The organism is Gordonia araii NBRC 100433 (genome assembly GCF_000241265.1).
Lineage (GTDB): Bacteria > Actinomycetota > Actinomycetes > Mycobacteriales > Mycobacteriaceae > Gordonia > Gordonia araii.
Map to the genome: position 1 here is coordinate 1 of NZ_BAEE01000028.1, position 51,742 is coordinate 51,742.

The following is a 51,742-nucleotide window of genomic DNA, read 5'->3' on the forward strand; positions in this document are numbered from 1 at the left end:
AGAGTGCGGAATCGAGCGCGCCTTCGGCGAGGGTGACCACCCGCGTCGGGTTCTTGGGAATCGTGACGCTGCGGTTGGCGGCATCGACGTAGGCCCGGCCGTCCGATGGCGGTGCCGCGGTCTGTTCCGAACCGCATGCGGCCAGCCCGACGGCGAGCAGGCCTCCGGTGACAGTGGTGATGATCCGGGCGGCAAGCCTCATGGTCGCCCTCCCTTTCCAGTCGTCAGATCGCGAAACAGCAGGTGGGCCCACCACGCGAGGTCGTGGCCGCCGGCATAGCGGTGAAGCGTCGCCGGCCACCCGGCCCCCGCCAGCTCGTCGGCCAACGCCGTCACCGGACCGACGAGCAGTCGTTCGTTGCGCCCGACGGCCAGACGCACGGCACGCGGCGCCGAGCCGGCGACTTCGCCCGCGATCCAGCTCCGTTCGTCCACCCACTCGGCGGGCCGGCCGGTCAGGCCGGGTTTCCACCACATCGACGGAGAATACGCGAGTACCTCGTCGACCTCGGCCGGAAACCAGGCGGCCGCGGCCAGCGCGGCGATGCCGCCGAGGCTCTGACCGGCCCAGACGGTCGGCCCGTCGGACAGTCCCAGGGTGCGGCGCGCCGTGGGGAGCACCTCGTCGACGAGGGCGGTGAGGAAGCCCCGGTTCGCGCCGAGCTGTTGCAGCCGGGCCGCGGCGGTGCTCGGCGCGTCGATCCCGAGGAGGGCGATCGGCCCGGCGGATGTCTCACCATCGGGTTCGTCGGCCGCACCGGCGAGCATCGCGGGCAGGTCGCAGGTGTCGAACCACTTGTCGGCGTCGAGGAGGACCGCTAGGCGTGCGGTGCCGGTACCCGCGCCCAGCGGCTCGGTCAGCCGCCACCGCACCGGCTCGGCACCGTCGACGCCGAGCGAATCGAGGGCCAACGTGCCGGTGGCCGCGAGCGGCGGACTCGCGGGCTTCGGCCGACACCACGGGCGAAGGTCGGGGGCAGAGGAACCGCAGAGCACCGAGCCGAAGGGTGAGTCGTCGGCCAGGGGGTTCGCGGGATCGCTCACCGCGCCGCGCGCGACCTCGCGCGAATAGCGCAGTTCACCGTCGTGCAGCGCGGGGTCGTCGGGACCGTACGGGTAGAAGCGGTAGGTCGCCATCGTGTCGCGCGGGACGGAGAACTCCGTGAACCACAGATTCGTCGCCCCCCATCGGCGCATCTGGCCGCGTTCGCCGTGCGCGCCGTCGGTGAGGCGGTTGGCCCACGCGTAGACCCCTGCGCTGCCGGGATCGGCAGTGAACGTGAGCAAGACCCGCTGGCGGTCGGGGTCGTCGGGGTCGTCGGTGAGCAGCGGGGTGCCGTGCACGACGAGGCCGGCGATCACGGCGTCGGGGTCATCGCCCGGATCGCCGTCGACGATGCGCGCGCGCAGTGCGTCGGCGCCGGCCTCGGAGGCGCTGGGCCGGGTCAGGGCGTCGGCGACGGCGGCCAGCGAATCCGGTGCCACCATCCCGGGATGGTTCACCGGGAGGTTGGCGTAGTGCACCGCGCCTCGCACATGTGGCTCCCACGCCAGGGCGGGCAGGAAGTCCTCCGCGCTCTCGGCGGCGGCGAAGTGCCAGGCGTCGCCGTCGATGACGGCCGTCCGGTGGGCGCGCATGAGGGCGGCGAAATGGCTGACGACATCGGTGATGCTGCGGACTTGATCGAGCGTCAGGCTGCCCAGAGCGGCGTGGTTCTCGCGCAAGGCCGCCAGCACGTCGTCGTCGGTGTCGAGGGCGGCGTCGGACTCGGCGCCGGCCATGATGAGCAGTGCCCGCCGCACCTCGGCGGGCGTGGCGGGGGGTTGGTCGGCCCAGCATTCGCTCGGATACGCGTCGAGGAGAGCGACCTGAGCGACCTCTCGACCGCGAGCGGCGGTCTGCGCGGCGATCTCGTGGGCGATGACGCCGCCGACCGACCAGCCCAGCAGGCGCAGCGGGCCGGTCGGGGCGACCGACTCGATGGTGTCGAGATAGTCCCGGGCGACATCGGTCAGGGACGCGGGCAGCGGTCCGGCGTCGGCGTCGCCGCTCAGACCGTCGGCCTGTAGCGCGTACAACCCGGTACTCGTGGGCAGATGCGGAAGCAGGCCGGCGTAACACCAGCCGAGGCCGCCGGCGGGGTGAACGGCGAAGACCGGCGGATCGGCGGATCCGTCGTCGGGAGCGGCGCGCAGGGTCAGCAGGCGGCCGAACGGATCGGCGGACCCGTCCCCGGCGATCCGCTCGGCCAGCGCGGCGATCGACGGTGCGGCGAAGAGGTCGGCGACGCCGACGGGGGTGCCGAGGACCTCGCTGCAGCGCCCGGCCAGCGCCGACGCGCTCAGCGACGTGCCGCCGAGGTCGAAGAAGCTGTCGGTCACCGAGACTTCGTCGCGTCCCAGTGCCTCGGCGAACAACGGCGCGATCGCCAGTTCGGTCGGGGTGCGGGGGGCGGTCACCGCGTCGGAGCCCAGACGCGGCTCGGGCAATTGCCGACGGTCGAGCTTGCCGTTGCGCGTCATCGGAATGGCCTCGAGCACCTCGATCGCGTCGGGAACCATGTACGCGGGCAGCCGGCGGACGAGCTGGTCGCGGACCGCGAACCGATCGACGGGCGCACCGGCGGCGACGACGTAGCCGACGATCACCGTCGTGGATCCGGTGCCCGTCGCGACCTCGCGGGTGACGACGACGGCCTGCTCGATATCGGGAAGATCGGCGAGCGCCGCTTGGATCTCGCCCAGTTCGATGCGCCGGCCGCGCACCTTCACCTGGTCGTCGACGCGCCCGACGTAGATCAGTCGGCCGTGATCGTCGCGGTGCACGAGGTCGCCGGTCGCGTACATCCGCTCGCCGGGGCGGAACGGGTCGGCGACGAAGCGGGTCGCGGTCAGCCCCGGGCGCATCAGGTATCCGCGGGCCAGTTGGATCCCCGCCAGGTAGAGCTCGCCGACGGCGCCGGGAGGCTGCGGGCGCAGCGCCTTGTCGAGGACGTAGGCGCGGGTGTTGGCGATCGGGGAACCGATCGGCACGACGGAGCCGTCCCACTCCGCGTCCGGCGCCCATTCGGTGACGTCGACGGCGGCTTCGGTCGGCCCGTAGAGGTTGTCGATCACGGCCGACGGCAGCAGGTCCCGGCCGCGCCGGAGCACTTCGGGAGGCAGGGCTTCGCCCGAGCACACGATCAGGCGCAGCGCGGCGAGATCGTCCGACGGCGGATCGGCGGCGAGAAAGGCGGCGAGCGCCGACGGGACGAAATGACAGACGGTGACGCCGAAGCCGGCGAATTCCGCGGCGAGCGCCGGGCCGTCGCGTTCGACGCCGGGTGACGCCAGGACCAGGGTGGCGCCGCGGATCAGCGGCCAGAAGAACTCCCACACCGAAACGTCGAAGGAGTAGGGGGTCTTCTGCACGACCCGGTCGTCGTGGGTGAGCGCGAACGTGTCGTCCATCCACCGCAGCCGGTTGACGATGCTGCGGTGCTCGATCACGACGCCCTTCGGGCGACCGGTCGAGCCGGAGGTGAAGATGATGTACGCGGCGTCGCGCGGCGTCGGCGCGCCCGCCCGATCCCCGTCGTCGTCCGTCAGCACGTCGATGTCGAGCGCGAGTTCCCCTGCGCGCCAGTCGGCTTCGGCACCGGCGGGCGGTGTCAGGACGACCCGGGCGCGCGTGTCGTCGAGCATGCCCTCGATCCGGGACGGTGGCAGTTCGGGGTCGATCGGCAGATAGGCCGCCCCGCACGCGAGAACGGCCAACAGTCCGCACACCATTTCCGGCGAGCGGGACAGCCGCAGGGCCACGACACCGCCGGGGCCGACTCCGTGTGTGCGCAACGCCGCGGCGAGATCGTCGACGGCGGCCCGCAACTGCGAGTAGGTGAGTGTGTGGGGGTGCCCACTCGGCGTGGGTGAGGTGCCCACTCGGCGCGGGTGAGGTGCCCACTCGGCGGTGTCGGACCAAAGGAGTGCCGTCCGATCGGCGTGCTCGGCGGCCGCATCGGTGAGCAGCGTCGTCAGCGTCGTCGACTCGGCCTCGTCGACCAGTGCCGGCTGGTCGGTCCGGTTCAGCTCGACGATCTCGAGTGTCGCCTCGCTCGGCAGGGCAACGGGCAGTGAGCCGATCAGCGTGTCGCCGTCGTCCTCGCTGACCCGTGACAGCAGTGCGCGCAGGCGGGCGGCGTGCGCCTCCGCCTCAGCGAGTGTGTAGCGGGCCGGGTTGGCCTCGACCTCCAGGACGAAACCGCCGTCCGGCTGAGGCGATCCGGTCAGCGTCAGATCGTCGACCGGTCCCATCGCGATGTTGCCGACGGTGCCGGCCGCTGCCCCGAAGCGCAGTTGCGGGGTGAAGAACTTGAGGTTGGCGCCCGGTCCGAACAGCGGGGTGTCGGCGCCGACGAGTCCCAGGTCGCGACGCAGCCGGTCGGCGCGATAGCCCACATGCGGCCGGACCGTGCGCAACTCCCGGGCGACACCGCCGATCAGGTCGTCGATCGTCGCGGTGGGTGCGACGGTCACGCGCAGCGGCAGGATGTTGACCTCCGGCTCCATCGTCACCGGTGCGCCGAGTCGGCGATTGGCCCACGGCACGCCGAGGGTGACCGTCGGCTCGCCGGAATAGGCCGCGACGTAGCAGGCGAGCGCTGCCATCAGCGATTCCGCCCAGCCCCGGTCGGTCGCCGACGCGCGGGGAGGCAGCCGGTGCGTGATGCGCAGCGCGCGCTCGCGGGCGAGCGCCGGCTCGGACCGCGATACCGACGGCGGCCGTGCGGTGTCGGCGTAGGCGGCCCAGAAGTCGGCGTCGTCGGCGGTGCCCGCGGTCGCGGACGGATCGGCCGGTGCGAACGGCATATCCGGGCGGGGTTGGCCGGTGACGTCGGCCGTATAGCAGTCGGCGACCCAGCGGAGCAGGCGGGCGAAGGAGTAGCCGTCGACGGCGATGTGGTGAATGCGAGTGATCCATACGTGCCGATCGTGCGCCAGGCGCACGACATCTTGCCCGGAGAGCCGGTCCCCGGCGATCTCGTCGCTGATCGGAGCGGTCGTCATGGCCCCGGCGATGATGCTCTCCAACTCGCCATCGTCGGCGGCGTCGTGAAGCCGCGCTCGATGTTCGCGAGGGTCGGGGGAGATGCGGGGGCCGGATCCGTCGTCGGCGTAGCGGGCGTTGAGCGGGGGAACCTGGCTCAGGCAATCGTCGAGCACGGCGGCGAAACGTTCGGCATCGAACTCGCCGACGATGTCGATCCGCTCGGCGCACTGGTACACCGGCGCGTCCGCGACCTGCAGCTGTGCGAACCAGACGGCAAGCTGCGCGGGTGTTAATTCGTCGTGCAAGATGGACGCTTCCGATCTGGTGCGGTCTGCAGCTTAGGTTAACCTATGGATTACGATCGCCTCGTGGCTGGATATCCCCCTGAGGTGGCGCAACGTTACCGATCTGCCGGTTATTGGATCGGGCAGACGCACGCCGGGATGCTCGCGGAGTCCGCTGCCGCCCACCCCGATTCGGAGGCGGTGCGCGACGAACGCCGCGCGCTGACCTACACCGAACTCCTCGACGGGTCGCGCCGCCTGGCCAACGGGCTGGTCGAGAAGTACGGTCTGCGGCCGGGCGACCGCGCGGTCGTCCAGTTCCCGAACGTCACCGAGTACGTCGAAGTCGTTTTCGCACTGTTCGACGCCGGCGTTCTGCCGGTCTTCGCGCTGGCGAGTCACAGCGCAGCCGAACTCGAAGACCTCGTCGCCCGCTCGGACGCCGCGGCGTTCCTCACGGTCGGCGAGTTCGGCGGAACCGACTTCGCCGCGCATGCCGAGAGGCTCGCCCGGGTGCGTCCGGCCGTGTCGGACGACCGGCCGTTCCACACGATCGTCGCCGACCTGGCCGCACCGGATGCGCTGGCGGCGGCGCGCGGCGAGGACGCGGGGTCGACCGGGAGGTCGGGCGCCCCGTCGGATATCGCCTTCCTCCAGCTTTCCGGCGGCACGACCGGCGCGCCCAAGATGATCGGCCGCACCCACGACGACTACCTCTACTCGGTGCGCGAGTCCGCGCGGATCTGCGGACTCGACGAGTCGTCGGTCTTCGGCGTCGTGTTGCCGGTGTCGCACAACTTCACGATGAGCAGTCCCGGCATCCTCGGCGCGCTGTACGCCGGCTCACGGATCGTGATGGTGCCCGGGACCGATGCGCGCACCGTGCTGTCCACGATCGCCGACCAGCGCATCACCCAGCTATCGGCTGTTCCCCCGCTCGTCGCGACGTGGCTCGACTCGCCGGAATCCGGGCGCTACGACGTGTCGTCGCTGCGGGTGCTGCAGGTCGGCGGTGCGAAACTGTTGGAGACCGTCGCCCGCCGCGTCCCCGACTTGTTCCCCAACGTCACGCTGCAGCAGGTCTTCGGCATGGCCGAAGGGCTGGTCAACTACACCCGGCTCGACGACGACGTCGAGCGCATCGTCTCGACGCAGGGGCGTCCGATCAGCCCCGACGACGAGATCCGCGTCGTCGATGCCGACGGCAACGTGCTGCCCGACGGACAGGAAGGCAGCCTGCAGACCCGCGGGCCGTACACGATCCGCGAGTACTGGGGCGACGCCTCGCCCGAGTCGTTCACCGACGACGGGTTCTACTGCACCGGCGATCGCGTCGTCCGGGATTCCGACGGGTACCTGACGGTCGTCGGGCGCGACAAGGACCAGATCAACCGTGCGGGGGAGAAGATCGCCCCGACCGAGGTCGAGGGCGTCCTGCTGCGCCATCCGGGGGTCCGTGACGCGTCGGTCGTCGGGGCGCCGGACGAACGTCTCGGCGAGCGCATCGTCGCCTACGTCATCCCGTCGTCGTCGGCGGCCGGGGCGGGGGAGGTCCCCGACGAGTTCGTGCTCCGGGGCTTCCTCCGCGAGGCCGGTCTGGCGCGGTTCAAGATCCCCGACGACGTGCTGATCGTCGACGAGTTCCCGACGACGGCCGTCGGCAAGGTCAGTAAGAAGGCCCAGCGCGCTGACGCCGACGTGAAGGCGAAGCCCGAGGATCCCTTCAGCGCGGAGCGGTTGCGCGCCGACCTGGCGGACAAGCTGATGGTCGATCCGGCGGCGTTGACCGGGGCGCTGATGCTCGCCGACAGCGGCATCGATTCGCTGCAGCTGATGGCACTGCTCGACAAGTGGCGCGCCTCCGGTGCGGCCGGACTGGACTTCGAGACGGTGGCCCAGTCGCCGACGATCGACGATCTGATCGCCGCGGTGCGCCAAGCGGGAGCCCGGTGACCGAGGGCGTCGCGGTGCGGGACGCGCGTGCGGACCGGGCCGCCGGTGCTCGTCGCCGGCGCGGTATTCGCCTCGCGGTCATCTGGCTCGGACTGGTCGCCGTGCTCGCCGTCCTCGTGTGGCTGAGCTTGTTCGTCGGTTCGCGCGACGTCAGCGCCGGTGCCGTGTGGGACGCGTTGCGCGGGCGCGATGCGGGCTTCGACTTCGACGCCGTGATCGGCTACCGGGTGCCGCGCGCCGTGCTGGCCGTCCTCGTCGGCGCGGCGCTGGGCGTCTCGGGGCTGCTGATCCAGCGGCTGATGAACAACCCACTCGGCGACCCCCAGATCCTGGGCGTGAACGCCGGTGCCGCTCTCGCCGTCACCCTCGGCATCGGGATCTTCGGACTGACCTCGATCTGGTGGAACATCGGCCTCGCCTTCGTCGGCGCGGTGCTCGCGATGGCCGTCGTCTACGGCCTCGGCACGGCCGGTCGCGGGCCGCTTACCCCGTTGCGCGTGACGATGGCGGGCATCGCGGTCACGGCGGTCCTGACCGGTGCCGTCCGCGGGATCACGCTGCTGTGGCCGAATGCCTTCGAGACGCTGCGCATCTGGGAGGTCGGCTCGGTGGTGGGCCGCGACCTGTCGGTGACCTTGCGGGTCGCTCCGTTCATCGTGGTCGGGATCCTGATCGCCTTCGCCGTCGCCCATGCCGTCGACGTCGCCGGGATGGGCGACGAGATGGCGACGGCCCTCGGGGTGCGCGTCGCGACGATCCGCGTCGTCGCCCTGGTGGCCGTGACGCTGCTGGCGGGAGCCGCGACGGCGGCCGCCGGGCCGATCGGGTTCGTTGGCCTGATGGTGCCGCATGCGATTCGGCTCGCGCTGGGCGTCACCGGGCGCTGCGCGGTGGCGTTCGCCGTCGTGCTCGGCGCCGTGCTGGTGTTGGCCGCCGACGTGATCGGGCGCGTCCTCGTGGTTCCCGACGAGATCCCGGTCGGTATCGTCACCGCTTTCGTCGGCGCCCCGATCCTCATCCTGCTGGTCCGCAATTCGGCGGGGGCGAGCCGATGACGGGGACGATCGACTTCGGCCGACCGCAGCGGGTCGTGCGCGTCGGACGGCTCTCCGAACGGGTGGACGGCCGCTCGCTCGTCGTCGGGCTGGTGCTCGTCGCCGCGCTCGCGGTGGCCTTCTGCGTCGGACTCGTCGCCGCCGACGACGGGGTCGGGTTCGCCAACCTCCCCGACGCGATCACCGGCCACGACCCGCTGGCAAGGCTCGCGATTAGCGAGTGGCAGGTGCCGCGCGTCCTGGCGGCGATCGTGATGGGTGCGGCGATGGCGGCATCCGGCGGCATCTTCCAGCTGCTCACCCGCAACCCGCTGGGCAGCCCGGACCTCATCGGCTTCGGCGTCGGCTCCTACACGGGCGCACTCGTCGCCGCCCTCGTGCTGGGACTGGGCTTCGTCGCCATGGCCACCGGTGCGCTGATCGGCGGTCTGGCGACGGCGGCCGTCGTGTACTTCGTCGCCTACAAGCGCGGTGTCGGAGGATTCCGTCTGGTGATCACCGGTGTCGCGATCAGCGCGATGCTGGCGTCGGTCAACTACTGGCTGATCCTGCGCGCCGATCTCGACGCGGCGATGTCGGCTGCCCAGTGGGGGGCGGGCACCCTCGACACCGGCATCGTCCGCAACTGGTCCTATCTCGGGCCGGCCCTCGCGGTCGCGGGGGTGCTTTTCGTCGTGCTGGCGCTGCTGAGCCGCCGCGCGCGGATCATCGACCTGGGGCCGGATCTGGCCAGGGCCCTGGGCGCCCAGACCCGGGGCGTGTCGATCGCGCTGCCCGTCGTCGGCGTCGCGCTGATCGCCGTCGCGACGACGGTCGCCGGGCCGGTGGCCTTCGTCGCCTTGTCGGCGCCGCACATCGCGCGAGGGCTGTGCCGCTCCGGTCATACCCCGTGGACCGTCACCGCGCTCGTCGGATCCCTGCTGCTCCTGGTGGGCGACATCATCGCGATGTGGGTGTCGGCGGTGATGCGCAGTCCGCTCCCCGTCGGCGTCGTCACCGTGTGCCTGGGCGGTGTCTACCTCTGCTACCTGTTGTTCACCGAGATGAGGCGTGCGCGTGGATAGTCCTGCCAATGATCGGTTGATCGCCCGTGATGTGACGCTCGGCTACGACGGCGGCGCCATCGTCGACGGGCTGAGCCTGACCATTCCCGACGACGAGTTCACGGTCATCATCGGCCCGAACGCGTGCGGCAAGTCGACGCTGCTCAAGTCGCTGGCCCGGGTGCTGGCGCCGCGCAGCGGCAGCGTGGTCCTGGACGGCAAGGTGATCAGCGAATACGCCCCGCGAGAGGTCGCCAAGATCCTCGGGCTGCTGCCACAGTCGTCGACGCCGCCCGAAGACATCCGCGTCGCCGAACTCGTGTCGCGCGGCCGGTTCCCGCATCAGGGCTTCCTGCGCAACTGGTCGCCTGACGACGAACGGATCGTCGCGCAGGCCCTGGCGGCGACCCGGACCACCGAGCTGGCCGACCACCGCGTCGACCAGCTCTCCGGAGGCCAGCGCCAGCGCGTGTGGGTCGCGATGGTCCTCGCGCAGCAGACGCCGCTGATCCTGCTGGACGAGCCGACGACCTTCCTCGACATCGCGCACCAGATCGAACTGCTGGAGCTGTGCCGCGCCCTCAACCGCGAGCAGGGACGCACGGTCGTCGCCGTCCTGCACGACCTCAATCAGGCCTGCCGCTACGCCGATTTCGTGGTCGCGATGCGCGACGGGCGGATCGTCGCACAGGGCGCGCCGGCCGAGGTCGTGACCGAGGAGGTCGTCGAGGAGGTGTTCGGCCTGGCCTGCCGGATCATCGACGATCCGGAGTCCGGGACGCCGTTGGTGATCCCGCGGATGGCCTAGCGTTCCGGCACGGGCCACTATCGTGGCGGACATGACTTCGGTGAGCGGCGTGGACGTCGACGGGCTGCGGGCGTTGCGGCGCGATCTGCACGCGCATCCCGAGCTGGCGTTCGACGAGCACCGGACCGCGGGCGTGATCGCCGACCGCCTGAGGGGACTCGGCGTCGAGGTGACGACCGGAATCGGCGGGACCGGGGTCGTCGGGGTGATCGACGGGACGTCGCCCGGGCCGACCGTCGGTCTGCGCGCCGACATGGACGCCCTGCCCATCACCGAGGAACTGGAACGGCCGCACGCGTCGCAGACGCCGGGCGTCATGCACGCCTGCGGGCACGACGGTCACTGCGCGATGCTGCTCGGCGCCGCCGAGATCCTCGGCGCGGACCGGGATTTCGCGGGCCGGGTCGTGCTCGTCTTCCAGCCGGCCGAGGAGGGCGCGGCCGGCGCCCCCGCGATGCTCGCCGACGGTCTGCTCGAGCGGTTCGGGATCCAGGAGATCTACGGATTGCACAACATCCCGGGTATCGCCGAAGGTGACTTCGCCGTGCGGCCGGGCACACAGCTGGCCTCCTTCGACGACCTCGACATCGTGCTCAGCGCCGCGGGCGGGCACGCGATGGCCCCGCACCTGACCGGCGACGTCATCGTCGCCGGCTCGGCACTGGTGACCGCGCTGCAGACGATCGTCGCCCGCCGGCTGGATCCGACGGTGCCGGCGGTCGTGTCGATCACCCAGTTCACTGCGGGGTCGACGAACAACGTGATCCCGCCCCGGGCACATCTGCGCGGGACCGCGCGCTGCCTCTCGGCGCAGGCCCGCGACGAGATCGAGCGCCTGGTCGGGGAGATCTGCGCGTCGGTGGCGACGAGTCACGGCGTCGAGGTCGAGCTGACCTACGAGCGCCGCTACCCCTGCACGGTGAACGAACCGGCCGCAGCGGCGCGGGTGGCACGCGTCGCCGCAGGCATCGTCGGTCCGCAACGGGTCGATGCCAACTGCGCGGGGATTCTCGCCGCGGAGGACTTCGCCTTCTTCCTGCAGGAGATCCCCGGCGCGTACGCGTTCATCGGGAACGGTCCTATCACCGACGAGCGGGGACCCGTACACAACCCGGCCTACGACTTCAACGACGACATCATCGAGCCGGGAGCCCGGTTCCTGGCCGCGATCGCGCGACAGGCCCTGACCGACCTGTCCTGACGCCGACCGTGCCCAGTTTCCCGCCGACCGTGCCCACCGGTGGTCGAGTGCCGTCGAGGCGCTAGCCGAGAGGGTGTATCGAGACCCGCCGACCGTGTCCTAGCGCGGCGTCAGAACGGTGAGCTGGCCGCTGATGTGTTGCGTGCCGTAGACGATGCCGGTCGCCGGATCGACGACGATGGTGTGCACCGCCTTGCCGCCCGTCGGGATCGTCTTCAGGATGGCGCCGGAGTCGGCGTTGAGCACGGTGATCGTCTTCTTCTGCAGGTTCGCCGTGTACACGAGGCGGCGCTGAGCGTCGATCGCCAGCTTGGACGGCGAGGACTTGGTGTCGATGGTCTTGACGACGCGCAGCGACGCCGGGTCGATTATCGAGATCTTCCCGGTGTCGAAGCTGGAGGCCCAGATGCGGCCGGTGTTCGGGTCGACCTTGGGCCGCGAGTTCGACGGTGTCTTGATCTTCTTGATCACACGGTGGGTGCGCAGATCGACGACCGCGACGAAGTTGTTCGTCTTCGCCTCATAGTCGGCGTTCCCGACGTAAAGGCGCTTGCGGCTGGTATCGATGTCGAGGAACGACGCCTTGTAGAGGTTCGGGATCTCGCCGACGAGGCGACCGGTCGACGACTTGAAGATCCCGACCTTTCCGGTGCCGTTGAATCCGACGTAGAAGCGGTCGGTGGCGGTGTTGGCGACCGCGCCCATCGGGTGCGAGTAGGGCAGCGGGGTCAGGTTGGCGGGGGTGACCCGCTTGGCGTTCATGTTGAACACGGTGATGCCGCTGGCGTGGGCGTTGGTGACCAGGACTCGACCGCGCTTGGAGTCGATGGCGAGGCCGTCGGGCACCTGCGGCGTCGGGATCAGCTCGACCGGGCCGATCATCATCATCCCGCCCGGCTGGTTGGACAGGTCGACGCTGCGCACGGGCCGCTTGGTCGTCGTGTCGAACACGGTGACGCGGGGCTTCACCGGATCGTTGCTCGGAATGAAGTCGCGGCCGGTGGTTCGCATGGGTGCGTTGTTGTCGGCGATGAAGAGCTGCTTGCGCCCCTGGTCGAGCGCAAGCTCGCCGCCGCTCACGACTCCGGCGGGCACCGACGAGACCTGGTAGTCGGGTACCGCGTGCGCGGTCGCGGGGACCAGTAGGGCGGACGATGCCGCGACGACGGTTGCGACGGTTCCGGTGCGGGCCAGCCAGGTACGAGCGAGATTCATGAAGGCAAGCCTAACTTAGGTGGTCGACGAACATCGCCCCAGGGCTCGGTAGGCGGCGCGACGGCAGGTGTGACGTCGGCCACGCGATTTGGTCACAACCCTGTGAGAAAGCTTAGGCTCCCCTAATCAGGGATTCAGTGGCAGAAGAGAGGGGATAACGTGCGGGGGCGGGAGACATTTTCGGGGCGGTCGTCGGTGCAGGGACGCGGGCGAGGGTGTGTGCGAGTGGTCGCCGCGGCGACGCTCAGCCTGTTCGTCGTCGCCTTCGCGACCGGAAACGCGTCGTCAAGATCCCCGGTGAGATTCACACGCTGGCTGTGGATCCGCGTTCGGGCTGGCTCTACGGCACGCAGAACGGCGAGACGGAACTGATGGTGGTGCGTCCGCGGCGACGATGAGCGCCGGCGACGGCAGGTCGACGAGAATCAGCACAACCCAACCTTGAGTGCTGGCACTCTCGGGTATAGAGTGCTAGTTGGCACTGTGAGAAGCCCGCGTTCACCCGCGACGACGGGGGCTTGCACGAGCAGGGCCACAAACGTCATCGTTTTTCGTTCAGGAAATGAAAGTAGAGGACTCACATCGTGGCGAGTGTGAACATCAAGCCGCTTGAGGACAAGATCCTGGTCCAGGCGCTCGAGGCCGAGACCACCACCGCTTCCGGCCTGGTGATCCCGGACACGGCGAAGGAGAAGCCCCAGGAGGGCAAAGTCATCGCCGTGGGCCCCGGTCGCTGGGACGAGGACGGCGAGAAGCGGATCCCGGTGGACGTGGCCGAGGGCGACACCGTCGTCTACAGCAAGTACGGCGGCACCGAGATCAAGTACGACGGCCAGGACTACCTGATCCTGTCCGCCCGCGACGTGCTTGCCGTCATCGGCTAGCTCCAACCGCTCGGAACGACACCGCCCCGGATCCGCTGGATCCGGGGCGGTGTTCTTTGGTCTGCTTGTTTCCGGCCGAGTCAGCCGGCGAGGTTTCCGCGCCGACCGCGGTTCTTCAGGATCATGGCGCGTTCGGACTCGCCGAGTCCGCCCCAGATCCCGTAGGGCTCGCCGACGCGCAGCGCGTGCTCGCGGCACTGGACGAGTACCGGGCAGTCCTGGCACAACTCTTTCGCGCGGCGCTCGCGCCGCACGCGCGCGTGGCCGCGTTCGCCGTCGGGATGGAAGAAGACCGAGGAGGCCTCTCCTCGGCATGTGCCGAGGCGTTGCCAATCCCAGATATCGGCATTGGGACCGGGCAGCTGGGGAATCGACATGACGATCTCCTTCTGTGGTCACTGGCCCTTTCGGGCCCTGTGTCGGGCTCCCTTGTGGGGTGCTCTGCGGCCACATTAAACAAGCGCTCCAGCAAAAGTCAATTTAACGAATTCGCGATAGCGCATAGTAAAAATTGGCCCAGATTTAACGCTTTAGTTACTGGTCAGAACTAGTTTGATCTGATACTGAAGGGCGGCCCCGGGGCCGTGAACTACCGTGTCTTCCATGGCGGAGCAGGCGTGGGCGAGTGCCCGCTGGCGTGAGGCCGTCGGCCACGGTTCTCGTGGAGCGGTGGCGCGCGGGAGAGCCGTTCTCGACGAACTCGATCCGGCCCTGCGCCACTCCGGCGACGTCGATGCCCGTGCGATGCGTTCGCTGGCCTTGAGTACGCGGGCGTCGTGGCTGCGTCAGGCCGGGCGACACGACTTCGCCGCCGGGCTCGACGGCCGTGCCGCCGTCGAGGTCGCGGATCAGTTCCCCTCGCCGCGGCCGGGTTGGGCGCGCGCCGCGGTGGGCGACGCGCTCGTCGGGCTCGCCGCCGACAACCTGGGGCTCGGACGGTTCGACTCGTCGTCGCGATTGCTGATACGTGCCGGCGATGTCCTCGTGGGAAGGGGCGAGAACGAGCCGGCTTCCGAGTCGGTCGACGACTGGCTCGTCGACGGCCGGGTGGTCCTGCGCTGGCATTGGGTCAATGCCGAGAACGCGCTGTACCGCGGTGACGCCGACACCGGCAGGCAATGGGCCGAACGTGCGGCGAACCTGGCCGCCGAATGCCCCTCGACGCATCACAAGGTCAAGACGCGGTTGATCGTCGCGGCAGCGATGGCGGCCGAGGGCGACTCCGCTGCGGCAACGGAACGGGCACGCGAGGTCGTCGAGGACGCGTCCACCGCCGGGCTCTTGCCGCTGCAATGGGCCGGCCTGCAGATGGTCGTCGCGCTCTCGCCCGCCGGTGCCGAACTCGCCCGGCTGAACGATGTGACCGCGAAGTTGCGCGAATCGGGCTTTTTCCGGGTGGGGATTTCGTGTCCCGCGGGGACCGCGGGCTAGGCTGGCTCAGATGTGCGCCCGGACCCGTCTACAGCTCGCGCACAGGTTGTAACACGGAAACCGCAGCGGACGATGAAACTCACAGGTGATGCGCTTAACGAGGCCGTCCTGGCAGCAGCCGGGGGGGATCGCCGAGCGCTAGCCGCCGTCCTCGAAAGTGTGCAGGAACCGCTGCTGCGCTACTGCCGTGGGCGGATCGGAGTCGGAGAGCGACATTTGTTCTCCGCCGACGACATCGCGCAGGAGGCGTTGATGGCGGTGATGACGGCACTGCCCAGGTACAGGGACGAAGGGCGCCCCTTCCTGGCGTTCGCCTACGGAATCGCTTCACACAAGGTCGCCGACGCGATGCGGATGGTCAGCCGGTCCAAAGCCGACCCGACCGACGAAATGCCCGAGCGGGTCAACTTCCTCGACAGTCCGGAGCAGCTAGCTCTCGACGCCGAGGGGAATCGTCGGATGACGGCATTGCTGGCGACCCTGCCGGACAAGCAGCGCGAGATTCTAGTACTGCGCCTGGTCGTCGGATTGACTGCCGAAGAGACCGCGGACGCGGTGGGCTCGACGCCCGGTGCCGTCCGCGTCGCTCAGCACCGTGCGCTGACGAAACTGCGCGGCGAACTGCAGGACCAACGAGACGAGAAAGGGCAACGCCGATGAGCGATCTGATGCCCACCGAGGGTGGCGACGTCGCCGATCTCGACGTCGCCGACATCACTCGCGACGACGAGATGGTCGAAGCGCTCAGTCTCGGCCTGCCGGTCGTCGCCGATACCTCCGTCGACTTCGAACTCGCCGAGCTGCTGGTGGGATGGCGCACCACGGTGCACCGGGCCCCGGCCCCCGAGCCGATCACCGTCGACGATGTGGAAACGGCTATCGCCGCGCGCTCCACGAAGACCTCTCGTCGCGCCGTTCGGCACCTGAGGCTCGTCGCCGGGGCAGCCGCCGTCATCGGTGTCGCCCTCGGTGGACTGACGATGCTGTCCAAGGGGGCCACCCCCGAGGATCCGCTGTGGGCGATCAAGAAGGTCGTCTACTCCTCGCAAGCCGTGCAGACGCAGGCTTCCTACGATGCGCGCAACAACCTCGAGGAGGCGGAGAAGCTGCTCGCGGCCGGCAAGCCCGAACAGGCTCAGCAGTATCTGCACCGCGCACAGGCCAACATGGCTCCGGTGCAGAACAAGGAAGCGCGCGCGCAGATGGACGAGTGGATCGGACGCCTCGCGACGTCGGTGGAAGCGTCCATCAAGGCCGCGACTCCGCCCGCGCCGCCGAAGAAGACCGCGGCCAAGCCGAAGCCGCCCGCGCCCACGGTGACCGACGAGATGCCGACCTACACCCAGCAGGCCCCGCCGCAGCAGACTCAGCCGCCGCAGCAACAGGCTCCGCCGCAACAACAACAGCGACCCGAGCCCACTCAACCGCAGCAGCGCCCGGGCAACCCCGGATGGCGACCGCCTCGGCCGCCGATCACGATCCTGCCGAACTGATCTTTATCCGGCTGATCGGCGAGACTCAGCGACGCCCGCGTCCGCGGTGTGCCTGGCCGTCGGCATAGCCGCGGCAGTAGTCCCAGGTGACGTAATCCTCGGGACGAGGGTCCAGCGCCGGTTCATGCGGGCGGACGGTGCCGTCGGCGAGCAGCTGCTGCAGGTTGGCGCGCAGCATGTCCCAGTCGTGGTAGTGATCTTCGTTGCAGTCGTCGCACATGACGACGAGACCGCGCACTCCCTGCGGCGCCAGCAAGGATTCGTAGACGGCGAGGTCGGCCAGATCTTCCTCGACAGCGAGCCGCTCCGCGAGGTCCAGCGGAATGCCGGGCTCGACAGAGTCGAGCGCCCCGGCGGGGTCGCTCGGGTCGTCGGCGAAGGGGTCCGGCGGCAGGCCGGGCGGATACTGGTTGGCCACGCCTATACCGTAGCCGATCCGTGAGCCGGTCCAGCGCAGCGAACCGTCTGTGACCGGCGACATCACCGGGCGGGAGGCCGGTGAGCGGTGTGCGGCGAACCGCTACGATGGGGCAATGGCGAATGTGCGGACAGGCGGCGACGATCCCGCCAAGGTTGCGATGCTCGGCTTGACGTTCGACGATGTCCTGCTGCTGCCGGCCGCGTCGGACGTGATCCCGTCCGAAGTCGACACTTCTTCGCGTCTGACCAAGAGCGTTTCCCTGCGCGTGCCGCTGGTCTCCTCGGCCATGGACACCGTGACCGAGGCCCGGATGGCGATCGCCATGGCCCGTGCCGGCGGCATGGGTGTGCTGCACCGCAATCTGTCGGTCGAGTCGCAGGCGAGCCAGGTCGAGACGGTGAAGCGGTCCGAGGCCGGAATGGTGACCGACCCGGTGACCTGCTCGCCGACCAACACCCTCGCCGAGGTCGACGCGATGTGCGCGCGTTACCGCATTTCCGGGTTGCCCGTCGTCGACGGCGCCGGTGAGCTCGTCGGCATCATCACCAACCGCGACATGCGGTTCGAGGTCGACCAGAACCGTCCGGTGTCGGAGGTGATGACGCCGGCACCGCTGATCACCGCGCAAGAGGGCGTCTCCGCCGATGCCGCGCTGAACCTGTTGCGGCGCCACAAGATCGAGAAGCTGCCCATCGTCGACGGTGCGGGCAAGCTGACCGGGCTCATCACCGTCAAAGACTTCGTGAAGACCGAACAGCATCCGCTGGCGACCAAGGACGCCGACGGCCGGCTGCTCGTCGGAGCGGCCGTCGGTGCGGGTGACGAGGCATGGACCCGGGCTATGACGCTGGCCGACGCCGGCGTCGACGTGCTCGTCGTCGACAGCGCCCACGGTCACTCGCGCGGCGTGCTCGACATGATCGGCAAGCTCAAGGCCGAAGTCGGCGATCGCGTTCAGCTCGTCGGCGGCAACGTCGCCACCCGCTCGGGTGCGGAGGCGCTCATCGAAGCCGGGGTCGACGCGGTCAAGGTCGGCGTCGGGCCGGGCTCCATCTGCACGACCCGCGTCGTGGCCGGGGTGGGCGCACCGCAGATCACCGCGATCATGGAGGCCGTCGCCGCCTGCCGGGCGGCCGACGTTCCGGTGATCGCCGACGGCGGACTGCAGTACTCCGGTGACATCGCCAAGGCGCTGGCGGCCGGCGCGTCGACGGCGATGCTGGGCTCGCTGCTCGCCGGCACCGCCGAGTCGCCGGGCGAACTCATCCTGGTCAACGGCAAGCAGTTCAAGAGCTACCGCGGCATGGGGTCGCTGGGGGCGATGCAGGGCCGCGGCCAGGGCAAGTCCTACTCGAAGGACCGCTACTTCCAGGATGACGTGCTCGCCGAGGAGAAGCTGGTACCCGAGGGGATCGAGGGCCGCGTGCCGTTCCGCGGACCGCTCGCCGAGGTCATCCACCAGCTGGTCGGCGGCCTGCGGGCGGCGATGGGATACACCGGCTCGTCGTCGATCGGCGAGTTGCAGCACGCGCAGTTCGTGCAGATCACCGCGGCCGGGCTCAAAGAGTCCCACCCGCACGATGTGACGCTGACCGCCGAAGCGCCCAACTACTATTCACGCTGACGGTGCTTGGCGCCGGGAGCGATAGCGAGCTGGCCGAACCATTTCGGCCGGTGTCATGGTGATGCCGCCGAAGGGGCTGGCAGGAAGGCGCGGTCGTCGTGCGTGATCTTGTGGAATTTGGGATGGGGCGGACGGCCCGGCGGACCTACGAGCTGGACGACATCAGCATCGTCCCGTCGCGGCGGACCCGGTCGTCGAAGGATGTGTCGACGGCATGGCAGATCGACGCCTACCGGTTCGGTGCGCCGATCCTCTCGCATCCGACCGATGCGCTGATGTCGCCGGATACCGCCATCGAGCTGGGACGCCTCGGCGGGCTCGGCGTTCTCAACGGTGAAGGACTGTGGGCGCGTCACCGCGACGCCGACGACAAACTCGCGGCGTTGCGCGACGTCGCCGAGAACGACCCGGACCCCCGAGCCGCCGTCCGCTTCCTGCAGCAGCTTCATGCGCAGAAGATCGACACCGGACTGCTGGCCGAAGCCGTTTCGCGGATCCGGGACGCCGGTGTGACGGCCGCCGTCCGGGTCAGCCCGCAGCACGCCGCCGAGCTGACGCCGAGCCTGATCAAAGCCGGCGTCGAGCTGCTCGTCGTGCACGGAACCATCATCTCGGCCGAGCACGTCGCCGACGGGGGAGGCGACCCGCTCAACCTCAAGACGTTCATCGCCGACCTGGAGGTCCCGGTGATCGCCGGCGGCGTCCACGACCACCGCACCGCGCTGCACCTGATGCGCACCGGGGCGGCCGGTGTGATCGTCGGCTACGGCGCGACCGAGGGGTCGACGACGACGAACGACGTGCTGGGCATCGGCGTCCCGATGGCGACGGCGATCGCCGACGCGGCCGCAGCCCGCCGCGACTACCTCGACGAGACCGGCGGCCGCTATGTGCACGTGCTCGCCGACGGCGACATCAACACGTCCGGCGATCTGGCCAAGGCGATCGCCTGCGGTGCCGACGCGGTCGTGCTGGGCACGCCGCTGGCCTCGGCGGCCAGCGCCCCCGGCGGCGGCTGGTACTGGACCCCTCCGGCGGCGCACCCGGACACCCCGCGCGGCGCGATGCTGCAGATCGCCACCCCCGACGACCGGCCGACTCTCGAGCAGATCATCCTCGGCCCGTCCGACGACCCGTTCGGCGAGCTGAACCTCGTCGGCGCGCTGCGCCGGTCGATGGCCAAGGCCGGGTACAACGATCTCAAGGAGTTCCAGAAGGTAGGGCTCTCGGTTCGCGCCTGACCAGCAGATCCGCCGAGTGGGCACCTCACCTCCGCCGACTGGGCACCTCACCCACGCCGACTGGGCACCTCACCCACGCCGACTGGGCACCTGCGGTGGTCTCGATACACCGAGTCGCTGCGCTCCTCGGCACTCGACCACCCAATACAGCTCCGCCTCTAGTCGCCGAGTGGGCACCTCACTCACGTCGAGTGGGCACCTCACCCACGTCGAGTGGGCACCTCACCCACGTCGAGTGGGCACCTCACCCCTGCCGAGTGGGCACCTCACCCCTGCCGAGTGGGCACCCGCCGTCGGCCACTGTGCCCTGGGTCACGGGGTATGACAATGAGCGATGTGACATGGGGTCTATGATCAATCCATGTCTCGCAGCCCACAAGACAGTCATTTTGACGTGCTCATCATCGGTTCCGGATTCGGAGGCAGCGTCAGTGCGCTGCGCCTGACGGAGAAGGGGTATCGAGTCGGCGTACTCGAGGCCGGCCGCCGATTCACCGACGACCAGTTCGCCAAGACCAGTTGGCGCCTGCGCAAGTTCGTCTGGGCCCCGAAACTCGGGTTGCTCGGCGTGCAGCGCATCCACCTGCTCAAGGACGTGATGATCCTGGCCGGCGCCGGTGTGGGCGGCGGCTCGCTGAACTACGCGAACACGCTGTACAAGCCGCCGTCGCCGTTCTTCAACGACAAACAGTGGGCCCACATCACCGACTGGGAGTCCGAACTCAGCCCGCACTACGACCAGGCCAGCCGCATGCTCGGCGTCGTGAAGAACCCCACGTTCACCAACTCCGACCGGGTGATGAAGGAGGTCGCCGAGGAGATGGGCGTCGGCGAAACCTTCGTCGCGACGCCCGTCGGCGTGTTCTTCGGTGAGAAGACCGGCGGCGAGGGGTCACCCGGCCAAACCGTGCCCGACCCGTACTTCGGCGGCGCGGGACCGGAGCGGACCGCGTGCACCGAATGCGGAGCGTGCATGACCGGCTGCCGTGTCGGCGCCAAGAACACCCTGGTCAAGAACTACCTGGGCCTGGCCGAGTCCGCGGGAGCCCAGGTCGTCGAGCGCACCACCGTTGACGGGCTGCGCCAGCTTCCCGACGGCACGTGGGAGGTGTCGACGCACGGTTCGTCGTCGTGGGGACCGTTCGGGCGCCGTCGCCGCATCTTCACCGCCGACAATGTGGTCATGGCGGCGGGAACGTTCAACACGCAGAAGCTGATGCACGCGGCCAAGCTCTCCACGCTGCCGAAGATCTCCGACGCGATGGGCGTGCTGACCCGCACGAATTCCGAGTCGATCCTCGGTGCGATGAGCACGAAGATCGACCCCGAGAACGATTACTCGCAAGGTGTCGCGATCACATCGTCGTTCCACCCCGACGAGTCGACGCACATTGAGCCGGTCCGCTACGGCAAGGGATCGAACGCGATGGCCTACCTGCAGACGGTGCTCACCGACGGTGGCTCGCGACTCAACCGGATTGGCCAAGCGCTCAAGCAGTTCCTGCTCCACCCGACGTGGCTGCCGCGGCTGCTCGTCCCGCGCGGCTGGAGTCAGAAGACCGTAATCGCGCTGGTCATGCAGTCGTCGGACAACTCGCTGACGACCTTCGTCCGCAAGCGCGGACCCTTCAAGTATGTGACCAGCCGCCAGGGGCACGGCGAGCCGAACCCGACGTGGATTCCCGCGGGCAACGAGGCGACCCGACGGATCGCCGACAAGCTCGACGGCGGCATCGCCGGCGGGACGTGGGGCGACATCTTCAACATCCCGCTGACGGCCCACTACCTGGGCGGCTGCGTGATCTCCGACGATCCCTCGTCGGGTGTCATCGACCCGTACCACCGGGTGTGGAACTACCCGTCGCTGTATGTGGTCGACGGTGCGTCGATCACCGCGAACCTCGGCGTGAACCCGTCGCTCTCGATCAGCGCGCAGGCCGAGCGTGCCGCGTCGCTGTGGCCGAACAAGGGTGAAGCCGACCAGCGTCCGGCGCAGGGATTGCCGTACGCGCGGATCGCGCCGGTCGCTCCGGTATCACCGGTCGTTCCGGAGGGCGCGCCCGGCGCGCTGCGCCTGCCGATCACGCCGGTGCGGGCGAAGCAGAAGGAGAAGGCCGCCGGCTAGGCGGTCACCGTCTGCTGAGTAACCGTGCGCGCACCGGCCTATGTTTCGCGCGAGAAGCGGTTCTCGCTGGGCATCGACGACGACGGTCGCCGGTACATCTCGATCCCGATCGCCGGCCGAATGGTCGACTACGAGGAGTTCTACGGACTCGACGCTGAAACATACGAGCGCTTGCTCGCCGATCCCGACCGGGCATTCGAGGTCGCCGAGCAATGCCGTGACCGGATGCACGACCGGCTGCTGCTTCATCCGCCCGCACCCGACCGGGGCGCGGCCGATGTTCTCGGTGATCCGGTCCCGATCTGCTACGACCAGGTCGATCTCGCCGGCCGCCGGGCCCTGGTTCTCGTCGATCACCCGACCAACGACGCCGGCTGGCCGGTCGACCTGCCGGCCGGGACCACGCATGTGATCATCGTCGACGACACCCCGAATCCGACGATGACGCTGCGCGTACACCCGATCGGCAAACCCGATGACGTCGTCTACATCGATCATTCTCAGCTGGGCTTCACCGGAAGATAGGTGACGTGAGCGCATCCCTCGACGTCGATGCCCTGACTACCACTGGCTGGCGCGTTCGGTCGACAGGTCGAATCCGTGACCGTCGGAGTTCCGTGTGCAGGAGACGCGCTCTCTCGACGACGTGCAGGTGAACCCGGCCGCGGTGATTTTCGAACCGTAGGGCAGGACCTTCTGCTCGTCAGACGCAACGAAGACGCCCTGATTGAAACAGGAGGGCACGATTGGGCCGTCCTCCTCGATATAGAAACCCTTGGCCAGCTGACTCACCGGAAATGTGGGGTTCACGCAGTTGGCGCCTTTCGGCACTGGCGCGCGCTTCGACTGACAACCCGAAATCAGTCGGCTCAAGCCGCAGTAGGTGTTGCGCGACGGTGTCACGAAGTAGACGCCGAGGGCAGTCGCGTATTCCTTGGGATCGACGGCCACAGCCGCTTCGGCCGGGGTCGTTTCGCTCGACGTTGCCGGTGGAGAATCGGTCGAGGTGAGTGCCGGAGATGTCGACCGCACCGAACTGGTCGTGGCCGGACCAGCTTCAGGACTCGGGCCGCACGCCGCCAGCCCGGCGGCCATCAACAATGTGCCTGGAACAGCCAACCAACGTCGCACCGGAAACCCCTCACATTTGGCAGCGTGTAGTCGGCTATCGAGATGGGCGTTGCCGGCGTTACGGGTAACCCCAAATGAGCTGGGCCATGGATCATCGAAATTATCCGATTTTGATATCATAGTTGATATCACGAAGGGGAGGTGATTGTGATGGCCTCAGTAGTCATTCGGGGTCTCGACGACTCCGTGAAGGAGCAGCTTGCCGCACAGGCGAGGGCTCACGGCCGGTCGATGGAGGCCGAGCTGCGCGACATCCTGGTCCGGGCCGTGCAACGGCCCAATATCGGGCTGGCGATGTACCAGGCGTCGCGTGAACTCGGTGGGATCGACCTCGAAATCCCGGCGCGTACCGACATCGCCCGGGCAGTGGACCTCGAGTGATCGTCCTCGACACGAACGTCGTCTCGGAGGTTCTTCGGAAGCGCCCCGATCCCTCCGTCCTCGCGTGGATGGAGTCCCTGACCGGCGAGGTGGCGATCACGGCGATGACCGCCGCCGAACTCCTCGCCGGGGTACGACGACTTCCGGCAGGTAAACGTCGGGCGGCGCTCGGCTCCATGATTGAGACGGTGCTGCGGACATACCGTGAGAGCGGCGCGGTGCTTCCATTCGACGAGGCCGCCGCCGCGGAGTACGCAGAGGTGCTATTCCGCCGAGAAAAGGCCGGCCTGCCGATCACGACTGCCGATGCGCAGATCGCGGCGATCTGCAGATCGAAACGCGCGGTATGCGCGACACGAAACACGCGGGACTTCGCCAAGACTGGTATCGAACTGGTCGACCCCTGGGCCACCCGGTGAACCCGACGGCGTTGCGCTGACCCACCGGGTCAGATCGACGCCGGGCCGTCCTTCGATGTACACCTCGACGCCCACTAGACTGGCCGCCGTGGCCCAGACTTCCAACGCCAGCCCCCGCCCAGTCCTCGTCGTCGATTTCGGTGCTCAGTACGCGCAGCTGATCGCGCGTCGGGTGCGTGAAGCGCGGATCTACTCCGAGGTGATTGCCCACGACGCTCCGATCGAGGAGTTCCAGGCGAAGAACCCGGCGGCGCTGGTCCTCTCGGGCGGACCGGCGTCGGTCTACGCCGACGGCGCCGCAACGCTAAACCCAGCGATCCTCGACCTCGACATCCCCGTCTTCGGCATCTGCTACGGCTTCCAGGCGATGGCCCAGGCACTAGGCGGCACCGTTGCCAACACGGGCGGACGCGAGTTCGGCCGCACGACGCTCACCACGCAGCCGGGTGTCCTGCACGACGGACTCGGCGAGACCCAACCGGTCTGGATGAGCCACAACGACGCCGTTCAGCAGGCTCCCGACGGCTTCACCGTCACCGGTACCACACCCGGCGCCCCCGTTGCCGCATTCGAGAACACGGCCAAGAAGATGGCCGGCGTCCAGTACCACCCCGAGGTCCTGCACAGCCCGCACGGCCAGCAGGTACTCACCCGATTCCTCTACGAGATCGCCGGCCTGGAACCGACGTGGACCGCGGCCAACATCGCCGAGGCGCTGATCGCCGACGTCCGGCAGCAGGTCGGCGACGATGGTCTGGCCATCTGCGGCCTGTCCGGTGGGGTCGACTCCGCGGTCGCGGCCGCACTGGTCCAGCGCGCCATCGGCGACCGCCTGACCTGTGTCTTCATCGATCATGGTCTACTGCGCGCGGGGGAGCGCGAACAGGTGAAGACCGACTTCGTCGCCTCGACTGGTGCCCGGCTGGTGACCGTCGACGCCGAGGAGAAATTCCTGTCCGACCTGGCAGGCGTCTCCGATCCGGAGACCAAGCGCAAGATCATCGGGCGCGAGTTCATCCGGGCGTTCGAGGACGCCGCGGCAGGCGTCGTCGGCGACCAGGCGGCATCGGGCAAGAAGGTCGAGTTCCTCGTCCAGGGCACGCTCTACCCCGACGTGGTCGAATCCGGCGGCGGGTCCGGCACGGCCAACATCAAGAGCCACCACAACGTCGGCGGCCTGCCCGACGACCTCGAATTCGCCCTCGTCGAGCCGCTGCGGCTGCTTTTCAAGGACGAGGTGCGTGCCGTCGGCCGCGAACTCGGCCTGCCCGAGGAGATCGTCAACCGTCAGCCCTTCCCGGGCCCCGGCCTGGCCATCCGCATCGTCGGCGAGGTCACCAAGGACCGCCTGGACCTGCTGCGCCGCGCCGACCTGATCGCGCGCGAGGAGCTTTCCTCGGCCAACCTCGACGGCCAGATCTGGCAATGTCCCGTCGTCCTGCTCGCCGACGTGAGAAGCGTTGGGGTCCAGGGCGACTCGCGGACCTACGGCCACCCGATCGTGTTGCGCCCGGTCTCGAGCGAGGACGCGATGACCGCCGACTGGACCCGCGTGCCCTACGAGGTTCTCGAGACGATCTCCACCCGGATCACCAACGAGGTGCCCGAGGTCAACCGCGTCGTGCTGGACGTGACCAGCAAGCCGCCGGGCACCATCGAGTGGGAGTAGCGGCGGGCACTCACATCGCCAGCACGAAGACCAGCATCAACAGCGCCAGCACGACCGCCCCGGCGACGATCAGCAAGCTCTTGTCCCAACCCTTGTCGTCCTGCTGCGGGGGCTGGTGGGTCGACGGCGGCGGAGCGGGCACGAACGACCGTCCATACGATCCCGTCGTCACGGCCGGTGCGTAGGACCGCTGGTAGGAACCGGTGACGAGCCGCGGCGGGCGCGGCGTGACCAGCGCCCATACCGGCACGGCGCCGTCGGGACGGCTGATGCGACCGTGGAGTATCTTGTCGGGGGTCGTGCGATTCTGTGCCGCCGCGATCGCTGCCAGCTGGTCGCGGACCGCGATCATCGTCGGACGCTTGGCCGGACTCGGCGTCAGCATCGCCATCAGCATCGGTTCCAGCGGACCGGCCTGCTGCGGCGCGTCGAATCGGGCGCGCGCCACTCGGTCGAGGAGGAAGGTGGTGTCGTCGTCCATGCCGAAGGGCGGCTTGCCCTCGACCATCGTGTAGATAGTCGACCCCAGCGAGTACACGTCCGACGCCTCGCTGGCGGCGGCACCGCGGGCCACCTCGGGGGCGAAGTAGGCGGGCGTCCCCGACACCATGTCGTCGGTGGCGTGCGTATCGTCCTTGAAATCGGCGATACCGAAATCGGTGAGCTTAACCAGCCCGACGTCGCCGCCCGAGCTGGCGACCAGGATGTTGCCCGGCTTGATGTCGCGGTGCAGAACGCCCGCGTAGTGCGCCTCGGCCATGGCGGCGGCGATCTGAGCGCCGATCTGGGCCACCTCGTTGGGCGGAAGCGTCCCGACGGTATGCAGGATCTGCGCGACGCTGCGCGACGGCAGGTATTCCATCACCAGCCACGGGGTCCCGCCGTCGAGGGCGACGTCGTGGACGGCAATGGCGTTGCGGTGAGCCAGTTTTGCCGCGATCCGCCCCTCGCGCATCGCCTTGGCGCGGATGGCCTCGGCACTGTCCTCGGCGAGTCCTTCGAGGGAGACGACGCGTTTGACCGCGACGTCGCGGTTGAGCAATTGGTCCTTGGCCAGCCAGACCGAACCCATGCCGCCCTCGCCGATCCGCGACCGCAGCCGATAGCGCCCGGCGACAAGGTGATCGGGGCCGGGCACCCGCTGCTCGATAGTCACTCCGCGAGTATAGAACCGGCTACGCGGCCACTTCACCGCCTGGCGCCGCAACGATCCGGCCGCGGGACCGGAGCCGTTTGGTCACCACTCCGCGGGTGGGGCCGAAGAGGTAGACGAGGAAGAACAGCACACCCTGCGTGAGCACGACCATTCCACCCGGTGACGTGTCGCGATAGTAGGAGATGTACAGCCCGACCACACCGCACAGGGCCGCGAGGGTGGGCGCCACGATCAGCATGACCCGGAACCGGTCGGTGAGCTGATAGGCGGTGGCTCCCGGAATGATGAGCATCGCGACGACGAGGACGATGCCCACGACCTGCAGCGCGGTGACCGCGGTGAGGGCGAGCAGCCCGAGGAGGATCGCGCCGAGCAGTCGCGGGTTGAGTCCGATCGCGAAGGCGTGGGTCGGGTCGAAGGCGTAGAGCGTGAAGTCGCGGCGCTTGAGGATCAGGACCAGTGCGACGATGGCGCCGAGAATGCCGATCTGGACCAGGTCGGACACCGAGACTCCGAGCAGATTCCCGAAGATGATGTGGTTGAGATCCGTCTGACTCGGGGTGACCGAGATGAGGACAAGACCGAGCGCGAACAACGTGGTGAACACGATCCCGATGGCGGCGTCCTCCTTGACGCGCCCCTGGTTGCGCACCGCGCCGATGAGGGCGACGGCCAGGAACCCGAAGACGACCGCGCCCAGCGCGAAGGGCGCGCCGACGATGTAGGCGAGGACGACGCCGGGCAACACGGCGTGCGACACGGCGTCGCCCATCAGCGACCAGCCGATCAGCACCAGCCAGCACGACAGCAGTGCGCACACCACCGACGCGACGAGCGTCGCGGCGAGCGCACGCGTCATGAATCCGTACTGAAACGGGTCGACGAGCAGATCGATCACCGTACTCATGGCGTACCCGCAACGGTGTCGAGCGGATCGAGGCCGAACGCGCGCACCAGGTTCTCCGGTGTGACCACGTCGGCGGGCGTGCTGTGTGCGAGCACGCGGCGCTGCAGCAGGATCGCCTCGTCGGCCAGGCGCGGCACCGACTGCAGGTCGTGGGTGGAGATGAGGACGGTCGCGCCGGCATCCGCCGCGTCGCGCAGCAGCGCGGTGAGCGCCGCCTCGGACCGCTTGTCGACGCCGGCGAACGGCTCGTCGAGCAGCAGCACCGACGCTTCCTGGGCCAATGCCCGCGCGACGAAGGCGCGCTTGCGCTGGCCGCCCGAGAGCTGGCCGATCTGGCGGTTCTGGAAGTCGGTCAGTTCGACGCGGGCGAGTGCCTCGTCGACGGCGTCGCGGTCGGCACCGCGCGGACGCCGGGTGAAGCCGAGCCGACCGTACCGTCCGGTCATCACGACATCGCGTACCGACAGGGGGAACGCCCAGTCGATCTCCTCGGACTGGGGAACGTAGCTGACCGCGCCCGAGCGCCGCGCCGCCGCGGGAGCCATCCCGTCGATCGCGACGCTGCCCGACGACGGTGTCACCAACCCCATGATCGTCTTGAACAGGGTGGACTTGCCGGAGCCGTTCATCCCGATCAACGCGCACACGGTGGCCTGGGGAACGGTGATGCTGACGTCGTCGAGCGCCAGGATGTCCCCGTACCGGACGGTGACGTCGCGGACGTCGATCGCCGCGTCGCCGAGGGGGCCGCCGGGCTCGGTGGCCACCGCTTCCACCACGGTCATCACGCGGCCTTTCCGGTCAGACCGGCGACGATCGTCTTGGCGTCGTGTCGGATGAGGTCGAGGTAGGTGGGCACCGGGCCGTCGGCCAGGGAGAGCGAGTCGACGTAGAGGGTGCCGCCGAAGCGGGCTCCCGTGGCTCCCACGACCTGCCGCATGGCCTTGTCGGACACGGTGGATTCGCAGAACACGGCCGGCACCCGCTTGCCGCGCACGAAGTCGATCGTGGCCGCGACGCGCTGCGGGGTGGCCTGCTGCTCGGCGTTGACCGGCCAGATGTACCGCTCGGTCAGGCCCGCGTCGCGCGCCAGGTAGGAGAAGGCGCCCTCGCAGGTGACCAGCGCGCGCTCGTTGGCGGGCAGTACTTTCAGCGAGGCCACCAGGTCCTGTTGGACGGCGCGCAGCTTCTTCTTGTAGTCGGCGGCGTTGGCGCGGTAGGTGTCGGCGCCTTCCGCGTCGATGCCGATGAACGCGTCGACGAGGTTGTCGACGTAGATCTCGACGTTCGGCGGACTCATCCACGCGTGCGGATTCGGTTTGCCGGCGTAAGCGTCGGAGGTGATGTCGATCGGCTTCACCCCCTTGCTGGCGACGACGCGCGGAGCATCGACGTCGGCGACGAACTGGGCGAACCACGCCTCCAGGCCGAGGCCGTTGTCGACGATCAGCGACGCCGTGGCCGCTTTGCGGACATCGGCGGGGGTGGGCTCGTATCCGTGGATCTCCGCGCCCGGTTTGGTGATGGATTCGACGGTCAGCCGGTCGCCAGCGACATTGCGGCCGATATCGGCCAAGACGGTGAAGGTGGTGAGCACGACCGGCTTGCCGTCATCGGTCCGCGACTCACCCGAACATCCGGCGAGCACCACAGCCCCGACGAGGGCGAACACCAACGCGACCAACCTCTTTTTCGCCATAGCAATACTATAACTTCGGTTGGCCGAAATTAGAAGTCCGGGGACGGCGAGGAATGGCCAACGCCATAGCGACGGCGAGCCCGCATGCGCCCAGCGAAATGAGACCGGCCAGCACGTATCCGGTCGTCGACGGGATCGTCGTGCTCGCCGGAAGTTCGGATCGGCGGATCGACCAGGCGAGCACCATCCCGACGACAGCGGTCGACAGGGAGGTGCCGACGGCGCGGGCCAGCGAGTTCACCCCGTTGGCCTCCGCCGTCTGCTCGGCGGGCACCGACCGCATGATCTGCGCGGGCATAGCGGCGTAGGCGACGCCGAGCCCGCCGCCCGACAACGCGCCGACCACGGCGATCGTCACCCAGTTCAACTGCCACACATCGGCCAGGGCGAGCAGCAGGACGACGAAGGCGACGCCCATGCCTCCGGCCCCGACGGCCAGCGCGATTCGCGGACCGTACATCCGGCACAGCTGCGAACACACCGGTGCGCTGAGGAACATCAGAAGCCCGGCCGGCGTGAGGATCAGGCTGGCCACCAGCATGTCGAAACCCATTCCCGCGCGCATCCACTCCGGCGTCATGAGCAGTTGGATCGGGAGCATCTGCATCGTGTAGAACGCGAAGCCGATCGCGACCGACGCGAGGTTCGTCAACAGCACCGGCCGGTCGGCGACGATCCTCAAGTCGATCAGCGGGGCGTCGAGCCCGAGCTCGTAGCGGCCCCAGACGACGGCGATCGCCGCCGATGCCGCGAGCAGGCCGAGCGTGGCCGGATGGCTCCATCCCCACGCCGCACCGCGGGAGAGGGGGAGCAGCATCGCCGTCAGCAACAGGAGCAAGCCGGCCGCCCCGGCGAAATCGAAGTGCCCGCCGGGTGGCGGATGTGGCTCGCGCACCACGAGGGTGACCCCGACCATCGCGACGAGGGCGACCCCCGCCGAGACGACGAACAGGGTGTGCCAGTCGAAGGCCTGGGCGATCGACGCGGCGAACGGCAAACCCAGCGCGCTGCCGATGCCCAGCGATCCGCTCATCATGCCGATGGCCGACCCCAGGCGCTCCTGCGGCACGATGTCGCGCATGATGCTGATGCCCAGCGGGATCGTGCCGATGCCCAGGCCCTGAAGGCCGCGTCCGATCAGGAAGGGCAGCAGCGTGGGGGAGAGTGCGCAACCGATCGATCCGATCGCGACGCACAGCAGGCTGAGCAACAGGATGCGGCGCTTGCCGTACATGTCGCCGAGTCGTCCGGAGATCGGTGTGACGACCGCGCCGACGAGAAGCGTGATCGTCAACGCCCACGCGGTGTTCTCGGGCTCCGCGTCGAGCAGACCGGGCAGGCCGGGGATCAGCGGGATGATGATCGTCTGCATGAGCGCGACGACGATGCCCGCGTTGCAGAGCGCGGCGACCGCGAGCCAGGGAGTCCGACCGCGCTGCATCTATCGATGCTACTTCTATATAAGGCACGATCCTTCTCCGGGTGCTCCGCCGCCGCCGCGACCCCTCGCGCGTCAGGCGCCCAGTCGCAACTCCGCGTCGCGGAAATCGGCGGGCAGATCCTCCTGCGGGTCGCCCAGGCCGAGGTGCTCGCGCAGCGTCGTCCCCTCGTACTCGGTGCGGAACAGGCCGCGACGACGCAGTTCCGGCACGACGTAGTCGACGAACTCGTTGAAAGTGCCGGGCGTCTGGGCGCTGGAGACGATGAACCCGTCGGCCTCCCCGCCGTTGAAGGATTCCTCGATCTGGTCGGCGATGTCGGCGGCGGTGCCGACGAACTGCGGCAGGAGGACGCCCTGCGCGTACAGCTTGCCGATGTCGCGCAGGGTGAGGCTGTCGCGCTGGGACAGCCGTCGCGCGACGTCGAACAGTCCCTGGGTGCCGCTCACGGTGATGTCCTCGACGGGCGCGTCGAGGTCGTACTGCGAGAAGTCGTGATCGGTGTGCACCGAAAGCGTGATGAGACCGGAGATCGGGTCGGCGAGCTCGTTGTGGAAGGCCTGCTTCTCCCGGGCGATCGACTCGGTCTCCCCGATGAACGGGATGAACGACGGGAAGATCTTGACGTGGTCAGGGTTGCGGCCGAAGTTCGACGCCCGCGACTTGACGTCGTCGTAGTAGGCCTTGCGGCCCTCCGGCGTCGGATCGATCTCGAAGATCGCCTCCGCCCAGCGCGCCGCGAAATTCTTCCCGGTGTCCGACGACCCGGCCTGGATCAGCACTGGCCGGTGCTGCGGCGAACGCGGCTGGTTGAGCGGTCCGCGCGAGCGGTAGTGGTCGCCGACGTGGTCGATCGGGTGGATCTTCGACGGGTCGGCCCAGACGCCCGACTCCTTGTCCGCGGTGACCGCGTCGACGTCCCAGCTCGACCAAAGCTTGACCGCGGTGCTCACGAACTCCTCGGCCAGCTTGTAGCGCTGGTCGTGCTCGACATGCTCGTCGAACCCGAAGTTCTGCGCCTCGGCCTGCGAGAGCGAGGTGACGATGTTCCAGGCGATCCGGCCCCGGCTGAGATGGTCGAGCGAGCCGAAGACGCGCGCGACCTCGTAGGGGTGGAAGTAGGTCGTCGACTTGGTCACCGCGATGCCCAGCCGGGTCGTGACGGCGGCGATGCTGGCGGCGACGAGGCTCGGGTCGATCGTGGCCGCGGCCTGGGTGCCTCGCCGGAACGGCTCGGACTGGTCGCCGCCGAAGCGGACCGGTGCGGCGAGCAGGTCGGCTAAGAACGCGAAGTCGAAGGTGCCGCGCTCGAGGATCCGGCCGACCCGGTGATAGTGGTCGGCGCTGAAATAGTCGGTCTCCGATCCCGGATGCCGCCAGGCGGCGTGCGAATGGGTGACGGGCGAGGCGATGAGGAAGCCTCCGAGGTGGAGCTGGCGAGTCATGATTCGGTCCTTGGATCGAGGTGTGGTGTCGGTGGGACCAGTGAAGCCGCCGGCCCGCGGCTGGGTCGACCTTGCAACCGTGGTGATTCGAAGCGAGCGCCGGGCCCGCGGCGGTCAGCGGGCCCACGGCGGGCTGGGTACGCTGTGGACGAATTCTCCGCGTCTCCTCCGAAACCGAAGGCTCACATGACGTTGCCGACCGGATCTCGCGACCTTCTCGCTCGGATACTGCTGGTGTTGGCCGCACTCGGCGCCTTCGGCTCGGTCTGGTCGGCGGCCGAGGCCGTGTCGAAGGCCGACGACGCGCTGCGGGTCACCGCCGTCCACGATCTCACCGGCTTTCCGGTGTATGCCGCGCTCTTCCTGCTTTCTGGCGTGGCGACCGCGCGGCCTGCCGGGAGTATGGGAGGTGCTGATCGCCCAGAAGCTGATCGTCGGGCTTCTGCTGTTGGCCGCCTTCCGCGACGCCGACGGCGCCGTCCTGACCGGGACCGTGGATGTCGCACTGGCCGGCGTTCTCCTCGTCGCCTACTGGGCGGCCAGGGGATGGAAGGCCTGGTCCGGGCGCTGACCGGGCGCTCGTCGTCCGCGCCGCATTGACAGCCAATAGAACATATGTTCGCATTGAGCCATGCGGTGGTCAGAACAGACGATCGAGTCCGACGACGGCGGGCTGCCCGGGCTCGGGCGCGCGGATCTCGTGCGGACGGTCACGACGCCGGAGTTCGCCGGCATCACCTTCCACGAGGTGCTGTGCCGGTCGCTGCTCAACCCGGTCCCGGTGTCGTCGGGTATGCCGTTCCGGTTCAGCATCAACACTTTTCGCGGCTGCACCCATGCCTGTCGGTACTGTTTCGCGCGGCCGTCCCACGAGTACCTCGACTTCGACGCCGGTGAGGATTTCAATCGCCAGATCGTCGTCAAACTCAACGCCGCCGCGGTGCTGCGGAAAGAGTTACGACGACGGTCGTGGCGGCGTGAAGTGGTTGCGCTCGGCAGCAATACCGACCCGTATCAGCGGGCCGAGGGGCGGTATCGGTTGATGCCGCCGATCATCGGCGCGCTCGCAGCGTCGGGAACACCGTTTTCCATCTTGACCAAGGGCACACTGCTCCAGCGCGACCTGCCGCTGCTGCGCCAGGCGGCCGATGTCGTCGACGTCTCGCTCTCGGTGTCGCTGGCCATGGTCGACGACGAGCTGGCCAAGCACCTCGACCCCGGCGCCCCGTCGCCCCGGGCGCGGCTGGAACTCATCGGTGCCCTGGCCGACGCCGGGTTCTCCCCGCATGTGATGGTTGCGCCCGTGGTGCCGTATCTGACTGATTCGGCGGCCCATCTCGACGCGTTGTTCGGTGAGGTCGCCGCCGCGGGGGCGGTCAGCGTCTCGGCGATACCGATGCACCTCCGGTCGTCGACGAAGGGGTGGTTCCTGCAGTGGTTGGCCGACGAGCATCCGGCACTCGTGAAGCGTTATCGAGCGCTGTACGGCCGGGGCGCCTACGTGTCCGGTGAGTACTCGTCGTGGCTCGCGCAGCGCCTGCGTCCACTGGCCGCGCGGCACGGTCTGATGGGGCAGCCGGGGCCCACGCCGCCCGCAGAATCCACGCCGGTTCCATCGGTGGCTCCGGGAGCTGCGACGATGGCGGAGCCGACCCTGTTTTAGCGCTCTGAACTGGGGTAATGCTCTCTCTTGCGCGTTGTCGGGCTGGGGGTCTACAGTCTGTCTATCGAATAAATGTTCGATGAAGCTCGGTATCTTCCCGACCAGCTTCGCGGGTGGCTCGCCGATCCGGCGGGCACGGGTGAAACACGGTCGGAGAAGACATGGGTGAAGCAGCGATCAGCCCCACCATCGCGCAACTGCGCCAGGCGATGGCCAAGGTCGGGGCAAATGCCGGTGGCGCGGTGCCGCGGGGGAATTCCGATGCCGGACCGGGGGAAGACGGTCTGGTGCCGGAGATCCTGGCGGTGCCCGCCTCGCTCGCCGAATTGTTTCCCTGGGGAGGGTTGGCGCGGGGCAGCGTGGTGGCGGCTTCGAGGACCGGGTCGCTGCTGCTCTCGATGATCGCCGCGAGCAGCGGGGCCGGAGCGCAGGTCGCGGTCGTCGGACTGCCCCGGTTGAGCATGCTCGCCGCCGCCGAGATGGGTGCGGAGCTTTCTCGGATCGCCCTCGTCGCCGACCCCGGTCCCGATCCGCTGCAGATCGCGACGGTCCTGCTCGACGGAATGGATCTGGTGGTGCTCAACCTCGGCGGGATGTCGGTACAGCCGTCGCGCGCCAAGGTTCTCGCCGCCCGGGCCCGACGCAACTCGGCGGTGCTGCTGGTCGTCGACGGCCGGTGGCCGGGAGCCGCCGCGCATCTGTCGGCGCGGGTGAGCGGGTACCGGACGTCGCCGACGGGATCGGTATGCGGTTATGGCCGGATCGACGGGTGGGACCTGTCGGTGTCATTGCGTTCACGCAACCGTCCGCTACGGCACACCAGATTCACCGCTACCGACGGTGGCCGAGGTTTCGATGCGTCGGCTCCGTCGTCGCCGACACTCAACCCGGTGGTGGCCGCGACGGGGGAGCGGCTGTGTCGAGAGCCGGAGTCCGTCTGATGGCCCGCCGGACTCTAGCCCTGTGGGCGCCGGATTGGCCGGCCGTCGCCGCTGCCGCCGAGCGAGATCTTCCGCCCGACGTGCCGATCGCGGTCCTCGCCGCCAACCGCGTCGTGGCGTGCTCGGTGCCGGCACGACGCTCGGGTGTGCGCCGCGGTATGCGCAAACGGCAAGCGCAATCTTCGTGCCCCGAGTTGGTCATCGTCGCCGACGATCCTGACCGCGACGGCCGGTTGTTCGGCCCGGTGGTCGAGGCGGTCACCGTCATCCTGCCCGCGGCCGAAGTGCTGCGGCCGGGGTTGTTGGCAGCACCGTTGTCGGGGACGCGGTATTTCGGCTCCGAGGAGAACGTGGGCGCGGCGGTTGTGGAAGCGGTCGCAGACGTCGGAGCCGAGGTGCAAGTGGGTGTCGCCGACGACATGTTCACCGCGGTGCTGGCGGCACGCCGGGAGTGCTTCGTCGCACCAGGCGGTGACCGGGAGTTCCTGGCTCCGCTGTCGATCCGAGAACTGGCGGTCGAGCCCAGCTTGGGCGGTGACTCCCGGGAGGAACTGGTGGATCTGCTGTGGCGCTTGGGAATTCGCAGGATGGGCGCCTTTGCGGCGCTCTCCGCCGCCGACGTGGCCGGCCGATTCGACGCCGATGCCGCCTTCGCTCACCGGCAGGCGTCGGGAAAACCGGGACGCGCACCATCGGCGACACCGCCGCCCCCGGAACTGACCGTCGTCTACGCATGCGACCCACCGGTCGAACGCATCGACGCCGCGGCCTTCCTGGCCCGGCGGCTCACCGCGCAGTTGCACGAGCGACTCACCGCCGCATCGGTGTCCTGCACCCGTCTGGCTGTCCACGCGAGAACCGAACGAGGACAAGAGAATTCGCGTATCTGGTGCTGTGCGCTGCCGCTGACCCCGGAGGCGACAGCCGATCGGGTGCGCTGGCAGCTCGAAGGGTGGCTGACCGAGGGGGCCACCGGGGTGGGCGAGGGGCCGGACTCCCCGGTCGTCGAGTTGCGGTTGGAGCCGATCGAAGTGTCCACCGGGACGGGGCTGCAGTACGCCCTGGCCGGATCGGGGATGGTGTCGGGGATCGACGGTCCGCGCGCCGAGCGAATCCGCCGCTCCCTGGTGCGAGTCCAGGGTCTGCTGGGGATGGACGCGGTGACGATCCCGGTTCGCAGCGGCGGTCGTGGCCCCGCTGAACAGATCACGCTGGTGCCGGCGGGCGAAGCGGCGGTCCCGGAGCGGCCGGTGGGCGTGCCGTGGCCGTCGCGGTTGCCCGAACCGACCCCGGCCGTCCTGGTCGACACTCCGGTGCGGCTGCGCGACTCCGCGGGGGAGTCGGTGACGGTGACCGCACGAGGAGCGTTCACCGGCGAACCGGTCGCGGTCGCGACCGAGGACCGAGGCTGGTCGGTGCACTGGTGGGCGGGTCCCTGGCCGTGCGGGCTTTCCGGCGACGGGATTCTCGCCCGCGCCCAGGTGCTGCTCGACGACGAGCGGGCACTGCTGCTTCGTTTCGGTCCCGATGAGCAATGGCGGATCGAGGGGGTTTACGAGTGAACGGCCTTCGTGTTTCCGGAAAGGTATATTGGTACCTCTCGATGAGAAGGTTGGTACCTAATGGCGATGAACATCAAGAATCCGCAGACACACGAGATGGTCAAGCAGATCGCCAGACTCACTGGGGAGAGTCAGGAGGCGGTGGTGCGCTCGGCCGTTGAATCCCGCCTGCGTGCCTTGCTTGCCGAAGACGAAGCTCGGCGGATCCTCGTTCGAGGCGCTGAGATCGGCGACATGCTCGAACTAACCGCGGGCACCGACCTGACTGCCGACCTCTATGACGAGAGCGGTCTGCCCGGATGATCGTCGACACCTCGGCCGTGATGGCGATCCTCACCGGCGAGGCCGACGCGCAGCGCTACGCCGGTGCCTTGGCCGCCAACGCCTCGGTCATGTCGGCGGGCACCTACCTGGAGTGTGCGATCGTGATCGACCGCAAGGGCCTGTCGCAAGCCAGCCGGGCGTTTGATTCCTGGCTGAGAGCCGCACGGATCGAGGTGGTCCCCGTCACCGTCGAGCAGGTACAGATCGCTCGGCGGGCGTTCGCGGACTTCGGCAAGGGGAGCGGCCATCCGGCTCAGCTCAATTACGGCGATTGCTTCGCCTACGCCCTCGCCGTCGACCGCGACGAACCGTTGCTCTGGAAGGGGGTGGACTTCACTCACACCGGGGTCAGGTCTGCACTCGACGCCCACCGGGACGGTTGTTAGCCACGGGTGGTGTGGCCGGGACGTGTTTCGTTGCGGTGTGTTGGGCCGGGCATCGTTGGGGGAATGTGCCGAGGCTGTCGAGCGGACGGTTGGGCACTAGTCCGACCCTACGAACATATGTTCGATAAGATGGGGCGGTGGGCTGGAACAACGGTCCGTCGAGCTGGGCGGAGATGGAACGGGTGCTCTCCGGGCGGCCGCGCTCGGGGCAGAACGTGCGCGACGACGTCCTGCCCGACGATCAGCACGTCGATGACACCGGCGTTCCCGACGGCGGGGACGGTCCGGCATGGTCGCGCAAACGGGAGGCCTATCTTGCCGACGAGACGGTCCGTCCGGTCCGGTCCGCGGCGCCGTTCGCCGAACTGCACGCGCATAGCGCATTCAGCTTTCTCGACGGGGCGTCGACGCCGGAGGAGATGGTGGAGGAGGCGGTGCGTCTGGACCTCAAGGCGCTGGCGCTCACCGACCACGACGGCTTCTACGGAGTAGTGCGCTTCGCCGAGGCGGCGCGCGAGTTCGGATTGCCCACCGTCTTCGGCGCCGAGCTGTCCCTGGCGCACGACGCGGTGCGAACCGGTGTCCCCGATCCGCCGGGGGAACATCTGCTGGTCCTCGCCCGCGGACCGGAGGGCTACCGGAGGCTGTCCCGGGCGATGGCGGCCGCGCACATGAGCGGTGGAGAGAAAGGGCTGCTGCGCTACGACCTCGACGAGCTGTCGGAGGCGTCCGGGGAGTGGCTCATCCTCACCGGATGTCGCAAAGGAGCCTTCCGTCGAGCGCTCGACCGCGGGGGGCCCGAGGCTGCGCGCCGGGCGCTGGGTGACCTGATCGAGCGATTCGGCCACGACAACGTCGTCGTCGAGCTCACCGCCACCGGCCAGCCCGACGATGACGAGCGCAACGCGGTCCTGGCCGGACTCGCCGCGGAATGCAGGCTGCCGACCGTCGCGACGACGGGAGCGCACTTCGCCGGACCGCACCGTCGGCGGCTGGCGATGGCCATGGCCGCGATCCGGGCCCGCACCGACATCGAGACCATCGACGGCTGGATGCCCGGGGTCGGGGGAGCGCATCTGCGCAGCGGCGACGAGATGATGCGGCTGCTGTCCGCTCACCCCGGAGCGATCGACAATGCCGTCAACCTTGCCGCCGATTGCGCATTCACGCTGGACCTCATCGCTCCGCAACTTCCTCCGTTCACAGTCGACGACGGTTACACCGAGGCCACCTGGCTGCGCGAACTCACCATGCGGGGGGCGGCGAACCGCTATGGCCCGCCAGAGAAGAATCCAGACGCCTATCGGCAGATCGAGCGCGAGTTGGCGATCATCGAGGACCTTGAGTTCCCCGGCTACTTCCTCATCGTCCACGACATCGTCGATTTCTGTCGTAAAGAGGAGATCTTTTGCCAGGGGCGGGGTAGTGCCGCCAACTCGGCCGTCTGTTTCGCATTGGGCATCACTTCGGTGGACCCGATCGGGACCGGCCTCCTCTTCGAGCGCTTCCTCTCCACGGAGCGCGACGGGCCGCCTGATATTGACGTCGACATCGAGTCCGACCGCCGCGAAGAAGCGATTCAATACGTCTACGAGAAGTACGGCCGGGACAACAGCGCTCAGGTCGCCAATGTCATCACCTACCGTCGGCGTTCGGCCATCCGCGACACCGCGCGCGCCCTCGGTTATGCGACTGGGCAGCAGGACGCGTGGAGCCGGATGCCCGACAAGGCACCCGACGACGTCAAGGAGCTGGCCGCCCAGATCGCCGGCCTTCCAAGGCATTTGGGCATTCATTCCGGTGGCATGGTGATCTGTGACCGGCCGATCGCCGACGTGTGTCCCACCGAATGGGCGCGGATGAAGGATCGCAGCATCCTGCAGTGGGACAAGGACGACTGTGCTGCCATCGGCCTGGTGAAATTCGACCTTCTCGGGCTGGGGATGCTCTCGGCGCTGCACTACATGATCGATCTCGTCTCCGAGCACGAGGGGATCCACGTCGACCTCGCGAAGCTCGAACTGACCGACCCCGCCGTCTACGACATGCTGTGCCGGGCCGACTCGGTCGGCGTGTTCCAGGTGGAGTCGCGCGCCCAGATGGCGACGCTGCCGCGACTCAAACCGCGCAACTTCTACGACCTGGTCATCGAGGTCGCCCTGATCCGCCCCGGTCCTATCCAGGGCGGATCTGTGCATCCGTACATCCGGCATCGCAAGGACCCCGAGTCAGTGCACTACGACCATCCCGCCCTCAAGCCCGTGCTTCGCCGCACCCTCGGCGTCCCGCTATTCCAGGAACAGCTCATGCAGATGGCAGTCGATGTCGCGGGATTCAGCGCGGCCGAGGCCGACCAGCTGCGCCGGGCGATGGGCTCCAAGCGGTCGCCGGAGAAGATGGCAGCTCTGCGTCAAAGGCTCTTCGACGGCATGCGCGATCTGCACGGCATCACCGGTGACACCGCCCAGGGCATCTACGAGAAGATGGCGGCTTTCGCCAACTTCGGCTTCCCGGAGAGCCATTCGCAGAGCTTCGCGTCGTTGGTGTTCTATTCGGCCTGGTTCAAGCTGTATCACCCGGCGGCGTTCTGTGCCGCGTTGCTGCGGGCGCAACCGATGGGGTTCTATTCGCCGCAGTCACTGGTGGCCGACGCGCGCCGTCACGGCGTGACGGTGCACCGCCCGGACCTGAACGCGTCGTTGCCGCACGCCACGCTGGAGGAGGCGGGGGCTCACGTGCGACTGGGGCTGGCCGGGGTGCGGACCGTCGGCGACGAGGTGGCCAAGCGGATCGTCGACGAACGCACGGCGTACGGACCGTTCCTCGATCTCGACGATGCGGCCGCGCGCGTCGAGCTGACCCAGGCGCAATGGGAGGCACTCGCGACAGCGGGCGCGCTCGACTCCTTCGGCATGACCAGACGCCAGGCGTTGTGGGCGGCGGGAGAGGTGTCGCGGCGCAAGCACGATCAGCTACCGCTGCGTCCGGGCTCGCCGACGCCGGAACTGCCCGGGCTTTCGGATGTGGAGTCGGCCGCGGCCGACGCGTGGGCCACCGGCATCACGCCGACCAGTTACCCGACGCAGTACCTGCGTCCGCGCCTGAATGCGATGGGCGTGGTGCCCGCCGACCAACTGCTGAGCGTCGACGACGGTGCCCGCGTCCTTGTCGCAGGGGCGGTCACCCACCGCCAGCGGCCGGCGACCGCGTCCGGGGTCACGTTCATCAACCTCGAGGACGAGACGGGCATGGTGAACGTCATGTGCTCGGTCGGCTTGTGGCGCAAGTACCGCGAGTTGGCGCATACGGCATCGGCGCTGGTGATTCGCGGAAAGGTGCAGAACGCCGAAGGAGCGGTGACGGTGGTGGCCGACCGGTTGCAGAAGATGGATCTGCGGATCGGTACCCGGTCGCGGGACTGGTGCTGAGCCGTTCCCCGGGCGCCATCAACCAGCGGCGGATTCCAGTGGCCTACACCGCGCCGTCGAATCCGTGCTGCCGCCACGCCTCGTAGACGGCCAGTGACGCGGAGTTGGCGAGGTTGTGCGACCGTCGGTCGGGAAGCATGGGGATACGCAGCTGGTCGGTGACGTGCGGGTCGGCGAGCATCTCGTCGGACAGTCCCGTCGGTTCCGGCCCGAACATCAGGACGTCGCCCCGCCGGTAGTCCACATCGGTGAAGAAGCGCGTCGCGTGGGCGGTGAAGGCGAACACCCGCTCGGGTCGCAGTGCTTCCCACGCCGCCGCCAGATCGGCGTGGACCGTCACGTGCGCCATCTCGTGATAGTCCAGCCCGGCGCGTTTGACCTGTGCATCGGTCATCTCGAACCCGAGTGGTTCGACGAGGTGCAGCTCGCAGCCGGTGTTGGCGGCCAGCCGGATCGCGTTGCCGGTATTCGGCGGGATGCACGGCTGCACGAACAGGATGCGGAACACGCTCGCACGGTAGCAGCCGTGCAGCCGGGGCGGCGGCGTCGCCCGACCGTCGCGACATGGAACAATGGCAGCCGTGACAGCGACACGACTCGACGGCATCGCCACGCGCGATGAAATCTTCACCGACCTGGCCACCAGGGTCGAAAAGCTCAAGGCCGCCGGCATCGAGCCGGGGCTGGGCACGATCCTCGTCGGCGACGATCCGGGGTCGCAGTCCTACGTCAAGGGCAAGCACAACGACTGCGCCAAGATCGGTGTCAACTCGATCCGCAAGGATCTGCCCGCCGACATCACGACCGAGCAGCTCAACGCCGCGATCGACGAGTTGAACGCCGATCCCGGCTGCACCGGCTACATCGTTCAGCTGCCGTTGCCGCGCCACCTCGACGAGAACGCCGCGCTCGAAAAGATCGATCCGGACAAGGATGCCGACGGCCTGCACCCGATCAACCTGGGCCGCCTCGTCCTCGGCAAGGAGTCGACACTGCCGTGTACGCCGCGCGGCGTCATCCACCTCCTGCGCCGATACGACATCCCCATCGACGGGGCGCGGGTCACCGTCATCGGGCGCGGCGTCACCATCGGCCGGCCCATCGGGCTGCTGCTGACGCGCCGCAGCGAGAACGCCACGGTCACGCTGTGCCACACGGGCACGCGCGATCTGGCCGCCGAAACCAAGCGCGCCGACATCATCGTCGCCGCGGCCGGCGTCGGGCACCTGATCAAACCCGACATGGTCGCGCCGGGCGCTGCGGTCATCGACGTCGGCGTGAGTCGCGGCGACGACGGGAAACTCGTCGGCGACGTTCACCCCGACGTGTGGGAGGTCGCCGGTGCGGTGTCGCCCAATCCTGGCGGCGTCGGGCCGCTGACCAGGGCATTCCTGCTCGTCAACATTATCGAGCGGGCCGAGGCCCAACTGGCGGCACGAGGAGCATGACGTGACCGATTCCGGCCGCGCCGAGCCCGAGCACAACGTGACGCCGCACGTCGACGTCGCGCCGGAGGCTCAGCCCGTCACCGCGGTCGCGAACATCGACCTGCCGGAGATCGAGACGCCGCCGACCAACGCCGAGCGCGCCAAGAAGCTGCGGCGGGCCAGGGTCCGCCGCTGGTACGTCATGCAGATCCCATATTTCTTGGTGCTGTTCGTCGTCCTGGTGGCCGGGATCCTGGTCTTCGTCGACCGCTGGCGCCGAGGGGCCTTCGTCTTCGGTGGAGCATTGGCCTTCGGCGCCGTGCTACGGGCCTTCTTGCCGACGAGTCGCGCGGGCCTGCTTCAGGTCCGCAGTCGCGGATTCGACGTCGCGGCGTTGGCGACGCTGGCGACGGTCGTGCTGTGGATGGCGACGACGATCGACCCGCTGGGCACGCGCTGAGTTCAAATTTGTCCGCTGTCGGCGCCTTCGTGGCCGATATGTCCTCGTCGCGGCCTGTGGCCGACGAATTTGTCCGGGCGGCTAGCGAGCCAGCGCGACGGTCTGCCGCAGCAGGTCGGCGATGGCGTCGAATTCGATGAGGAAAGCGTCGTGTCCGTACACCGACTCGACGACGCGGAGCCCGCCGACGCAATTGCCGAGTCCGGCGGCCAACTCCTCCTGCAGCCGCAACGGATACAGGCGGTCGGTGTCGATCCCGCCGACGACGACCGGCGTCTGGCATGAGCCGAGCGCCGCGGCGACGCCCCCGCGTCCGCGGCCGACGTCATGGTTGTTGAGTACCTCGGTCAGCGCCACATACGACGCCGGGTCGAAACGGGCGACGATCTTGTCGGCCTGGTGGTCGAGGTAGCTCTGCACCGCGTAGCGTCCGTGGTGCAACGGATCTTCTTGTCCCTGAGGGGAATTGGCGAACCGGCTGTCGAGTTCCAGCTCGTTCCGATACGTGAGATGGGCGATCCTTCGTGCGACGCCCATCCCGGCGGTCGGTGCGACGCCGGTGCCGTGGTAGTCGCCGCCCTGCCAGGCCGGGTCGGCCTTGATGGCGGCGATCTGGGTGGTTTGGGTGCCGATCTGATCGGCGGTGGCGCGTGCGCCGACGGCGAGTACCAGCGCGGCGCGGGTCCGTTCCGGGTACTCGATCGCCCACTCCAGGGCGCGGGCGCCGCCCATCGACCCGCCGACGGCGGCGGCCACCGAGGTGACCCCCAACTGATCGAGGAGCGCGGCTTCGGCGCGCACCTGGTCTAGGACGGTGATCTGCGGGAAGCGTGAACCCCACGGCTTGCCGTCGGGAGCAAGCGAGGACGGTCCGGTCGAGCCGTTGCATCCGCCGAGCACGTTGGCGGCGATGACGCACCACTCGTCGGTGTCGAGGGCCGATCCGGGGCCGATGAGTCCGTCCCACCAGCCGGGCGCGGTGTGCTCGTCGTTGGCCGGACCCGTGATGTAGGTGTCGGCCGTGAGAGCGTGCAGCACCAGGACGATGTTGTCGCGCGCGGCGTTGGGTTTGCCCCACCGCGAGAAGACCATCGTGACCTCGGGGATCGTCGATCCTCCGTCGAGGGAGATCGAGCCGACCGGGATCTGGTGGAGCGAGCCATCGGGGGTCTGCGCCCAATCCGGTTCAACCGCCGACGACGGCGCGGACGTAGCGTCCACGCCGTGTCGGCGACTGTTCAGGATTGTCATTTTCGCTTCGCTGATCGCGCAGCCCTGGCCTTTCTTCGTTAACCCTTCGCCGCGGCGAAGCCCTGTTCGAGGTCGGCGAGGATGTCGTCGATGCCCTCGATGCCCACCGACAGGCGGACGAGGCCGGGCGTGACACCGGCGGAGAGCTGTTCCTCGCCGGACAGCTGGCTGTGGGTCGTCGACGCGGGGTGGATGACGAGGGAGCGCACGTCGCCGATGTTGGCGACGTGGCTGTGCAGCGTCAGCGCGTCCACGAACTTCTTGCCGGCTTCGACGCCGCCTTCGAGCTCGAAGCTGATGACCGAGCCGGTGCCCTTGGGGAGCAGCTTGCCGGCCAGTTCCTTGTACGGCGACGAGTCGAGATCGGCGTAGTAGACCTTCTCCACCTGCGGGTGCTTGGTGAGGAAGTCGGCGACCTTCTTGGTGTTCTCGATATGCCGCTCCACCCGCAGGCTCAACGTCTCGATGCCCTGCGCGATGAGGAAGGCGTTGAACGGCGAGATCGCCGCACCGGTGTCGCGCAGCAGTTGCACACGGGCCTTCAGCGCGTACGCCGGAGCGCCGAGGTCGACGAACTTGACGCCGCCGTAGCTCGGGTCGGGCTGCGTGAAGCCGGGGAAGAGGTCTTCGCCGTCGCGCTGCACCGACCAGTCGAAGTTGCCGCCGTCGATGATGACGCCGCCGATGGTGGTGCCGTGCCCGCCGATCCATTTGGTGGTCGAGTGCACGACGATGTCGGCGCCGTGCTGCAAGGGGTTGAGCAGGTACGGCGTGGCGACGGTGTTGTCGACGATGAGCGGCACACCGTTGCGGTGGGCGACCTCGGAGACGGCGGCGACGTCGAGGACCTCGATCTTCGGGTTGGAGATCGTCTCCCCGAAGAAGGCTCGGGTGTTGGGACGCACCGCGGCCTGCCAGGACTCGGGGTCATCGGGATCGTCGACGAAGGTGACCTCGATGCCGAACTTCGGCAGCGTGTAGTGGAAGAGGTTGTACGTGCCGCCGTAGAGACGCGGGCTGGAGACGACGTGGCCGCCGGCCTCGACGATGTTCTGGATCGCGTAGGTCTCCGCAGCCTGGCCCGATGCGAGGAGCAACGCGGCGACGCCGCCCTCGAGCGCGGCGAGGCGCTGCTCGACGACGTCCTGCGTCGGGTTCATGATGCGGGTGTAGATGTTGCCCGGCTCGGCCAGCCCGAACAGGTTGGCGGCGTGAGTCGTGTCGTTGAAGACGTACGAAGTGGTCTGGTAGATCGGCAGGGCCCGTGCGTTGGTCGCCGTGTCGACGCCCTGGCCTGCATGGACCTGCTTGGTCTCGAAGCTCCAGGCAGCAGTCGGATCTTCGGGAGTTTGCGACATGGTTCTGATTCACCTTCCGGTCGGTTCGGGTTGCCCCGGCCATGGGTCCGACCGTCGGACCCGCGCTTGCCGTGCGGCGTTTCCGCACGACCAGGTCATCACCCCGGAGCACCCCACCGCGGTTGGAGGGTTGCCGGTCAGCGAGCCGGGACTTCGCGCTGACGCTCTGGACCTGTCCACAAGGATATAACACCGCTTCTCGCGTCCTTGTTGGGTCTGGATTCAGCGTGAACGCAATTGGAAATCAGATGTGACCTGACTTGCTAGTAAGAAACGCTGTTACATAGGTCATACTTGATCTAAACTGATCATGTTCCATTTCAGATCACGATGACACAGCCCGTCTTCGTGATCGTCTTGTCGGGGGAGGGGCCCGGTGGGGTTCCTTGTTGGAGAAGGACTTTCACATGTCGAATGTGATCGGGGCGGATGCAAACGTGCGGACCGGAAGGTCCACTGCGACAAGGATGAAGCGCTTGACCGCGCTGGTTGCGATAGCCGGCGGTGTGGCGCTGGGCGCGGCGCTGTTGACGCCACCGGGTGGTGCCCGGGCGGCGTGTTCGCAGTATGGCGCCGTTCTGATGGTGCCCGGGACGAATGACGTCGACAACAGGTCGATGCAAGCGGTGAAACATCGGGCGCGTAACACCGAAGGCAAAGACGTCATCGAGGTGAGGTACCCGACGACGCTGTGGCCGGTCGGTTCGGTGGGCTTCGACAAGGACATCGAATTGGGCAAGCAGGCGACGCGAGATGCCATCGCCGAATACCAGAAGCAGTGCGGACCAGCCTCCACGGAAGATAAGACCGGGCACATCGAGGTGGTCGGCTACTCGCAAGGCGCCCGTGTGGCCGGCGACGTGCTGTCCGAGATCGGCAATGAGGGCATAGAAGGAATCGACAAGGCGGGGATCACCGGCACGCTCTATTCCGATCCGCGCCAAGAGGGCATACCGGGATTCTTCGGCCGCGGTATCGAGTTGAGCTTCCTGGGGGTGATCCCCGGCTTGACCATGTCCGGCTCACGTAAAGGTGGCTTCGGCGACCTGCAGGTGACGACGCTGTGCAGCCAGGGTGACGGGATCTGTTACCTCGCCGATCCGATCAAGGATCCCCTGGGGGCGATCGACTCGCTCGTCGGCTACATCCTCAAGCACGGGGACTATCCGCTGCTGGGATGGATGGGACTCGAGCGGTCCGCGGAAGCGTGGCAGGCCGGTATCGACGAAGGATCGACGACCTGCAGCCAGGCGCCGAACAATGGCGGGACCGTCTGCGTGGTGTCGCGGACCTCGTCGGTCACGCTGGCGATCCGCCAGGTCGCCGCCGCGCTCGGCCTCCCCAACGCCGACGACATCCCCGACCTATACGGCAAGATCCAACGCGTTCTGAACCTCAACAACGTCCTGCCCGGGGTCACGATCTCCGACATCCAGCCGGTGATCAACCTGATCTACAGCGCATTGCCGCAGATCCCGTACATCACCTACAACGCTGGCGGATACCTGCCCGATCTGTTCACCTTCGCCGACCTGGTCGGTGGAGTCGTCCCTGCGCTGACCGGAAACGCCTCCCAGTTCACGACCGCCGCGACCGCCCTCGCCCGCAGTGTCGCGAGCATTCTGGCGATACCGATCAACGGGACCATCTATTGGGGGAACAAGCTCAGCGCCGCGCTCGGCGGTCCGTCGGAGCTACTCGGCAAGCAGTGGTCGATCGGATTCATTCCCGACGAGACGAAGTACTGGGGCAAGACCGTCGAGTGGGCGGACGACCTTGGCCCGGCGGCACCCTCGGCGTTGTCGGCACTGCCGGCGGTCGCGGGCGACTTCGTCGCCGACCTGAAGGCCGCCGCGAAAACTCAGTTCTGGGCCGCGGCGCAGTCGGACGCCTCGGAGTCGGCTGCCTCGGATTCGCCGCCGACGCCGAATGCCGCCCGCGTGACGGCGGTGCAGACGCCGTCGGCCCCCGACACCGCCGACTCGCATGACGGCGGCCGGGTTGCAACCCCCGGAGACAGCGCGCGTCGGTCGGCCGGCAATGCGCCGACTGGACTTGCGCCAGGGAATCCGGCTCGGCACGCACCCCGCCGAGCGGCCCCCGCTGCGCCGACACAACCGGCGGCACCGACGCCGGCGGCACCGACGCCGGCGGCACCGACGCAGCCCGCGGCACCGACGCAGCCCGCGGCACCGACGCAGCCCGCGGCACCTGAGACACCGACGCAACCGGCCACGCCAGCACAGCCCGCGGCACCTGAGGCACCGACGCAACCGGCGACTCCGACGCAGCCCGCGGCCCCTGAGGGTGGGTCCGCACCCCAGAATCGCTGGGGCACACCCGGCACCGGTCAGAACAGGTGGGGCGGCGGACAGGGCGACCAGTCCGGACAACGCGGCCAGTCGGGTCAGAGTGGCGGTCAGCCGGGACAGTCGGGTCCGTCGCGCTGGGGAGGAGACTCCTGGGGCGGTCAGCGTGGCGGCACCGGTGCCGGCGGCAACTCCGGTCCGAACGCCGGGACACCCGGTGGGACCACCTCGGGCGGCTCGGCCAACTAGCGCGTCGGCTGACTAGCGCGTCGGCCAGCTCACGTGGGGCGGCTAGTTCACGTGCAACGGAGCGCGGGGGACTTCCCGTCGCAGCCTGATGAGTTCGCGCGCGTGCGCGTCGAGCGCGATGTCTTCGTCGGTGATGGGATGCCACGGCCGCACTTCGGTGGCATCGCCGTTGCCGTCCACGGCGGCGACGATCGCCAGCGCGTGCCCGGTGTCGCGGAAGACGCCCGTTCGCGGGTCGGCGGCGCTCATCTGCACGGCGACGTGCATAGTCTGGCGACCGGTGTGCAGCAGACGGGAGCGGGTGCGGACGACATCGCCGATGTGAACCGGCGCGTAGAAGCGAACTCCACCGACGTAGGCGGACACGCAGTCGGAGCCGGCCCATTGCGCCGCGCACAGGTAGGCGGCTTCGTCCATCCATTCCATGATCCGGCCGCCGTGGGCATTACCGCCCCAGTTGACGTCGGTGGGCGCGGCCAGGAAGCGCATCGTCGCGCGCGGCGCGGTTCCTTCGGCGCTCAGCACCGCCGAGTCGATCTCCGCGCCGATCCGCTTGCGCAGCTCGATGCGGGCAATGGCGGCTTCGGCGTCGGCGATCTCGGTCAGCGTGGTGGGGCGCCATGAGGGGATCGGTCGGGGCCGGCGGTGTTCGTCGAGTGCGACGAGGACGACGAGGCAATCGCTGACCTCGCGGTACTCGCCGCTGCACGGGTCGGCCGACGACACGGTGCACATCAGGTGCATGCTCGACGATCCGGTGTAGACGATGCGCGCGGATACCTCGACCAGGTCGCCTGCCGAGACATGGCGCGAGAACCGGACGTTGCCGACGTAGGCGGTCACGCAGTAGCCGCCCGACCAGGCCGCCGCGCAGGCGTACGCGGCCTTGTCGATCCAGTTGAGCAGGCGGCCGCCGCGGACCGCGCCGCCGAGGGAGGCGATGTCGGTGGGGGCCGCGAGGAATCGCAGGGTGATCCGGCTGTTGTCGTCGGTCATGTCGTTCTCCTGACGTGTGGTGACGACTATCGTTGCGCGCCCGGAATTCTCACGTCGCACCTGGTAGGGGTCGTGCGGAGTCGGTCATCTGCCGGAAACGCGGATCTCACCGTGCTGAATTCTCCGGCGTCGGAGGGGCTCGGAATCGGGCGGAAATCGCTCGGTTCGGCGGCCCGGCGCAAGCGGTCGTTTCGCAGCTGAGAGGTAGTGACGAACGCAACAAAGCGACCGGGTAGACTAGCTAAACAGTACGCGCGTTATGTTTTAGCTCGGACGCAGGGCCACCACGTGCGTACTAGGTTTGATCTAACGCAGGTCGCCGTCGCGTAACCCGCGAGAAGACCTGGCGCCAGACGCAGACGCAGCCACAACCTGCGCATCCGATGCCGAGGAGGGCACCAGCCATATGGGCAAGATCAAGGTCGAAGGGACAGTTGTCGAACTCGATGGCGACGAGATGACGCGGATCATCTGGCAGTTCATCAAAGAGAAGCTGATCCACCCCTACCTCGACGTCAACCTCGACTACTACGACCTGGGCATCGAGCACCGCGATGCGACCGATGATCAGGTGACCGTCGATGCGGCGCACGCCATCCAGAAGCACGGCGTCGGCGTGAAGTGCGCGACGATCACGCCCGACGAGGCGCGCGTCGAAGAGTTCGGCCTGAAGAAGATGTGGCGCTCGCCCAACGGCACGATCCGCAACATCCTCGGCGGCACGATCTTCCGTGCGCCGATCCTCATCTCCAACGTTCCGCGCCTTGTGCCCGGTTGGACCAAGCCGGTCGTCGTCGGCCGTCACGCCTTCGGCGACCAGTACCGCGCCACCGACTTCAAGGTGCCCGGCGCGGGCACCGTCACCATCACCTACACGCCCGAGGACGGCTCCGAGCCGATCGAGCACGAGATCGTGAAGACCCCCGACGAGGGGGGCGTCGTGATGGGGATGTACAACTTCAACAAGTCGATAGAGGACTTCGCGCGCGCCTCGTTCAACTATGGGCTGCAGCGGAATTATCCGGTGTACCTCTCCACGAAGAACACGATCCTGAAGGCCTACGACGGCGCTTTCAAAGACATCTTCCAGCACATCTTCGACACCGAGTTCAAATCCGAATTCGACGCCGCCGGCTTGCACTACGAGCACCGGCTGATCGACGACATGGTGGCCTCCTGTCTCAAGTGGGAGGGCGGCTACGTCTGGGCGTGCAAGAACTACGACGGCGACGTGCAGTCGGACACGGTCGCGCAGGGTTACGGTTCGCTGGGCCTGATGACGTCGGTGCTGCTCACCCCGGACGGCAAGACGTGTGAGGCCGAGGCCGCCCACGGGACGGTCACCCGTCACTACCGCCAGCATCAGCAGGGCAAGCCGACGTCGACCAACCCGATCGCGTCGATCTTCGCCTGGACCCGCGGCCTTGACCATCGTGGGAAGCTCGACAACACCCCCGACGTGCGCGAGTTCTCCAACACCCTGGAGGACGTCGTCATCAAGACCGTCGAATCGGGAAAGATGACCAAGGACCTGGCGCTGCTCGTCGGCGGTGACCAGGCGTACCAGACGACCGAGGAGTTCCTCGCGACCCTCGACGAGAACCTGGCGAAGGCGCTGAGGGCCTAAGCTCGATTTCGCGGCACACGGCACCTTGACCTCAACTGGGATTGAGGTTCTAGCGCTTCTGCCATGACGAAGAACATGAGCGAAGCCGCCGGGACCTAATACTCAGTCATCGACTACACCGTCGACGGCCCGATAACCCAACGGCAGTTGGCTGATGCGTTCGCAGCCATCCAGCTCGAATGGGTGCGGGACTATCCGGGATATCGATCATCGCGCATTCTCGCCAGCGTCGATGGAACCCGGTTGTACAACGTGATCGAGTGGGCGGACGAAGAGGCGTACGCGCACTTCGAGCGCGTCTCCGATACCAAGGGGTGAGTCCAGGCGATTCGCGATGCCCTCGAAGCGCTCGACGGTGAGGCGGAGGGCGGATGGATGAGGTGCCGCGCTACCGGCTTCTCCACCTGGTGACCCGATAACCCTGGGCGTCGGTGCGACTCGTTACCTTGACCGAGTGAGCATTTCGGTAACCACGGTCAACGTCAACGGCATTCGAGCGGCGGTCAAGGAGCGCTCGGCCGAGAATCTCGGTTTGCTTCCGTGGCTGGCCGAGCTGGAGTCCGAAGCCGTTGCGCTGCAGGAGATCCGCGCAACCGAGGAGCAGGCGCGCGAAGCGCTGGCGCCGGCGATCGACGACGGCTGGCACCTCACGATGTCGGAGTCGACGGTGAAGGGGCATGCCGGCGTCGGAGTCCTGACGCGAGCCGAGCCGACGGCGGTGCGCGCCGGTTTCGGCAGCGACGAGTTCGACACGCTCGGCCGGTACGTGGAAGTGGACGTTCCGACGTCGCTCGGCGAGGTCACCGTTGCGAGCCTGTATCTGCCCAAGGGTGCAGTCGATCCGGCACACACGTCGACGGCGACCGAGACCGACGAGCGCAAGTTCGCCGAGAAGAAGCGGTTTCTGGCAGAGTTCGGCGGCTACCTGAGCGAGAAGGCGGCCACCGGACGGCACGCCGTCGTGGGGGGCGACTGGAACATCGCGCCCACCGAGAACGACCTCAAAGCCTTCAAGACCAATCGTCGTAGCCCGGGCTTCCTGCCGCATGAACGCGAGTGGGTCGCGGCGCTGCTCGACGACGGCTGGGTGGACGTCACCCGCACGCTGACCGGCGACGTGCCTGGGCCGTACACCTGGTGGTCGTGGCGGGGAAAGTCCTTCGACAACGACGCCGGGTGGCGCATCGACTACCACCTGGCGACGCCGGAACTCGCCGAACGTGCCGTGAAGTCCTACGTGCACCGACCGGAGGCCTACGACTTGCGATGGTCGGACCACAGTGCGGTGACGACCGTCTTCGAGGGCAGCGACGACTAGAGGCTACGGCCAGGTCGACGACTAAAGAACGGTGTAGCCGAGCCGGGTGCAGAGGCGTCTGTCGACTTGCGAGTCGGTGGTCTTGGACGGCTGATCGGGTTTCGCTGGCCGGTCAGGCGGATCGGGGTCGTGTTCGTGACGTGCCGATCGTTTGCCGCCCTTGTCGCGAATGTGGTTGATGGTGTTGCGGGCCAGGTCGGCGGGGTGGTGGGCGTGGTTGATGCGCGGGGTGCCGGCGAGGCCGTCGTGGCAGCGTAGTCGCCAGGTGACCCGGCCGGCGTGTGGCCCGGTGTGCTGGTAGAGGGTTTCCCATTGGCGTGGGTTTTGGCCGACGGCGCGGTTGTTGGGTCCGCTGGTGGCGGTGAGCTTGTCGATGTCGGTCTGTCT

At 68.4% G+C, this 51,742-nt stretch carries 45 protein-coding genes, 2 pseudogenes and 1 riboswitch; of the genes and pseudogenes, 29 read left to right on the plus strand and 18 right to left on the minus strand.

Annotated elements, in window-relative coordinates; translation table 11 throughout:
* Positions 1-202 (minus strand): annotated as a pseudogene (locus GOARA_RS04770) (ABC transporter substrate-binding protein); the annotation flags it as partial.
* On the minus strand, positions 199-5,337 hold the full coding sequence (locus tag GOARA_RS04775; RefSeq protein WP_007321168.1) for a non-ribosomal peptide synthetase: 5,139 nt from the start codon (positions 5,335-5,337) through the stop codon (positions 199-201). The pseudogene GOARA_RS04770 and the gene GOARA_RS04775, both read right to left, overlap by 4 nt.
* A 45-nt stretch (positions 5,338-5,382) precedes the next feature.
* On the opposite strand from GOARA_RS04775, the gene GOARA_RS04780 reads away from it, so the two are divergent.
* The 5 genes from GOARA_RS04780 to GOARA_RS04800 are packed head-to-tail and all read left to right on the plus strand — an operon-like array spanning position 5,383 to position 11,376.
* Complete coding sequence (locus GOARA_RS04780) at positions 5,383-7,269, plus strand: (2,3-dihydroxybenzoyl)adenylate synthase (RefSeq protein ID WP_007321169.1); 1,887 nt, start codon at positions 5,383-5,385, stop codon at positions 7,267-7,269.
* Entirely contained in the window at positions 7,266-8,324 is a 1,059-nt protein-coding gene (locus GOARA_RS04785; protein WP_007321170.1) for a FecCD family ABC transporter permease, read from the plus strand. The genes GOARA_RS04780 and GOARA_RS04785 overlap by 4 nt, the downstream gene beginning before the upstream one ends.
* The gene (locus tag GOARA_RS04790) at positions 8,321-9,388 is read left to right on the plus strand and encodes a FecCD family ABC transporter permease (protein ID WP_007321171.1); all 1,068 of its coding nucleotides are present in this window, start codon (positions 8,321-8,323) and stop codon (positions 9,386-9,388) included. Before GOARA_RS04785 ends, GOARA_RS04790 begins: the two co-directional genes overlap by 4 nt.
* Positions 9,381-10,175, plus strand: a complete 795-nt coding sequence (locus tag GOARA_RS04795; RefSeq protein ID WP_306302171.1) for an ABC transporter ATP-binding protein — start codon at positions 9,381-9,383, stop codon at positions 10,173-10,175. Before GOARA_RS04790 ends, GOARA_RS04795 begins: the two co-directional genes overlap by 8 nt.
* A 31-nt stretch (positions 10,176-10,206) precedes the next feature.
* Positions 10,207-11,376, plus strand: coding sequence for an amidohydrolase (locus GOARA_RS04800; RefSeq protein WP_040521779.1), 1,170 nt, complete (start codon positions 10,207-10,209; stop codon positions 11,374-11,376).
* A gap of 99 nt (positions 11,377-11,475) precedes the next feature.
* Here GOARA_RS04800 and GOARA_RS04805 read toward each other — a convergent pair whose 3' ends face one another.
* Positions 11,476-12,591 (minus strand): YncE family protein, encoded by a 1,116-nt coding sequence (locus GOARA_RS04805; protein WP_007321174.1) that lies wholly within the window; start codon positions 12,589-12,591, stop codon positions 11,476-11,478.
* 584 nt (positions 12,592-13,175) lie between these two features.
* Here GOARA_RS04805 and groES point away from each other — a divergent pair.
* On the plus strand, positions 13,176-13,475 hold the full coding sequence (gene groES, locus GOARA_RS04810) for a co-chaperone GroES (RefSeq protein WP_007321176.1): 300 nt from the start codon (positions 13,176-13,178) through the stop codon (positions 13,473-13,475).
* Positions 13,476-13,555: 80 nt separating this feature from the next.
* On the opposite strand, the gene GOARA_RS04815 is transcribed toward groES, so the two are convergent.
* A complete protein-coding gene (locus GOARA_RS04815; protein ID WP_007321177.1) occupies positions 13,556-13,852 on the minus strand; it encodes a WhiB family transcriptional regulator in 297 nt (98 codons plus the stop codon).
* A 226-nt stretch (positions 13,853-14,078) separates the two neighbouring features.
* On the opposite strand from GOARA_RS04815, the gene GOARA_RS04820 reads away from it, so the two are divergent.
* The 3 genes from GOARA_RS04820 (at position 14,079) to GOARA_RS18850 (ending at position 16,399) form a co-directional block, all read left to right on the plus strand.
* Positions 14,079-14,906: a hypothetical protein gene (locus tag GOARA_RS04820; RefSeq protein ID WP_007321178.1), complete on the plus strand. Its 828-nt coding sequence runs from the start codon at positions 14,079-14,081 to the stop codon at positions 14,904-14,906.
* 72 nt (positions 14,907-14,978) lie between these two features.
* Complete coding sequence (locus GOARA_RS04825) at positions 14,979-15,566, plus strand: sigma-70 family RNA polymerase sigma factor (RefSeq protein WP_007321179.1); 588 nt, start codon at positions 14,979-14,981, stop codon at positions 15,564-15,566.
* On the plus strand, positions 15,563-16,399 hold the full coding sequence (locus GOARA_RS18850) for an anti-sigma-D factor RsdA (protein WP_007321180.1): 837 nt from the start codon (positions 15,563-15,565) through the stop codon (positions 16,397-16,399). Before GOARA_RS04825 ends, GOARA_RS18850 begins: the two co-directional genes overlap by 4 nt.
* A gap of 25 nt (positions 16,400-16,424) precedes the next feature.
* Here GOARA_RS18850 and GOARA_RS04835 read toward each other — a convergent pair whose 3' ends face one another.
* Positions 16,425-16,817 (minus strand): DUF5319 domain-containing protein, encoded by a 393-nt coding sequence (locus tag GOARA_RS04835; protein WP_040521790.1) that lies wholly within the window; start codon positions 16,815-16,817, stop codon positions 16,425-16,427.
* 115 nt (positions 16,818-16,932) lie between these two features.
* On the opposite strand from GOARA_RS04835, the gene guaB reads away from it, so the two are divergent.
* The 4 genes from guaB (at position 16,933) to GOARA_RS20355 (ending at position 22,335) form a co-directional block, all read left to right on the plus strand.
* Positions 16,933-18,444 (plus strand): IMP dehydrogenase, encoded by a 1,512-nt coding sequence (gene guaB / locus GOARA_RS04840; protein ID WP_040521791.1) that lies wholly within the window; start codon positions 16,933-16,935, stop codon positions 18,442-18,444.
* A gap of 98 nt (positions 18,445-18,542) precedes the next feature.
* Entirely contained in the window at positions 18,543-19,685 is a 1,143-nt protein-coding gene (locus tag GOARA_RS04845) for a GuaB3 family IMP dehydrogenase-related protein (RefSeq protein WP_040521781.1), read from the plus strand.
* Between the two features lie 361 nt (positions 19,686-20,046).
* Positions 20,047-21,810: a GMC oxidoreductase gene (locus tag GOARA_RS04850; protein ID WP_007321184.1), complete on the plus strand. Its 1,764-nt coding sequence runs from the start codon at positions 20,047-20,049 to the stop codon at positions 21,808-21,810.
* 24 nt (positions 21,811-21,834) lie between these two features.
* A complete protein-coding gene (locus GOARA_RS20355; RefSeq protein ID WP_007321185.1) occupies positions 21,835-22,335 on the plus strand; it encodes a DUF7161 family protein in 501 nt (166 codons plus the stop codon).
* Between the two features lie 36 nt (positions 22,336-22,371).
* On the opposite strand, the gene GOARA_RS04860 is transcribed toward GOARA_RS20355, so the two are convergent.
* Positions 22,372-22,941 (minus strand): hypothetical protein, encoded by a 570-nt coding sequence (locus tag GOARA_RS04860; RefSeq protein ID WP_138947541.1) that lies wholly within the window; start codon positions 22,939-22,941, stop codon positions 22,372-22,374.
* 150 nt (positions 22,942-23,091) lie between these two features.
* On the opposite strand from GOARA_RS04860, the gene GOARA_RS04865 reads away from it, so the two are divergent.
* From GOARA_RS04865 to guaA, 3 genes are read left to right on the plus strand one after another with little or no spacing between them, the layout of a single operon-like run.
* The gene (locus tag GOARA_RS04865; protein WP_040521794.1) at positions 23,092-23,322 is read left to right on the plus strand and encodes a FitA-like ribbon-helix-helix domain-containing protein; all 231 of its coding nucleotides are present in this window, start codon (positions 23,092-23,094) and stop codon (positions 23,320-23,322) included.
* Entirely contained in the window at positions 23,319-23,741 is a 423-nt protein-coding gene (locus tag GOARA_RS04870; protein ID WP_007321188.1) for a type II toxin-antitoxin system VapC family toxin, read from the plus strand. The genes GOARA_RS04865 and GOARA_RS04870 overlap by 4 nt, the downstream gene beginning before the upstream one ends.
* A gap of 55 nt (positions 23,742-23,796) precedes the next feature.
* Positions 23,797-25,410 carry a glutamine-hydrolyzing GMP synthase gene (gene guaA, locus GOARA_RS04875; RefSeq protein WP_050947162.1) on the plus strand — a complete coding sequence of 538 codons (1,614 nt, stop codon included), beginning with the start codon at positions 23,797-23,799 and terminating at the stop codon, positions 25,408-25,410.
* Between the two features lie 10 nt (positions 25,411-25,420).
* On the opposite strand, the gene GOARA_RS04880 is transcribed toward guaA, so the two are convergent.
* From GOARA_RS04880 to GOARA_RS20115, 7 genes are all read right to left on the minus strand, one after another.
* Positions 25,421-26,566: a serine/threonine-protein kinase gene (locus GOARA_RS04880; RefSeq protein ID WP_280985227.1), complete on the minus strand. Its 1,146-nt coding sequence runs from the start codon at positions 26,564-26,566 to the stop codon at positions 25,421-25,423.
* Between the two features lie 19 nt (positions 26,567-26,585).
* Positions 26,586-27,473, minus strand: coding sequence for a metal ABC transporter permease (locus GOARA_RS04885; protein WP_040521783.1), 888 nt, complete (start codon positions 27,471-27,473; stop codon positions 26,586-26,588).
* A complete protein-coding gene (locus GOARA_RS04890; RefSeq protein WP_007321192.1) occupies positions 27,470-28,258 on the minus strand; it encodes a metal ABC transporter ATP-binding protein in 789 nt (262 codons plus the stop codon). The genes GOARA_RS04885 and GOARA_RS04890 overlap by 4 nt, the downstream gene beginning before the upstream one ends.
* On the minus strand, positions 28,258-29,172 hold the full coding sequence (locus GOARA_RS04895) for a metal ABC transporter substrate-binding protein (protein WP_007321193.1): 915 nt from the start codon (positions 29,170-29,172) through the stop codon (positions 28,258-28,260). The genes GOARA_RS04890 and GOARA_RS04895 overlap by 1 nt, the downstream gene beginning before the upstream one ends.
* A 7-nt stretch (positions 29,173-29,179) precedes the next feature.
* Entirely contained in the window at positions 29,180-30,613 is a 1,434-nt protein-coding gene (locus tag GOARA_RS04900) for an MFS transporter (protein WP_007321194.1), read from the minus strand.
* A gap of 72 nt (positions 30,614-30,685) precedes the next feature.
* The gene (locus GOARA_RS04905; RefSeq protein WP_007321195.1) at positions 30,686-32,056 is read right to left on the minus strand and encodes an LLM class flavin-dependent oxidoreductase; all 1,371 of its coding nucleotides are present in this window, start codon (positions 32,054-32,056) and stop codon (positions 30,686-30,688) included.
* A 182-nt stretch (positions 32,057-32,238) separates the two neighbouring features.
* Entirely contained in the window at positions 32,239-32,391 is a 153-nt protein-coding gene (locus tag GOARA_RS20115; RefSeq protein WP_170265705.1) for a hypothetical protein, read from the minus strand.
* Between the two features lie 14 nt (positions 32,392-32,405).
* Between GOARA_RS20115 and GOARA_RS19715 the strand changes: the two genes are divergently transcribed.
* The 7 genes from GOARA_RS19715 to GOARA_RS04935 all read left to right on the plus strand — a co-directional run bounded on the left by GOARA_RS19715 (position 32,406) and on the right by GOARA_RS04935 (position 40,360).
* Positions 32,406-32,627, plus strand: a complete 222-nt coding sequence (locus tag GOARA_RS19715) for a hypothetical protein (RefSeq protein ID WP_007321196.1) — start codon at positions 32,406-32,408, stop codon at positions 32,625-32,627.
* 60 nt (positions 32,628-32,687) lie between these two features.
* Positions 32,688-33,719, plus strand: coding sequence for an Rv2578c family radical SAM protein (locus GOARA_RS04910; protein WP_007321197.1), 1,032 nt, complete (start codon positions 32,688-32,690; stop codon positions 33,717-33,719).
* 161 nt (positions 33,720-33,880) lie between these two features.
* On the plus strand, positions 33,881-34,660 hold the full coding sequence (gene imuA', locus GOARA_RS04915; RefSeq protein ID WP_007321198.1) for a DnaE2-dependent mutagenesis accessory factor ImuA': 780 nt from the start codon (positions 33,881-33,883) through the stop codon (positions 34,658-34,660).
* Complete coding sequence (locus GOARA_RS04920) at positions 34,660-36,222, plus strand: DNA polymerase Y family protein (protein ID WP_007321199.1); 1,563 nt, start codon at positions 34,660-34,662, stop codon at positions 36,220-36,222. Before imuA' ends, GOARA_RS04920 begins: the two co-directional genes overlap by 1 nt.
* A 60-nt stretch (positions 36,223-36,282) precedes the next feature.
* Positions 36,283-36,525: a type II toxin-antitoxin system VapB family antitoxin gene (locus GOARA_RS04925; RefSeq protein ID WP_007321200.1), complete on the plus strand. Its 243-nt coding sequence runs from the start codon at positions 36,283-36,285 to the stop codon at positions 36,523-36,525.
* Positions 36,522-36,932: a type II toxin-antitoxin system VapC family toxin gene (locus GOARA_RS04930; protein WP_007321201.1), complete on the plus strand. Its 411-nt coding sequence runs from the start codon at positions 36,522-36,524 to the stop codon at positions 36,930-36,932. Before GOARA_RS04925 ends, GOARA_RS04930 begins: the two co-directional genes overlap by 4 nt.
* A gap of 137 nt (positions 36,933-37,069) precedes the next feature.
* Positions 37,070-40,360 (plus strand): error-prone DNA polymerase, encoded by a 3,291-nt coding sequence (locus GOARA_RS04935; protein ID WP_007321202.1) that lies wholly within the window; start codon positions 37,070-37,072, stop codon positions 40,358-40,360.
* A gap of 43 nt (positions 40,361-40,403) precedes the next feature.
* On the opposite strand, the gene GOARA_RS04940 is transcribed toward GOARA_RS04935, so the two are convergent.
* Complete coding sequence (locus GOARA_RS04940) at positions 40,404-40,868, minus strand: tRNA (cytidine(34)-2'-O)-methyltransferase (RefSeq protein ID WP_007321203.1); 465 nt, start codon at positions 40,866-40,868, stop codon at positions 40,404-40,406.
* Positions 40,869-40,941: 73 nt separating this feature from the next.
* On the opposite strand from GOARA_RS04940, the gene GOARA_RS04945 reads away from it, so the two are divergent.
* Together GOARA_RS04945 and GOARA_RS04950 are read left to right on the plus strand one after the other, a co-directional pair.
* Complete coding sequence (locus tag GOARA_RS04945) at positions 40,942-41,808, plus strand: bifunctional methylenetetrahydrofolate dehydrogenase/methenyltetrahydrofolate cyclohydrolase (protein ID WP_138947542.1); 867 nt, start codon at positions 40,942-40,944, stop codon at positions 41,806-41,808.
* 109 nt (positions 41,809-41,917) lie between these two features.
* Entirely contained in the window at positions 41,918-42,247 is a 330-nt protein-coding gene (locus GOARA_RS04950) for a DUF3017 domain-containing protein (protein ID WP_040521798.1), read from the plus strand.
* 81 nt (positions 42,248-42,328) lie between these two features.
* Here GOARA_RS04950 and metX read toward each other — a convergent pair whose 3' ends face one another.
* A complete protein-coding gene (gene metX / locus GOARA_RS04955) occupies positions 42,329-43,498 on the minus strand; it encodes a homoserine O-acetyltransferase MetX (protein WP_007321206.1) in 1,170 nt (389 codons plus the stop codon).
* 38 nt (positions 43,499-43,536) lie between these two features.
* Positions 43,537-44,856 (minus strand): bifunctional o-acetylhomoserine/o-acetylserine sulfhydrylase, encoded by a 1,320-nt coding sequence (locus GOARA_RS04960; RefSeq protein ID WP_007321207.1) that lies wholly within the window; start codon positions 44,854-44,856, stop codon positions 43,537-43,539.
* Between the two features lie 57 nt (positions 44,857-44,913).
* Positions 44,914-45,029: riboswitch (SAM riboswitch) on the minus strand.
* Positions 45,030-45,332: 303 nt separating this feature from the next.
* On the opposite strand from GOARA_RS04960, the gene GOARA_RS18855 reads away from it, so the two are divergent.
* Entirely contained in the window at positions 45,333-47,414 is a 2,082-nt protein-coding gene (locus tag GOARA_RS18855; RefSeq protein WP_007321208.1) for an alpha/beta hydrolase family protein, read from the plus strand.
* A 42-nt stretch (positions 47,415-47,456) separates the two neighbouring features.
* Here GOARA_RS18855 and GOARA_RS04970 read toward each other — a convergent pair whose 3' ends face one another.
* A complete protein-coding gene (locus tag GOARA_RS04970) occupies positions 47,457-48,410 on the minus strand; it encodes an acyl-CoA thioesterase (RefSeq protein ID WP_007321209.1) in 954 nt (317 codons plus the stop codon).
* A 406-nt stretch (positions 48,411-48,816) separates the two neighbouring features.
* Between GOARA_RS04970 and GOARA_RS04975 the strand changes: the two genes are divergently transcribed.
* The 3 genes from GOARA_RS04975 to GOARA_RS04985 all read left to right on the plus strand — a co-directional run bounded on the left by GOARA_RS04975 (position 48,817) and on the right by GOARA_RS04985 (position 51,355).
* Positions 48,817-50,037 carry an NADP-dependent isocitrate dehydrogenase gene (locus tag GOARA_RS04975; protein ID WP_007321210.1) on the plus strand — a complete coding sequence of 407 codons (1,221 nt, stop codon included), beginning with the start codon at positions 48,817-48,819 and terminating at the stop codon, positions 50,035-50,037.
* 147 nt (positions 50,038-50,184) lie between these two features.
* A complete protein-coding gene (locus tag GOARA_RS20120) occupies positions 50,185-50,355 on the plus strand; it encodes a hypothetical protein (RefSeq protein ID WP_007321211.1) in 171 nt (56 codons plus the stop codon).
* Between the two features lie 136 nt (positions 50,356-50,491).
* Positions 50,492-51,355: an exodeoxyribonuclease III gene (locus tag GOARA_RS04985; protein WP_007321212.1), complete on the plus strand. Its 864-nt coding sequence runs from the start codon at positions 50,492-50,494 to the stop codon at positions 51,353-51,355.
* Positions 51,356-51,376: 21 nt separating this feature from the next.
* Here the strand turns inward: GOARA_RS04985 and GOARA_RS20125 are convergent.
* Positions 51,377-51,742: pseudogene (locus GOARA_RS20125) on the minus strand (DUF222 domain-containing protein); the annotation flags it as partial.

Bases quoted from the DNA above. Each gene is read 5' to 3' on its own strand.
- GOARA_RS18850 (WP_007321180.1), top strand. From the start codon at position 15,563: ATGAGCGATCTGATGCCCACCGAGGGTGGCGACGTCGCCGATCTCGAC.
- GOARA_RS04920 (WP_007321199.1), top strand. From the start codon at position 34,660: ATGGCCCGCCGGACTCTAGCCCTGTGGGCGCCGGATTGGCCGGCCGTC.
- GOARA_RS04890 (WP_007321192.1), bottom strand. From the start codon at position 28,258: ATGACCGTGGTGGAAGCGGTGGCCACCGAGCCCGGCGGCCCCCTCGGC.
- GOARA_RS04820 (WP_007321178.1), top strand. From the start codon at position 14,079: ATGGCGGAGCAGGCGTGGGCGAGTGCCCGCTGGCGTGAGGCCGTCGGC.
- GOARA_RS04975 (WP_007321210.1), top strand. From the start codon at position 48,817: ATGGGCAAGATCAAGGTCGAAGGGACAGTTGTCGAACTCGATGGCGAC.
- GOARA_RS04970 (WP_007321209.1), bottom strand. From the start codon at position 48,410: ATGACCGACGACAACAGCCGGATCACCCTGCGATTCCTCGCGGCCCCC.
- GOARA_RS04850 (WP_007321184.1), top strand. From the start codon at position 20,047: ATGTCTCGCAGCCCACAAGACAGTCATTTTGACGTGCTCATCATCGGT.
- GOARA_RS04780 (WP_007321169.1), top strand. From the start codon at position 5,383: ATGGATTACGATCGCCTCGTGGCTGGATATCCCCCTGAGGTGGCGCAA.
- GOARA_RS04885 (WP_040521783.1), bottom strand. From the start codon at position 27,473: ATGAGTACGGTGATCGATCTGCTCGTCGACCCGTTTCAGTACGGATTC.
- metX (WP_007321206.1), bottom strand. From the start codon at position 43,498: ATGACAATCCTGAACAGTCGCCGACACGGCGTGGACGCTACGTCCGCG.
- GOARA_RS04960 (WP_007321207.1), bottom strand. From the start codon at position 44,856: ATGTCGCAAACTCCCGAAGATCCGACTGCTGCCTGGAGCTTCGAGACC.
- GOARA_RS04905 (WP_007321195.1), bottom strand. From the start codon at position 32,056: ATGACTCGCCAGCTCCACCTCGGAGGCTTCCTCATCGCCTCGCCCGTC.
- GOARA_RS04800 (WP_040521779.1), top strand. From the start codon at position 10,207: ATGACTTCGGTGAGCGGCGTGGACGTCGACGGGCTGCGGGCGTTGCGG.
- GOARA_RS19715 (WP_007321196.1), top strand. From the start codon at position 32,406: ATGCCGCGCTCTTCCTGCTTTCTGGCGTGGCGACCGCGCGGCCTGCCG.
- guaA (WP_050947162.1), top strand. From the start codon at position 23,797: ATGTACACCTCGACGCCCACTAGACTGGCCGCCGTGGCCCAGACTTCC.
- GOARA_RS04930 (WP_007321201.1), top strand. From the start codon at position 36,522: ATGATCGTCGACACCTCGGCCGTGATGGCGATCCTCACCGGCGAGGCC.
- GOARA_RS04790 (WP_007321171.1), top strand. From the start codon at position 8,321: ATGACGGGGACGATCGACTTCGGCCGACCGCAGCGGGTCGTGCGCGTC.
- GOARA_RS04825 (WP_007321179.1), top strand. From the start codon at position 14,979: ATGAAACTCACAGGTGATGCGCTTAACGAGGCCGTCCTGGCAGCAGCC.
- GOARA_RS04805 (WP_007321174.1), bottom strand. From the start codon at position 12,591: ATGAATCTCGCTCGTACCTGGCTGGCCCGCACCGGAACCGTCGCAACC.
- GOARA_RS04900 (WP_007321194.1), bottom strand. From the start codon at position 30,613: ATGCAGCGCGGTCGGACTCCCTGGCTCGCGGTCGCCGCGCTCTGCAAC.
- GOARA_RS04910 (WP_007321197.1), top strand. From the start codon at position 32,688: ATGCGGTGGTCAGAACAGACGATCGAGTCCGACGACGGCGGGCTGCCC.
- GOARA_RS04865 (WP_040521794.1), top strand. From the start codon at position 23,092: ATGGCCTCAGTAGTCATTCGGGGTCTCGACGACTCCGTGAAGGAGCAG.
- GOARA_RS04925 (WP_007321200.1), top strand. From the start codon at position 36,283: ATGGCGATGAACATCAAGAATCCGCAGACACACGAGATGGTCAAGCAG.
- imuA' (WP_007321198.1), top strand. From the start codon at position 33,881: ATGGGTGAAGCAGCGATCAGCCCCACCATCGCGCAACTGCGCCAGGCG.
- guaB (WP_040521791.1), top strand. From the start codon at position 16,933: ATGGCGAATGTGCGGACAGGCGGCGACGATCCCGCCAAGGTTGCGATG.
- GOARA_RS04895 (WP_007321193.1), bottom strand. From the start codon at position 29,172: ATGGCGAAAAAGAGGTTGGTCGCGTTGGTGTTCGCCCTCGTCGGGGCT.
- GOARA_RS04815 (WP_007321177.1), bottom strand. From the start codon at position 13,852: ATGTCGATTCCCCAGCTGCCCGGTCCCAATGCCGATATCTGGGATTGG.